Raw genomic sequence first — 56565 nt, forward strand, 5'->3', positions numbered from 1 at the left:
CTGGCGGCGCTGGTGGGGGAGACGTCGGACAATCTTCCCGGAGTCCCCGGGGTCGGCCCCAAGACCGCCGCCAAGTGGCTGACGGAGTACGACGGGCTCGAGAATCTGGTGGCTCACGCCGACGCGGTGCGCGGCAAGGCAGGGGAGTCGTTCCGAGCCCACCTCGACGATGTCACGCGCAATCGTGAGTTGAACGCGCTAGTACGCACGTTGGAGTTGCCGCAGGGGCCGACGGACTTCGCGCGGGTCGCCTGGGATCGTGAGGCCGTTCACACCCTGTTCGACGCCCTGGAGTTCCGCGTCCTGCGGGAGCGGCTCTTGGATCTGCTCCCGCCCGAAGACACGGAACCCGAAGGTGGGTTCGAGGTGACGGGCGTGGTGCTCGGCGTGGGCGACCTACCGGCATGGCTGGACGAGCACGCGAACGGCCTCGTGGGCCTCCAACCCGAGGGGCGGTGGGGGCAAGGCACAGGTGATCTCACCGGCGTCGCCCTCGCCTCTCTTGACGGGGCGGCCGCTTGGCTTGACGTCACGACGCTGACGCCAGACGACGACGCAGCTTTTGCCTCCTGGCTGGCCTCGGAGTCCTCACCGAAGGCCATGCACGACGCCAAGGGGCCGTTGGAGGCGCTCTGGGCCCGCGGATGGGAACTCAACGGTCTGGTCTGCGACACGCACCTGGCGGCTTACCTGCTGCGCCCCGACCAGCGCACCTATGACCTCGCCGACCTGGCTGCCCGTCACCTGAGGCGGGAACTCACCCTCGACGGTGGTCCTGCCGCCGATGACGGCCAGCTGACCTTGGATTTCGCCGATCCCGAGGCGGGGCGCGATGCCATGCTGCGCGCGCGTGCCGTCGCGGAGTTGGCAGGAGTGCTGGACGCCGAACTCGCCGAGGCGGGTGGGGCGTCCTTGCTGGCCGAGGTCGAACTTCCCCTACAGCGCACCTTGGCGCGGATGGAGCGCGTCGGGATTGCCGTGGATGCCGACGCCCTCGAACGGCTATGGGGCGACTTCGATGCCGAAGTTCGACGGGCCGAGGAAGCCGCCTACGACGCGATCGGCAAGCCGATTAATCTCGGCTCGCCCAAGCAGTTGCAGGCCGTGCTGTTCGACGAACTGGACATGCCCAAGACGCGCCGAACCCGTACCGGCTACACCACCGATGCTGACGCGCTGGAAGGGCTTTACGCCAAGACGGAGCACCCGTTCCTGGCAGCTCTGCTGCGTCACCGGGATCAGATTCGGCTGCGACAAACGGTGGAGGGCCTTCAAAAGTCGATCGCCGACGACGGTCGGGTTCACACCACCTACCTGCAGACGGTGGCCGCCACCGGCCGTCTGAGCTCGACCGACCCGAACTTGCAAAACATTCCGATCCGGACCGAGGCCGGACGCCGGATTCGTGAGGCGTTCGTGGTGGGGGCTGGCTTCGAGACGCTGCTCACGGCCGACTACAGCCAGATCGAGATGCGGATCATGGCCCATGCCTCGGGGGATGCCGGTCTGATCGAGGCCTTCGCGTCCGGTGCGGACTTCCACTCCACGATGGCAGCGCGCGTGTTTGGCGTCGCTCCCGAAGCGGTGACTGGTGCCATGCGCGCCAAGATCAAGGCGATGAACTACGGACTGGCATACGGGTTGTCCGCGTTCGGGTTGTCGGGGCAGCTGAAGATCTCGGTCAATGAGGCGAAAGGCCTGATGGACGAGTACTTCGAGCGGTTCGGCCATGTGCGGGACTACCTCACGGGCATCGTCGCCACGGCCCGGCGGACCGGGTTCACCGAGACACTGCTGGGGCGGCGCAGGTACCTCCCCGATCTGAACTCCTCCAATCGGCAGCGCCGCGACATGGCCGAGCGGATGGCGCTGAACGCCCCCATCCAAGGGTCGGCGGCCGACATCATCAAGTTGGCCATGCTCGACGTGGAGGCGGGCCTTGCTCAGGAGGGCCTGTCCTCGCGCATGCTGCTCCAGGTCCATGACGAACTCGTCTTCGAGGTGGCTCCTGGAGAGACGCAGCCGCTGGAGGCGCTCGTCCGCGAGCGCATGGGGCATGCCTTTGATCTTGCTGTTCCCCTGGACGTCAGCGTCGGATCAGGGCGTAGCTGGCACGACGCGGCCCACTGAGGCGTGGCGTGAGCCGAACGGGGAACGTTGACGCGCCCGGGGTGAGGGTCGGTCCGGGCCAGTGGTCAGGCGACGATGTGGCTGAGCGCATCGCCGCGTTGTGGGGTGACGCGCCTCCGCGGTGCGGCGCCACGCGTGTCGTGGCGATCGACGGGCTGTCGGGGGCAGGGAAGACGACGCTGGCGAGTCTGGTGGCCGCACGGTTGGGGGCACCCGTGGTGCATATGGACGACCTCTACCCGGGCTGGGACGGGCTCGCCGCTGGGGTGGCCTACCTGGTGGACGCGGTGCTGCGTCCGCTCGCTGTGGGGGAGTCGGCGCGCTATCGGGCGTGGGATTGGGCGGACGAACGCCGGGGAGCCGTCCGGTCCTTGGTGCCGCCGCCGACGTTGGTGCTGGAAGGCTGTGGGGCCAGCGTGGGGGAGGCATCGACGTTTGCGTCGGTGCGCGTGTGGGTCGAGGCGCCGATCGAGACCCGGCGTGCGCGCGGGCTCGCGCGTGATGGCGAGGCGTTTCGACCGCACTGGCAGTGCTGGGCGGCCCAAGAGGAGGCGGTGTTCGCCGCCGATGGCACGCGCGCCCGGGCCGACCTGGTGGTGGAGACCTGAGCGCGCGTCCCACGATCAGCGCAGGACGGCCAAGACATCCTCACGCGGGGAGCCTTCGAGATTCCACGTGGCGGTGAGCAGACCCCGCGCAGCGCGCGTGTCCTCGTGCTCGGCGTCGAGGACGCGCGCCAGACGGACCTGGCCCAGCGCGTCCACCGTGGGGGGCAGCCCGGTGCCTGCCACATGCAAAGTCTGAGGGATCGGTTCGCCCGTCTCGGCGGACTCCACGTCGGCGGCCGTGTCGCCCTCGCGGATCACGCGCAGCAACTCGGCGACAAAGACCGGATCGGTCGTGGCGTCGTAGCAATACCGCGTCCCCAGCGCGCTGTGCTCGGCGGTCCCGATGAGGGTGCCCTCGGCGAGAGGTTCGGCGCGCCAGCTCACCGGCACGTGGTACACCGTGGTGCCCGAGGCGACCAGCATGCCGTCCAACCCCACCTCGCCGTCCGGGTCGACCAGGCGGTAGTGGGCCACGCGGGTCAGGTTGGCTGCATCGCCGTCAAACCACGGCTGCTCCGGCAACCAGGTGGCAAGCAGTTCGAGCTTGCTCGGGGACAAAGTGGCGGTCGTGTAGACCTCGGCGGTGCCGCTCATGGCTGGTTCTCCTCAGGTTTGTGATGCAGGGACAACGCTAGCCGTCGTGCCTCCACCTGTCCGGGTGATTCCATGGGGATTGTTGCCGGTTGCGGCACAGTCGAACGTGTGCTGGGGGCACGGTTGGCCCTGGATCACCTTCCGGCGTAAGGTGGATGCGTCAACAAAGCTCTGAGGGGGTGCTGCATGCCGGATCTGTGGCGTCGACTGACCGTCGACCTGTGTCTGCGCAGCACCTGTGGTTGTCGCTCCTGAGCGTTCTCGCCCAGGCCACCCACTGATCCCGTTCGTGCCTGCGCGCTGTGCCGCGCGCGCACGCCCTCATCCTCCTCGAAAGGCATTGCTATGTCCGCCTCCGCCACCGCGAGCACGACCACGAAGGCTCGCCGGCGCGTCCCGTTCTGGGCCCAGGTCCTGATCGGTCTCGTCGTCGGCGTCGTGCTCGGCTTCCTCGCCCGCACGTTCGCCCTCGGCTGGCTCACCGAAACCCTCAACACCGTCGGAACGATCTTCGTGCAACTACTGCGCGTCATCGTCGTCCCGCTGGTCCTCACCGCTTTGATCGTGTCGATCACGCAACTGCGCCACGTCGCCAACGCGGCGCGGCTGGCCGTCCAGACGCTCGTCTGGTTCGCCATCACCGCCTTGATCTCGGTCCTGATCGGCATCGGGATCGGCGTCCTTACCAACCCGGGCTCCTCGGCCACCATCAGCCTGGAGGGCGCACGAGCCTCCGGCACTCAGGGATCGTGGCTGGACTTCTTGAAGTCGCTGGTCCCGGCAAACTTCCTCGGCCTTGAGGTGTCCTCCCGCGTCACCCCGAGCGCCGACACGGTGTCCGTGGCGACCAGCCTGAACTTCAACGTGCTGCAGTTGGTCGTCATCGGGATCGCCCTGGGGGCCGCCGCTCTCGCGGTGGGTGCGAAGGCCGAGCCCTTCGTCAAGCTCGCTCAGTCGACCCTGGAGATCTTCCAGAAGCTGGTGTGGTGGATCATCCTCCTGGCCCCGATCGGTACCGCCGCACTCATCGGGAAGGCCATCGCCACCTACGGCTGGAATCTCCTGGCTCCCCTGGGAGTGTTCGCGCTCGACGTCTACCTGGGCTGCGCCCTCGTGCTCTTCGTGCTCTACCCGGTGCTGCTGAAGCTGCACGGGCTGTCCGTGCGCCGGTTCTTCGCGGGCGCCTGGGAGGCCATCACCTTCGCGTTCGTCTCTCGCGCCTCACTGGGGACGCTGCCCGTGACACAGGCCAACACCATCGACAAGCTCGGCGTCCCCAGCTCGTATGCCAGCTTCGCTGTCCCGCTGGGCGCGACGACGAAGATGGACGGATGCGCCGCGATCTACCCCGCCCTGGCCGCCATCACCGTGGCTCAACTCTTCGGGGTACCGCTGACGCTGCAGCACTACGTCCTCATCGCGTTCGTCGCGGTGGTGGGCTCCGCAGCCACAGCAGGGTTGACGGGCGCCATCGTCATGCTGACGCTGACGCTGTCCACCCTGGGGCTGCCGCTGGAAGGCGTCGGGTTGCTCCTGGCGATCGACCCCATCCTCGACATGGCACGGACGGCGACCAACGTGGCTGGCCAGGCCCTCGTCCCCACGATTGTGGCCAAGCGCAACGGCATCCTCGATGAGGATGTCTACAACGGACGCGTCAGCACCGCACCCCAACCCGAGCCGGCCCTCGCCTAGGGCCAGCAGAACCGTTCCGCCAGCTTTGCGTCCGGAGAGACCGGCGCGTAGGCTGGTGGATCGGCGTGGTCTGTCCATCACCGGACCGAGTGTGGTGGACGCGACGGGCCGCACCGCACCACCATCACAACTTCCAGTTATCGGAGCCCTACTACATGACCTCCACTCCTGAGGCCGCTCAGGTCGCAGTTGACGATTTCGCCACGGACGATGAGTTCGCCAGCGCTGTCGACGCCACAATCAAGTACTTCAACGACGGCGACATCGTCACCGGTACCGTCGTCAAGGTCGACCGGGACGAGGTCCTGCTCGACATCGGTTACAAGACCGAAGGGGTCATCCCCTCCAAGGAACTCTCCATCAAGCACGACGTCGACCCCTTCGAGGTCGTCGCCGTCGGTGATGAGGTCGAGGCCCTCGTTCAGCAGAAAGAGGACAAGGAAGGCCGTCTGATCCTGTCCAAGAAGCGGGCTCAGTACGAGCGCGCCTGGGGCACGATCGAGAAGATCAAGGAAGAAGACGGCGTCGTCACCGGCCGCGTCATCGAGGTGGTCAAGGGTGGCCTCATCGTCGACATCGGTCTGCGTGGCTTCCTGCCCGCCTCCCTGGTCGAGATGCGTCGCGTCCGCGATCTGCAGCCCTACGTGGGCCAGGAGATCGAGGCCAAGATCATCGAACTGGACAAGAACCGCAACAACGTGGTGCTGTCGCGTCGCGCGTGGCTCGAGCAGACCCAGTCCGAGGTGCGTCACAGCTTCCTCAACCAGCTCTCCAAGGGCCAGATCCGCAAGGGTGTCGTGTCCTCGATCGTCAACTTCGGCGCCTTCGTCGATCTGGGCGGCGTGGACGGCCTGGTGCACGTCTCCGAGCTGTCGTGGAAGCACATCGACCACCCGTCCGAGGTCGTCGAGGTTGGCCAGGACGTCACCGTCGAGGTGCTGGACGTCGACATGGACCGCGAGCGTGTCTCGCTGTCGCTGAAGGCGACCCAGGAAGATCCGTGGCAGACCTTCGCCCGGACCCACCAGATCGGTCACATCGTGCCCGGCAAGGTCACCAAGCTGGTTCCGTTCGGTGCGTTCGTCCGCGTGGGCGACGGCATCGAGGGCCTGGTCCACGTGTCCGAACTGGCCGAGCGCCACGTCGAGATCCCCGAGCAGGTCGTGTCGGTGGGCGACGAGGTCATGGTCAAGATCATCGACATCGACTTGGAGCGTCGTCGGATCTCGCTGAGCCTCAAGCAGGCCAACGAGGGCATCGACGTTGCGGCTGATGACTTCGATCCGTCGCTGTACGGCATGACCGCCAGCTACGACGACCAGGGCAACTACATCTACCCCGAAGGCTTCGATCCGGAGACCCAGGAGTGGAAGCCCGGTTACGAGGAGCAGCAGCGCGCATGGGAGCAGCAGTACGCTGAGGCCCAGGCTCGCTGGATCGCTCACAAGAAGCAGGTCGAAGACGCCGAGGCGGCCGAGAGCGCCGCGGCGCTGGACGCCAGCAACTCCGCGTCCTACTCCGCTGGCAGCGCTCCTGTCAGCAACCAGGAGGGTTCGCTTGCCTCGGATGAGGCCCTGCAGGCTCTCCGCGAGAAGCTCACCGGCGGCAACTGAGCCGCACGCTGATCGACGCAGCAGCCCCCGTTCCTTCATGGGAGCGGGGGCTGCTGCGTTCCCTGTCCCGGGTGCCGGGCCGCCGGGACGCGCAGCGCGGGTCCTCCCAGGTCCTCGGCGGCGTCGCGGCAGCCAGGCCACCCACGGCCGTGGGTGGCAACCCCACCGTCGTGGGCGGCGACGGTACTGAGGCGTGGCAGGATGGGCACTTGTGGGTGCGCGCATCGCTGTGACCGGAGGGATCGCCTCGGGAAAGTCCGCTGTGGCGGAGCTCTTGGCTCGTCATGGCGCTGTCATCATCGATTCTGACGCCGTGGCCCGTGAGGTTGTCGAACCTGGAACCCCCGCGCTCGACGCGATCGTGGAGCATTTCGGGCCCGGCATGCTCACCGCGGACGGTGCGCTGGACAGGGCTGCCTTGGCCCGCGTGGTCTTCGCGGATCCGGAGGCTCGTGCCGTCTTGGAGGGCATAACTCACCCCGCGATCCGCGAGCGCGCCGAATGGCTGAGGGCCCACGCCGAGCCTGGCGCGATCGTCATCGACGTGGTTCCCCTCCTGGTGGAGGCAGGCCTGGCCGAGCGCTTCGACCTCGTGATTGTGGTGGACGTCGACGAACAGACCCAACGTCGCCGGCTGATGGCGCGCAACGGCTTGAGCCAAGAGGAAGCAGAGTTGCGCATCGGTGCTCAGGCCTCGCGCCACCGCCGGTTGGCAGCGGCCGATGTGATCATCTCGAACGCGGGCGACCGTCACGCCTTGGAGGCGGCCGTCGACGAGCTGTGGGATCGCCTGCGTGCCCTGCGTGCAGGCACGGCCGTCTAGGCCCCACGCCCTGGGCGAACAGGCACGGTTCTGTCAGACCGCCCACCTAGTCTGGGGGTATGCGTCCCACCACCGACATCCAGCGCCGCGTCGCGCCCTTTGAAGTCCATGCCGACTTCGAGCCCGGGGGTGACCAGCCGGCGGCCATCGCGGAACTCGAGCGCCGCATCAAGGCCGGAGAACAGGACGTCGTCCTCCTCGGCGCTACGGGTACAGGGAAGACGGCGACCGTGGCCTGGTTGGCCGAGCGGCTTCAGCGCCCGATGCTGGTCATGCAGCCGAACAAGACCCTGGCGGCCCAGTTCGCCACCGAGTTGCGCCAGTTCTTCCCCGACAACGCGGTGGAGTACTTCGTCAGCTACTACGACTACTACCAGCCCGAGGCGTACGTCCCGCAGTCGGACACCTACATCGAGAAGGACTCCTCCCTGAACGAGGAGGTCGAACGCCTGCGCCACTCCGCGACCAACTCGCTGCTGACCAGGCGAGACGTCATCGTGGTGGCGACGGTCTCGGCGATCTACGGGCTGGGGACGCCGCAGGAGTACGTGGATCGGATGCTGCGGCTGCGGGTAGGCGAGGAGCACGACATGGAGTCGCTGGCCCGCTCGTTGGTGACCAACCAGTACGTTCGTAACGACCTCGCGGCCACGCGCGGCACCTTCCGGGTGCGTGGCGACACGATGGAGATCTTCCCGATGTATGAGGAGAACGCCGTCCGGGTGGAGTTCTTCGGTGACGAGATCGAAGCGTTGTCGACCCTGCACCCGCTCACGGGCGAGGTGCTGAGCGAAGACAACGAGGTCTACGTCTTCCCGGCCTCGCACTACGTTGCCGGGCCTGAGCGCATGGAGCGTGCGCTGACCGGCATCGAGGCCGAACTGGGGGAGCGCCTGACGACGCTGGAGGGCGAGAGCAAGCTGCTGGAGGCCCAACGGTTGCGGATGCGCACTGGCTACGACATCGAGATGATGCGTCAGATCGGTACCTGCTCGGGTATCGAGAACTATTCGCGTCACATTGATGGCCGTGGTCCGGGGACGCCCCCGAACTGCCTGCTGGACTACTTCCCTGAGGATTTCGTCCTCGTGGTGGATGAGTCGCACGTCACCATCCCGCAGATCGGTGGCATGTACGAGGGCGACATGTCGCGTAAGCGAACGCTGGTCGACTTCGGCTTCCGGCTGCCCAGCGCCATGGACAACCGGCCCTTGCGGTTCGAGGAGTTCACCGAGCGGATTGGGCAAACGGTCTACCTGTCGGCGACGCCGGGGCCCTACGAGATGGCCAAGGGGGACGGCTATGTCGAGCAGGTCATCCGCCCCACCGGCTTGATCGATCCGGAGATCATCGTGAAGCCCACCAAGGGGCAGATCGACGACCTCATGGCAGAAATCCGCCCGCGCGTGGAACGCAACGAGCGGGTGCTCGTCACGACGTTGACGAAGAAGATGGCCGAAGACCTGACCGACTACCTCGTCGAGAACGGCATCCGGACCCGCTACCTGCACTCCGAGGTCGACACCCTCAAGCGCATCGAGCTTCTTCGGGATCTGCGGTTGGGGAGCTACGACGTTTTGGTCGGCATCAACCTGCTGCGCGAGGGGCTCGACCTTCCCGAGGTGTCGCTGGTGGCGATCCTGGACGCCGACAAGGAAGGCTTCCTCCGCTCGGAGCGCTCGCTGATCCAGACGATTGGGCGTGCGGCCCGTAACGTCGGCGGCCAGGTGCACATGTATGCCGACAAGATGACGCCGTCGATGGAGGCGGCCATCGACGAGACCAACCGGCGTCGCGACAAGCAGATCGCCTACAACACCGAGCATGGGATCGACCCGCAGCCGTTGCGCAAGAAGATCGCCGACATCACCGAGATGCTGGCTCGTGAGGACGCGGACACCCGTTCGGTGGTCGGCACTTTCGGGGACAAGCAGACTTCACCGGTGCCCGCGAAGAAGGGGGAGCGCGATCTCTCGGCGCTCCCCACCTCGGAGTTGGCCTCCCTGGTCCACGAACTCACCGATCAGATGCATGCTGCTGCACGCGAGTTGCAGTTCGAAACCGCTGCGCGCTTGCGGGACGAGGTCGCCGATTTGAAGAAGACGATCCGTCAGGTCGTCGAGGCCACGAAGTAGACCCCCGGCACGGGTGTCGACGGCCCCGGGGGCGGCCCCCCGGGTCGTCTCAGCCTGCGTGGGTGCAGGTCAGGAGCGTCCCGCGGAACGAGGTGTCAGTGGAGAAGGTCGCCGTGAACTGGTCCGTGCCGGTGCGTTCGATGCCCACGGCCTCGGTGAACGCCCCATCGGGGTGCTGGTTGGGGGTGACCACGACGACCCCCGCCACAACCTCAACCTGGGGAGGATAGGGCAGGGCCACTCCGTGGTACTGGCAGGTGTAGGGGCCGTCTGGCAGTGGACGTACCGACCACAGGTAGACGCCTGCCACGATCAGCGCCGCCAGCACCACGGCTCCCGCGATGATCCACCCGGTATGGACTCTCATGATGGTGACTCCGTTCTCGGCCTCAGCGGCGTGGCGCGGACGGGGGCATCATCGCATGGCCCCAGGGGGCGTCCGGCCTGGCTTGTCGTGGACTGTAGGACAGCAACATGAACGATGAGTGCGCGGCGGTCTGTCGCCGCGAGGCCGCTGACCAGCCTGAGTGTCGAGGGGTGGACGCCGTGTGCGGAGCCCTTCACCAGCCGCGGGCGCGCCACTCGTCGAGGTGGCCGCGCTCGGCGCCCAGGGTCGTGGGCGCCCCGTGACCGGGCCACACGACCGTGTCGTCGTCGAATCGGGCGAATACCTTGGCCTCAAGGTCGTCCATGAGCGAGGTGAAGTCCGCGGGGCTCGTCGTCTTGCCTGGGCCGCCGGGAAACAGGGAATCGCCGGTGAACAACTGCACCGGGCCGTCATCGTCGGGGATGTAGGCCAGGGCAATGGATCCCGGGGTGTGGCCGACCAGGCCGATCACCTCCATCGATGCCTCCCCCACGCGAAGGGTGTCGCCGTCCCAGACGCGCTCATCTATCGTGACGCCCGTCGCTGCTTCGATGGCGTCCGCATCGGGGGCGCCGGCGACCAGACGCGCGCCGGTGGTGGCCGCCATCGCTGCCAGCGCCTCAATGTGGTCGTGGTGCCGGTGGGTCGTGACGAGGGTGCGCACCGGAGTGCCGTCCACCAGGGCGGTCAGCGTGTCTGGTTCAGCCGCTGCATCGATGAGCAGGCCTTCGCCCGCGTCGGTGAGGAGGTAAGAGTTGTTGGCCATGGGGCCCACGAGGACGCTGACGATATCCATGCCTCCATGGTGCCATCGCCTGCCACCGGGGTTGCAGATGACCCTGCCCGTCCGCGTGGCAGGAGCGCGCGTCAGCCTGCCAGGGGGAAGAGGACCGGAGCTTGCGTGCTGTCGGGCAGGCCGGAGGTCGAGTTCCAGGTGAGGCCGTCGCCTGCCGTGCGGCCGGTGAGCCACGCCCACAAGGCAGGGTCTGGGCCGGAGAACGTGATGCGTTCACCGACGCCCCCCAGCGAGGCGGTCACGCCGCTGTCGGAGGTGAGATCCACTGAGGGAAGGGTCGGATCGTCGCGCATGAGCAGCAGCGTCCATTGCAACAGCCAGCCACCCGGGATCGGATCAACGTCCTGCCACCCGAAACCCGAATCCAGATCGAGGTGATGCAGCGTGATCTCCTGGAGCCGAATCAGCGTGATCACCGACAGGGGAAACTCCCCGGCGGGGAGGCGGACGGGCACCATCCAGTCCTCGACACGATCCATCAGGCGGGCCAACTCGCCTGCTGCCGTGTCCAGATCGACATGCAGTTCCAACCCGCTGCGCTCGGCTCCGCGCTCGATGTCGTTGAACTTCAAAATCTCGGACGGATACAGGGGAGCGGGGTCACCCATCAGCGTCGCGGAGAGGACACGACGTAACGCGTCGGCGTTGCGTGCGATGTGCGTCGCCACATGGGCGCGGCTCCACCCGGGCAGGAGGGACGGCGCGTGCCACTGTTCCTCGTCGAGGGCGATGGTGTCGCGCAACAGCGATTGGGTGGCCAATGAGATCCGCTTGAGGGCTGGATCCACCTGGCCCTGGTTGAGGATCGCGAGCATGGTGTCACCCTAGCGGGGAGGGACGTCTGCCCGGGGGAGCCCGTCCCAAGAATTGTCTGAGGGAACACCTACGATGAGCAGGTGACTGAACGACTGATCGTGGCCGGCGCGCGTGAGCACAACCTTCGCAACGTCAGCCTGGAACTCCCTCGAGACGCCCTGATCGTGTTCACGGGCCTCTCGGGATCCGGGAAGTCCTCCCTGGCCTTCGACACGATCTTCGCCGAAGGCCAGCGCCGCTACGTGGAATCGTTGTCCGCGTACGCGCGCCAGTTCCTGGGGCAGATGGACAAGCCGGACGTGGATTTCATTGAGGGCCTGTCCCCGGCGGTGGCGATCGATCAGAAGTCCACCAGCAAGAATCCCCGTTCGACGGTCGGGACGATCACGGAGATCTACGACTACTTGCGCCTGCTGTATGCGCGCATCGGGCATCCGCACTGTCCGATCTGTGGCGCGACGATCTCCCGTCAGTCGCCTCAGCAGATCGTGGACCGTCTTCTGGAACTACCCGAGGGCACCCGCTTCATGGTCCTGGCTCCCGTGGTCCGGGGGCGCAAAGGCGAGCACACCGAACTGCTGCGCTCGTATGTGACCCAGGGCTTCACGCGCGTCCAGATCGATGGCGAGATCCACCCCTTGTCAGCGCTTCCCGAACTTGACAAGCAGAAGCGGCACAACATTGAGGTCGTCGTCGACCGATTGGCGGTCAAGCCGACGATCAAGCAACGGCTCACGGATTCGGTGGAGACGGCCCTCGGGCTGGCCGACGGGGTCATCGAGGTGGAGTTCGTCGACCTGCCCGCTGAGGATCCCCAGCGGGTGCGGCGCTACTCCGAGAAGCTGGCGTGCCCCAACGGTCACGACATCTCCTTGGAGGAATTGGAGCCCCGGCAGTTCTCGTTCAATGCGCCGTGGGGTGCGTGCCCGGTGTGCTCAGGGCTGGGCACCAAGATGGAGGTGGACGCCGACCTGATCGTCCCCGATACCTCGCGGAGCCTGGCCGAGAATGCGATCGCGCCCTGGAGCACCGTCTACGTGTCGGGCTACTTCCAGACCATTTTCGCCACGCTGGCGGCCGAGCGAGGCTTTAGCGTCAACACCCCTTGGGAGGAACTCACCCCCGCGGTGAAGAACCTGATCCTCAACGGCATCAAGGGCAAGATCAAGGTCACCCACGTCAATCGTCACGGGCGCTCCACGACGTACAACGCCTCGTTCGAAGGGGCGATCCCCTACGTGCGGCGACGTTTCGCGGAGGCCGAATCCGACAACAGCCGCGAACGGTTTGCCGGGTACATGCGCGAGATTCCTTGTGAAGCCTGCGGTGGCGCCCGTCTCAAACCGACCTCCTTGGCCGTGACCATCGGCGATCTCAACATCGCCGAGGTTGCCGGTTTGTCGATCGACAAGGCCCAGGAGTTCATGCGCGGGCTGCACCTGACCGAGCGGGAGGCGTCCATCGCCCACCGTGTCGTCAAGGAGATCAATGAGCGCCTGCGGTTCTTACTGGATGTCGGCCTGGATTACCTCACCCTCGCGCGTCCGGCGGCCACGCTGTCGGGCGGGGAGGCGCAGCGCATTCGCTTGGCGACCCAGATCGGATCTGGTTTGGTCGGGGTGCTGTATGTGCTGGATGAGCCGTCCATCGGGCTCCACCAGCGCGACAACCGACGACTCATCGAGACGCTGGTGCGGCTGCGGAATCTGGGTAACACGCTGATCGTCGTCGAGCACGACGAGGATACCATTCGCACCGCCGACTACGTCGTCGACATTGGTCCTGGCGCGGGTGAGCATGGCGGCAAGGTAGTCGTGGCCGGATCGGTGGAGGATCTGCTGGCCAACCCGGAGTCGCTGACGGGCGCCTATCTGTCGGGGCGGCGCGTCATTCCGGTGCCCGCGGTGCGGCGTCCGGGCAACGGCAAGAAGATCACGATCGTGGGCGCGACCGAGAACAATCTGCGCGATGTCACCGTCGACATTCCCTTGCAGCAGTTCGTTGCCGTAACGGGAGTGTCGGGCTCGGGCAAGTCGTCGCTGATCAACCAGATCCTCTCGAAGGCGCTGGCCCGGCACTTGTACAACGCCAAGGATGTCCCGGGCCATCACAAGCGGATCCTCGGTCTCGACGAGATCGACAAGGCCATCCATGTCGATCAGTCACCCATCGGTCGTACCCCTCGCTCCAACCCCGCCACCTACACCGGGGTGTTCGACCGCATCCGCAAGTTGTTCGCCGAGACCCCAGAGGCGAAGGCCCGCGGTTATCAGCCAGGTAGGTTCAGCTTCAACGTCAAGGGCGGACGGTGCGAGAACTGTTCGGGCGACGGCACGATCAAGATCGAGATGAACTTCCTCCCCGACGTGTATGTGCCCTGCGAGGTGTGCCACGGCGCCCGTTACAACCGCGAGACCCTCGAGATTCGCTACAAGGCCAAGACGATCGCCGAAGTCCTCGACATGCCGATCGAGGAGGCGGTGGAGTTCTTCGCACCCATCAACGCGATCAAGCGCTATCTCGCCACGCTGGTGGATGTCGGCTTGGGGTACGTCCGGCTGGGGCAGCCCGCGACCACGCTGTCGGGTGGCGAGGCTCAGCGGGTGAAGCTCGCCACCGAATTGCAGCGTCGGTCCACAGGGCGAACGATCTACATCCTCGACGAGCCCACCACCGGCCTGCACTTCGAAGACATCAACAAGCTGTTGGGTGTCTTGAATCGCCTGGCCGACCAGGGCAACACGGTGCTGGTCATCGAGCACAACCTGGACGTGATCAAGTCGGCTGACTGGGTCATCGACATGGGGCCGGAAGGCGGCTCGCGGGGCGGTGAGGTCGTCGCCGTCGGTACGCCCGAACAGGTCGCTGCAAACCCGGCGAGCCACACCGGCGCATACTTGGCGCCACTGCTCACCCCCTCCGCTGCGTGAGGGGGACCAGGCGACAGGCGTGCCGCCAGCAGGCCGCCTGCCTCAGCGTCGGGCAAGCGGCCTCAGACAGGGGTCTAGCTAGCGGAGATCTTTACTTCGGCGCCCTCGAGTACCGCAGTGGCAGGACGCAGCGGCTTGGTGGCGGGGCCCTTCGTAACCGAACCGTCCACGATGGAGAAGTTAGCCCCATGGCAGCGGCACACGATGTTGGGGCCCTCGATCGACGAGACGGGGCAACCCTGGTGGGTGCAGGTCTTGTTGAAGGCCTTGAACTCGCCGGCTGTGGGTTGGGTCACCACGAACGCCGCGTTGTCCAGGATTTTCCCGCCCCCGACAGGGATCGAATCGACCGGGACCGACAGCGTCGCGGAGGTGCCCGGTGCAGGCGCACCGCCACCCGAAGCGCCCCCGGAGGGGGTGCAGCCCGACGTCACGGCGCTGGTGCCGACGGCCAGGGCCGCCAGGCCCGCGGAGGTGAGGAAGGTGCGACGATCCGGAGTCATGCGCCCACCCTAGCCCGCCTAGACTTGCCCTATGGCTGACCCGGCGAGCTACCGTCCCGCACCCGGGACGATTCCCACTCAGCCTGGCGTCTACCGGTTCAGCGATCCGTCCGGGACCGTCATCTATGTCGGCAAGGCCAAGAACCTGCGCCAACGCCTCAACTCATATTTCGCCGATCCCGCCAACCTGCACTTTCGCACGCAGACGATGGTCCGCACGGCGGCCAAGGTGGAGTGGACAGTCGTCCAAAACGAGTTGGAATCGCTCCAACTCGAATACACCTGGATCAAGCAGTACGACCCGCGGTTCAACATCAAGTACCGCGATGACAAGACCTACCCGTGGGTGTGCATCACAGCCTCCGACGAGTTCCCGCGCGTCTTCGTGGGCCGGGGTGCCCACAAGAAGGGCTACCGCTACTTCGGCCCCTACGCGCAGGCGTGGGCGATCCGCGACACCGTCGACTCCCTGCTGCGGATCTTCCCGATGCGCTCATGTACCAACGGCGTCTTCCGCAGTGCGAAGTCAAGCGGGCGCCCCTGCCTCCTTGGCTATATCGGCAAGTGTTCCGCCCCCTGCGTGGGCCGGATCGACGCGGACGCCCACCGGGCCATCGTCGAGGAGATGAGCGACTTTCTCGCGGGGAACACCAACCGCATCGTGCGACGCATGCGGCGCGCGATGCAGATGGCGTCCGACAACCTGGAGTTTGAGAAGGCGGCGATGTTGCGCGATCAACTCGCCGCTTTGGAGTCCGCGACGGAGAAGAACGCGATCGTCTTGCCCGACGGCACTGACGCCGATGTGATCGCGCTCGCGGCCGACGACCTCGAGGTGGCCATCCAGGTTTTCCATGTGCGTGGCGGTCGGGTGCGCGGGGAGCGCGGCTGGGTTGCCGACCGTGCCGACGACTCCACCTTGGAGGAACTGGTTGAGACGTTCTGCCTTCAGCTCTACGCCGGACCGGACGGCTCCGTCACCTCCGGGGCGGTTCCGCGCGAGGTGTTGCTCCCGGTCCCGCCCGCTTCGGGTGAGGCGCTCGAAGATCTCCTCGCTGAGGCGCGGGGCTCCCGGGTTCATGTCCACGTTCCTCAGCGGGGCGACAAGCGGGTGCTGCTCGACACGGTGGCGCGTAACGCAGCCGAGGCGCTGATGCTGCACAAGACCAAGCGGGCGTCCGACCTGTCGACTCGCAATCGTGCCCTGGAGGAGATCGGCGAAGCGCTCGGGTTGGAGTCCCCGCCGCTGCGCATCGAGTGCTACGACATCTCTCACCTCCAAGGCACGGAGGTCGTCGGGTCGATGGTCGTGTTCGAGGACGGGCTGCCGCGCAAGTCGGAGTACCGGCGCTTCATCATCAAGACCGTTGAGGGCAGCAACGACGTCGGCGCCATGCATGAGGTCATCACGCGTCGGTTCCGTCGCTACCTGGAGGACCAGGCGTCGCTGACCGGGGAGGACGCCGTCTTGAAGGACGCCACGACCGGAGCCGCACGCAAGTTCGCTTACAAGCCGTCCCTGCTGGTCGTCGATGGTGGCGCCCCGCAGGTCGCCGCAGCCCAGGCGGCCATGGAGGAACTCGGCATCGTGGATGTCCCCGTGGTCGGGCTCGCCAAGCGCCTGGAAGAGGTCTGGATCCCTCAGGAGGAGTTTCCGCTCATCTTGCCGCGCACCTCGGAGGGGCTCTACCTGCTGCAGCGTGCCCGCGATGAGGCGCACCGCTTCGCGATCACCCACCATCGGGGACGCCGGAGCAAGTCGATGGTTGACTCGCTGCTCGACGAGGTTCCGGGCCTGGGAGAGTTGCGCCGCAAGGCGGTCGTGCAGCACTTCGGTTCGCTGCGTAAGCTGCGCGCCGCGCATCTGGACGACATTGCGGCGGTTCCGGGTATCGGGCCCAAGACGGCGTTGGCCATCAAACTCGCCCTCGATGCCGAACCGGCCGGCGAGGCGATCAACACGGCCACGGGGGAGATCCTTCCTACCTAAGCCGGCGGGGGAGCGACGAGAGGGCACGCCTGCCCCCCACGCGGGAGGGAAGGGCGGCGGACGCGCCATAATGGCGCCATGATCGAGCCACCCATCAGGTTCCTCGCCATCACGGGCATGTCGGGCGCAGGCCGACGCAGCGTCGCCCACACCCTGGAGGATCTGGGGTGGTACGTGGCCGACAACCTTCCCCCCACGATGCTGCCGACCTTCGTGGACGTGGCCACCGCGGCGGGTTATGACCGGGTGGCCGTGGTGCTGGACGTGCGCACCCGTGTGGAGTTCGACAGCATCCCCGCAGCCTTCGAGGCGTTGCAGTTCAAAGGGATCTTGCCCCAAATCATCTTCGTCGAGGCGTCCGACGCTGTGATCGTGCGTCGGCAGGAGTCCGTCCGCCGGCCCCATCCTCTGCAAGGCGACGGCGCGCTGCTGGACGGCATCCGGCGCGAGCGAGAGATGCTCGCTGTGCTGCGCGCGGCGGCCGACATCGTGATCGACACCTCCGCCATCAACGTGCACCAGTTGTCTGATCGCGTCGCGTACGCCTTCAGCAGTTCCGATGATCGAGCGTTCAAGCTCACCCTCATGTCGTTCGGCTTCAAGAACGGCATCCCGATCGATGCGGACATGGTGCTGGATGTTCGCTTCCTGCCCAACCCGCATTGGGTACCGGAACTGCGCCCCCAGACGGGTCTATCCCTGGCGGTCTCCTCCTACGTGCTGGGCCAAGAGGGTGCCCAGGCGTGGCAGGAGGAAATCGCGGCCCTGCTGGGGACGGTGATCCCGGGCTATCAGCGTGAGGGAAAGCGGGTGGCCACCGTGGCCATCGGCTGCACCGGCGGCAAGCATCGCTCCACCGCGATGACGGAAGAACTCGCACGGCGCCTGCGCGCGGAGGGCCTTTCCGTCCACGTCGATCACCGCGACCTGGGGCTCGAATGAGCGGGCCATTGGCGGAGCGAGTCCCTGCCGTCGTCGCTTTGGGGGGCGGGCACGGCTTGGCCGCGTCGCTGCGGGCTCTGCGGCGCGTCACCAGTGACCTCACCGCGATCGTGACGGTCGCCGATGACGGCGGTTCCTCGGGCCGGTTGCGCGAGCAGTTCGACATCCTTCCCCCGGGCGACCTGCGGATGGCGTTGGCCGCCTTGTGCGGTGATGACCGGGACGGACGCCTGTGGGCTGACGTGCTGCAGTCCCGGTTCGGCGGGGAGGGCCCCTTGGCCGGTCATGCCATCGGCAACCTCCTCATCGCCGGGATTTGGCAGCGACTCGGCGACGCGGTGAGCGGCTTGGACATGGTGGCGCGCCTACTCGACGTCCAAGGCCGCGTCTTGCCGATGGCCTCGGTGCCGCTGCTCATCGAAGCGGACGTGGTAGGTCGGGATGCGGCGCACCCGGACGCCGTCAGCGTGGTACGCGGCCAGGCGCACGTTGCGAAGACTCCGGGCGTGCAGGAGGTGCGGCTCGTGCCAGCGTCGCCGCCCGCCTGTCCCGAGTCGGTGGAGGCGGTGCGGCATGCCGACTACATCGTGCTGGGGCCCGGATCGTGGTTCACGTCTGTCTTGGTTCACCTGCTGGTCCCCGAGATGGCGGAGGCCGTCGTGACGACGTCGGCACGGCGCATCCTCACGATGAACCTCGCCCCGGCCGATGAGACGCAAGGGTTTTCCCCGTCGCACCACCTGGAGGTGCTCGCCGAGCATGCCCCCGGCCTGCGCCTGGACACCATCGTGTGTGATGCGGCCTATGTGGACCAGGATCCTCAGTTTCGTCGGCAGGCGGCCGCGCTGGGCGCCGAGGTGGTCTCGGCGCCGCTGCGCGTGCTGGACGGCAGCCCTAGTCATGACGTGAACCGACTCGCATCGGTCTACTCGGACGTCATCGGCCACTAAGCTCCCGGCCATGGCGTTGACACCTGAGGTGAAGGCGGAGCTCGCGGCCGTCCCCGTGACGAAACCTGCGTGCCGCAAAGCTGAGGTGGCTGCCCTGCTGCGGTTCGCCGGGAGCCTCCACATTGCTGGCGGCAAGATCATGGTCGAGGTCGATCTGGACACTGGCGCGGCGGCGCGCCGACTGCGCACGGCGATCGCCGATCTGTTCGGGCTCACCTGTGAGTTCGTCGTGGTGACTCCCACGGGGCTGCGTCGCACGACGCGCTACGTGGTCCGACTCATCCGCGATGGCGATTCCCTGGCCCGTCAGACGGGCCTGATCGATTCCCACGGCCGTCCGGTGCGCGGGATGCCCGCTGCCGTGGTCGGTGGCGGCTTGGATGTCGCCACGGCGGTGTGGCGAGGCGCGTTCTTAGCGCATGGATCCTTGACTGAGCCGGGACGCTCCATGTCTATGGAGGTCACGTGCCCCGGCTCGGAGGCCGCGCTCGCCCTCGTGGGCGCTGCGCGCCGCCTCGATGTCAGCGCCAAGGCCCGCGAGGTACGGGGGGTGGACCGCGTCGTCATCCGCGACGGTGACGCCATCGCCACGATGCTGACCAGGCTGGGTGCCCACGAGACGCTGCTGAAGTGGGAAGAACGCCGGATGCGGCGAGAGATCAAGGCCTCGGCGAACAGGCTGGCTAACTTCGACGACGCGAACTTGCGTCGCTCGGCTCGCGCCGCGGTCGCGGCGGGGGCTCGTGTGGAACGCGCGCTGGAGATTCTGGGCGAGGACGTGCCCGACCATCTGCGCACGGCTGGTCTGCTGCGCTTGGAGCACAAGCAGGCCAGCCTCGAAGAGTTGGGCCAGCTTCATGAGCCGCCGTTGACGAAGGACGCCGTCGCTGGCCGCATCCGTCGTTTGCTGGCGACCGCAGACAAGCGGGCCCTGGATGAGGGGATCCCCGGGACCGAAGCGAGCCTCACCCCGGACATGCTCGAAGACGACTAACAGTGCGCAGTTGGGACGCCGGTGATCGAGGGGTGGACAACTGACGTTCACCCGATGAGTCCGGCCGATGTTGGGTAACATGGAGGCCGTCCAGTTCTCGTCTCCTCAGTGACGAGATTCCTTATCGAAGGAGACCCATTACATGACTGTGAAGGTTGGCATCAACGGCTTCGGCCGCATTGGCCGCAACTTCCTCCGCGCCCTGCTGGCTTCCGGCGCGGACGCCGAAGTGGTCGCCGTGAACGACCTGACCGACAACAAGACGCTGGCTCACCTGTTGAAGTACGACTCGATCCTGGGTCGCTTCCCCGGCGAGGTCACCTTCGACGAGGAGTCCATCACCGTCGACGGCAAGACGATCCGCGTCTTCGAAGAGCGCGACCCCGGCAAGCTGGATTGGGCTTCGGTCGGCGCTGACGTCGTCGTCGAGTCCACCGGTCGCTTCACCAAGGCTGAGGACGCCAAGGCGCACCTCAACGGTGGGGCCAAGAAGGTCGTCATCTCCGCGCCTGCCAAGGGCGAGGACATCACGATCGTGATGGGCGTCAACGAAGGCGATTACAACGCCGCGACCGACACCATCATCTCGAACGCGTCCTGCACCACGAACTGCCTGGCCCCGATGGCCAAGGTTCTCGACGAGACGGTCGGCATCGAGCGTGGCCTCATGACCACGATCCACGCCTACACCGCGGATCAGAACCTGCAGGATGGCCCGCACAGCGACCTGCGTCGCGCCCGCGCCGCCGCCCTGAACATCGTTCCCACCAAGACCGGTGCCGCTGCTGCGGTTGCGCTGGTCCTGCCGGAGCTCAAGGGCAAGTTCGACGGCTACGCGCTGCGTGTCCCGGTCCCGACCGGTTCGGCCACCGACCTCACCTTCGTCGCGAAGAAGGAGACCTCCGTCGAGGAGATCAACGCCGCGCTGAAGGCTGCTGCCGAGGGCCCGCTGAAGGGCATCCTGTCCTACACCGAGGATCCGATCGTCTCCAAGGACATCGAGACCGATCCCCACTCCTGCATCTTCGATGCCGGCCTGACCAAGGTCATCGGCAACCTGGTGAAGGTCGTGGGCTGGTACGACAACGAGTGGGGCTACTCCAACCGCCTCGTCGACCTGGTTGTCCTGGTCGGCAAGAGCCTCTGATAACCCAACCCCCATCCTGACCCTGAAAGGCGTATCCAGGTGAGAACCATCAACGATCTGGGCGATCTTCACGGCAAGCGCGTGCTGATCCGCTGCGATTTCAACGTCCCGCTGGACGGTCAAACGATCACCGACGACGGGCGGATCAAGGCGGCACTGCCGACCTTGACGCAGCTCACCCAGGCGGGTGCCAAGGTCGTCGTGATGGCTCACCTGGGTCGCCCCAAGGGGCAGGTGAACGAGAAGTACTCCCTGGCGCCGGTCGCCGCGCGCCTGGGAGAGCTCATCGACGCTGACGTGACGTTGGCGGGCGACGTCGTCGGCCCCGCCGCGCACGCAGCCGTCGAGGCGCTCACCCCCGGCAACATCGTGTTGCTGGAGAACGTTCGCTTCGAGCCCGCCGAGGAGTCCAAGGTGGACGCCGAGCGCGAGGCGCTGGCCGCACAGTACGCGCAGTTCGGCGACGTGTTCGTGTCCGACGGCTTCGGCGTCGTGCACCGCAAGCAGGCCTCGGTCTACGACATCGCCAAGCTGCTCCCCAGCGGCGCAGGTCACCTGGTGGCCAAGGAGGTCGAGGTTCTGAAGAAGCTCACCGAGGCCCCGGAGCGCCCCTATGTGGTCGTGCTCGGCGGCGCCAAGGTGGCCGACAAGCTCTCGGTGATCGACAACCTGCTGAAGGTCGCCGACACCCTGATCATCGGCGGCGGCATGGGATACACCTTCCTCAAGGCAAAGGGCTACGAGGTGGGTTCCTCGATCCTGGACGCCGAGAAGGTCGATGTCGTCAAGGGCTACATGGAGCAGGCGCAGGCCCAGGGCAAGCAGATCCTCATCCCGGTCGACACCGTTGTGTCGCCCGAGTTTGGTGAGGGCGCTGGCATCGAGGTCGTCGACTCCGACAAGATCCCTGCCGACAAGATGGGGCTCGATATCGGCCCCAAGACCGCCGCGCTCTACGCCGAGGCGATCAAGGGCGCCAAGACGGTCTTCTGGAACGGCCCGATGGGCGTGTTCGAGATGCCGTCCTTCGCCGCAGGCACCAAGGCCGTCGCGCAAGCGCTGGCCGATTCCGATGCGTTCTCCGTGGTCGGCGGCGGGGACTCCGCCGCGGCCGTTCGTCAGCTCGGCTTCGCCGATGACGAGTTCGGCCACATCTCCACCGGTGGCGGCGCGTCGCTGGAGTACCTCGAGGGCAAGTCGCTCCCGGGCCTGGACGTTTTGGAAGGTAACTGACACCGTGTCGAACCGCACCCCGCTGATCGCGGGCAACTGGAAGATGAACCTCAACCACGTTGAGGCTGCCGGACTGGTGCAGAAGCTCGCGTGGACGCTGGCCGATGCGAAGTACGACCCGAGCAAGTCCGAGGCGGCGCTGCTGGTGCCGTTCACCGACCTGCGCACGGTGCAGACCCTCATCGAGGGCGACAAGCTGCCGCTGCAGTTCGGTGCCCAGGACATCTCGGTGCACGACAAGGGCGCTTACACCGGTGAGGTGTCGGCGGACATGTTGGCCAAGCTCAACTGCAGCTACGTCGTCGTCGGGCACTCGGAGCGTCGTGAGTACCACGGCGAGACCGACGCCCTGATCAACGAAAAGGCGAAGGTTGCTCTGGCCGCGGGCATCACGCCCATCATCTGCGTCGGTGAGAAGCTGGACGTCCGCAAGGCAGGCGAGCAGGTTCCCTTCGTCTTGGCGCAGATCGATGCGGTGTTGGCCGGGCTGACGGCCGAGCAGGTCGCCTCCCTGGTGATCGCCTACGAGCCCGTGTGGGCGATCGGCACCGGCGAGGTGGCGACCCCCGAGGATGCCCAGGAGGTCTGCGGCGCGATCCGCGTCCGTGTCGGTGAACTGCTCGGTGCGGAAGCGGCCGAGAAGGTCCGCATCCAGTACGGCGGCTCGGTGAAGGCCGGAAACGTCGTCGCGATCATGGCCCAGCCCGATGTGGATGGCGCTTTGGTGGGTGGCGCATGCCTGGTGGCAGAGGAGTTCGCGCAGATCGTGCTCTTCTACGCCGCAGCCTGACGCTCGCGTCGAAACGTCACGAGGCCCCGACCGACTGGTCGGGGCCTCGTCGCATCTAGGTTAGAATGGCTGGGTGATGGTGTTGCCCCTGCTCACGTGGCCGATTATGACGGTGTCGATCCTGCTGATCCTCACCTCGTTGGCCCTGGCGCTTTTCGTCCTGCTGCACAAGAACCGGGGCGGCGGTATGTCCGACCTGTTTGGCGGCGGCATGTCGACGACGATGGGCGGCACCTCCGTGGCAGAGCGTAACCTCGACCGGCTGACCATCATCATCGGTGTCTTGTGGCTCGCTTGCGTGCTCGGCCTGCTGACGCTGTACCGCTGGTTCCCCGACGTCGGCGTCTTGGGCTAACTCCGCACCCCTGTTTTCTGCTTGTTTCGTCTCAACACGTCGTTTGGAGAGGTTCATTCGTGGCTGGTGGTAGTGCGATCCGTGGGAGCCGAGTGGGGGCTGGCCCGATGGGTGAGGCCGAGCGTGGCGATGCCGCGCCGCGTCTGTACATTTCGTTCTTTTGCAGCAACGGGCACGAGACGCGCCCTGCTTTCGCGGCTGAAGCGCAGATTCCCGAAGAGTGGGATTGCCCCCGCTGCGGGCTGCCCGCGAACCGGGACGCCGAGAACCCGCCGCCGCCCCCGAAGATCACCCCGTACAAGACGCACCTGGCTTATGTGAAGGAGCGTCGCTCCGACGACGAAGCGAAGGCGATTCTCGCAGAGGCGTTGGATTCGCTGCGGAGCCGTCGCGCCGCAGGCGAAGTCATCTACTGAGCGCAACGGCGGCGGGCGTGAGCGGGCTGCGGATGTGGCGTCTGGATCCCGGATCGCCGCATCCGCCCTTTGAGCAGATCAAAGCTCAGATCAGCGAAGGTCGCGCCACCGGTGCGCTTGCGGCCGGTTTCCGGCTGCCCCCGGTTCGACGGCTGGCCGAGGAACTTGGGCTTGCCGCTAACACGGTGGCCCGCGCCTACCGCGAACTCGAATCAGAGGGCGTGATCGAAACGCGAGGCCGGGCGGGCTCCTTCGTCACGGGTGAGTCCGTGGCCCTGAGCACTCTCGACACGGCGGCGGCCCTGTTTTGGGCCCAGGCTCAAGAGTTGGGGTTCGACCTGTCCGTAGCGGGCGAAGCGTTGAGGCGCGCAGCGAAGGCCTAGAAACTGCAGGAATGGTAGGGCAGCAGCCCGGCCGCAGCCCTGTCCACCAGCCACAGCGTCGCGTCGCGCCCGCGGACGACCCCCGCAGGAATGGCAGGATCGCCAGCCACGGAGGCCTCGACCGCCACAGCCTTCTCCTCCCCAGCCACCAGGTACCACACCTCGCGGCTGCGATTGAGCGTCTCTACCGTCAAGGAGATGCGTGAGGGCGGCCCCAGGGGAGCGTCGTTCACGCCGATCACCGAATGCCCTTGCAGGGCGAAAGACGGGTGGTCGGGGAAGATGGAGGCGACGTGGCCGTCCACCCCCATACCCAGCAGGGTGACGTCGAAGACGGTGTCGCCGAGTTCCTTGGCGTAGGCGGCGGCGGAGGCGTCACTGTCAGCGATGCCATCGGCTGCCGGCATGGGGTGCGTCATGGACGCGATCATGGGCAGCTTGCGCGCCAGGATCGCCAGCGTGTGGCCCGCGTGCCGGGTCGGATCCTCGGTCGGCACGAAACGCTCATCGCCCCACCAGATCTCGACGCGTGCCTGATCTAACCCAAAGTCGTCGGCCAGATCGGCGAACACCTCGTAGATGCGGTTCGCGATCCTGCCCCCCGTCAGACAAAGCCGGACGGGCTCGTCTTGGGTGGCCTGCAACCCGACGAGGTGACGCATGAGCCGTTCCGCCGTCGCGTCCGTGAGGTCCGCGCTGGTGGCGTATCGCCACACCTGCTCCATGTCAGCTCCCGGAAGTGAACTGGGTCAACGAATCATCCGAGGCCAACTCTGCCATGGTCGCGGTGAAGACGTGGTCAGACTCGAGGACACGCAACTCTTCGGTGATCAGGGCCGGAACTTCCCTCCGACGCAACGCCACGGCCAACGTGGGGGAGTCTGGGGCGCTGAAGGTAGCCATCTTCCCGTCGGTGCGGGTCACGCGGACCTCGCCCTCATCCGTGGTCAGCGTGACTTGGCTGATGCCCGGGCCGGCGTTCGCGTCGAACGTCACATCCACTCCGAGCCTGGAACGCAGCCAGGCCGCCAGGAGCAGGCCGGGGGCGTTGTGAGCGTCGGCGTGAACTGAACCCGACAGCACTGTTCCGCGGGGCCTGTCCAAGGCGGAGGCCAGCAATGCGCGCCACGGCGTGAGACGCGTCCACGTCAGGTCGGTGTCCCCGGGAGCCAGACAGCAGGCGCGCTCGACGAGAGCCGCAACCGGATCTTCGGATCCCATGGCGTCGGTGATGCGACGCGACGCCAAGACCCCGATGTCATCGGTGGAGGGATGCGCGGGCCCAGCACCTGGCCACCACGCGATGACAGGGCTGTCCGGTAGCAGCAGGGGCAGCAGCGCGGAAGCCTTGTGCTGGGCGACCTCGCCGTGGAACTTCAGCGTGATCACTTCGCCGGGAACGTCTTGTCCGATCTGGATCTCGGCGTCCATACGGTCGCTGCGCGAGGAACCGTCCGTGGCGATGATGATGCGCGAGGGGTGCTCTCGCCCCGCCTCCAAACATGCATCCCTCACTTCGTCGACGTCGGCGGCGTCAGCGACCACCAGCAGGGTGAACACCATGCCGGAGCCTGCGCCCAGGTTGTGACGGATCTCGCTGATCGCGGTCTGGACTCCCGCCGAAGTGGTGCCCTTGATAGTGGTGATCATCGTCGCCCCTCCTACGGCCGTCGCCAGACGAAGCCGTCGCGTTCCAGCATGGTCTTCCCGCTCGGCGGCCCCCAGGTGCCCGCCGCGTACCCTTCGGGCTGTGTGTTCTTGTCCGCCCAGTAGTCGAGGATCGGATCCAGAATCTTCCAACTCAACTCGACCTCGGTGTGCTGGGGGAACAGCGGCGGGTCGCCCAGCATCACGTCCAGGATGAGGCGTTCGTACGCCTCCGGGCTGGATTCGGCAAAGCTCGTGCCGTAGTTGAAGTCCATCGTGACGTCCCGAATCTCCATAGGGGTGGCCGGAACCTTCGCGCCGAACCGCAAGGCGACGCCCTCATCAGGCTGGATGCGCAGCACCAGCGCGTTCGCGCCGAGTTGCTCGGTGTCATTGAGATGGAACGGCAGGTGCGGAGCAGGCTGCATCATGAGGGCCACCTCCGTGACGCGGCGGGGCATCCGCTTGGCGGCACGCAGGTAGAACGGGACGCCCGCCCACCGCCGGTTATCGATGTCGACGCGGAACGCCGCATAGGTCTCGGTCTGTGAGTCATGCGGGATCCCGTCTTCTTGCAGGTAGCCCTTGACGCGTTCGCCACCGGCCCAACCGGCCGTGTACTGGCCTCGGGCTGTATGAGACTTCAGGCTCCGGGGAGCCCGCGCGGCAGCCAGCAGCTTCTCCTTCTCGGCGCGTAGGTTCCCCGCCTCGAAAGAGGTGGGTTCCTCCATGGCTACGAGCGCCAACAACTGCAGCAGGTGATTCTGGATGACGTCGCGGGCCGCGCCGATGCCGTCGTAGTAGCCCGCCCGGCCCCCGATGCCGATGTCCTCGGCCATGGTGATCTGGACGTGGCTCACGTAGTTGCGATTCCAGATCGACTCGAACAACTGGTTAGCAAAGCGCAGAGCCAGCAGGTTCTGCACGGTTTCCTTGCCCAGGTAGTGGTCGATCCGGAACACGTCATTGGAGTTGAAGACGCTGGAGACGCGTTGCTCCAACTCCCTGGCGCTGGCCAGATCGTGCCCGAAAGGTTTTTCGATGACGACCCGGCTCCACGGTCGCGTCGAGGTCTTGTCGACCAACGAATGTCGGCGCAGTTGCTCGATGACCTGATCGAAACCTGCCGGGGGAATCGAAAGGTAGAAAACGTGGTTGCCTTCAGTTCCCTGAGCGGCATCGACCTCGGTGAGGGTGCTGCGCAGCGCCTCGAAGCCCTCCGCAGAGTCAAAAGCCCCGGAGACGAACCGCAACCCCTCGGCGAGTTGCCGGAAGACCTCAGCCCGGAAAGGGGTGCGCGCGTGGGCCTTGACCGATTCGCTGACGTAGTCGGTGAATTGCTCGGTGTCCCAGTCGCGGCGTCCGTACCCCACGAGAGCGAAGCCGGGAGGCAACAGGCCTCGATTGGCCAAGTCGTAGATGGCTGGCAGGAGCTTTTTCTGCGCAAGATCGCCGGTCACCCCGAACATCACCAGGGCGCAAGGCCCGGGCACTCGGGGCAACCGGCGATCGGTTGCGTCACGCAGGGGATTCGTCACGGAATCGGTCACTTGCCGATCCTAGCCATCCCCCAGATGGTCACGCGTCAGGCGTTCGCGGCCTCCAAGGCGGCCTTGACGGAGTCCTGCAGTTCGTGCCAAGACACGATGAACTTCTCCACACCCTCGGTTTCGAGGAGGTCGAAGACCTCAGGAAGGTTGACCCCCGCGGCCGAAACCTCGTCCAGGACGGCCTGCGCGGCCACCATCTTGCCCTCGATGGGGGCGCCGAGTTCGCCATGGTCGGCGTAGGCGAGCAGCGTCTTCTCCGGCATCGTGTTCACCACGCCCTGTGCGACCAGGTCGGAGACGTACAAGGTGTCGGAGTAGTCGGGGTTCTTCGTCCCGGTGGACGCCCACAACGGACGCTGCGGGTTGGCGCCATTGGCGGCCAGCGCCTTGAACCGGTCGGAGGAGAAGACCTGATTGAACGCACCCAGCGCCACCTCGGCGTTGGCGATGGCGGCCTTCCCCTTCAATGCGGCGTCGGCGCCCAGCGCGTCCAGCCGCTTGTCGATCTCGGAGTCGACCCGGCTGATGAAGAAGGAGGCCACCGAGTGGATGCCCCGCAGGTCGATGCCGGCTGCGGCGGCCTGCTCCAGGCCGGTGAGGTAGGCGTCCATGACCTCGCGGTACCGCTCCTCGGAGAAGATCAGCGTCACGTTGACCGAGATACCGGCGGCGATCGTGGCGGTGATGGCGGGAAGGCCAGCCTTCGTCGCGGGGATCTTGATCAGCACGTTCGGGCGGCCGACCGTGGAGTACAACTCGGCTGCCTGCACGATCGTGGCTTCAGTGTCGTTGGCCAGCGTCGGTGCGACCTCGATCGACACGCGTCCATCGAAACCGGCAGTGGCCTCATAGGTGTCGGCGAACAGATCGCACGCGTCACGCACGTCGGTCGTGGTGCAGGCGGTGATGGCTTCGTCGACATCGCTCAGCCCCGCGAGCTGCGCAGCGTAATCAGCGCCGTTGGTGAGTGCGGCGGCGAAGATGGTCGGGTTCGTCGTCACCCCGCTCACGTAGTAGTTGGCGATCATTTCGCCCAGGTTGCCGCTGGTCAGTCGGCCGCGGGACAGATCGTCGAGCCAGATCGACACGCCAGCGTCGGCGAGGCCCTTCAGGCGGTCATTCATGCATGTCTCCTGTTGTCTGGTTGGCGTCAAGGACGCCTTTGGACTGACTCTACTCAACCGTCGTGTCGCGACGGCAGGTCGTTGCCAATCCGGGACCCCATGCGTGGCTGCATCACACGGCGTCCGAGGTAAACTGCCCCGGACGCCGGGGGTCTCCGGGCGTTCGGCGTTCCACCTGGAGGTTGATGTATGCACCCGTCACGCACCGAGACGTCACCCGTGACGGCGCCGGGGCTGAAGGGCACGCTGCTGGCCTACGTCGGGCTCACCAAGCCTCGCATCATCGAGTTGCTGCTCGTGACGACCTTTCCGGCGATGTTCCTGGCCGCCCACGGTTTTCCCCCGTTGGGGCTAGCTGCGGTGACCTTTGTAGGGGGGACCCTCTCGGCGGCGTCGGCGAACGTGTTCAACTCCGTTCTCGACGCCGACATCGATGAGCAGATGCGCCGGACGCGTCGCCGACCGATGGTTCGCGAACAGGTGTCCGCGCGGGCCGCCTACATCTTCGCCGTTGTCCTGGGCATCGGGTCGGTGCTCATGCTGGGGTTCGGTGCGAACTGGTTGTCAGCCGCCCTCTCGGTCACGGCGATCCTCTACTACGTCATCATCTACACGGTGTGGCTCAAGCGCCGCACCCCACTCAACATCGTGTGGGGCGGGGTCGCAGGCTGCTTCCCCCCGCTGATCGGCTGGACGGCCGTGACGGGCTCGGTCGCGTGGCCTCCGCTCATCCTGTTCCTGATCGTGTTCTTCTGGACGCCGCCGCACACCTGGGCCCTGGGGCTGCGCTACCGCGAGGATTACGCGGGGGCTGATGTTCCCATGCTGCCCGTGGTACGTGAAGCCACCTACGTGACCCGTCAGATGCTCGCCTACTCGGTGCTCACGGTCCTCACCAGCATGGCGTTGTGGCCGGTGGCCTCGACGGGCTGGCTCTACCCCGTCGTCGCGGGCGTGAGCGGCATCGTGCTCATCATGGAGGCCATTGCCTTGATGCGACGCGCCGACGCGGGCCTCAGCGAAGCCAAGCTGGCACCCATGCGCCTGTTCCATTGGTCCAACAGCTACCTGGCGATCGTCTTCATCGCCGCAGCCGTGGACGCCTTGATCTTTTGATCACACCGACGCGTCGCGGCCTTTCGTCAGGAAGAAGAGGTGGCCCAAGGCGGCAGCGAAGAGCGTCGTCCCGACCATGTGGGCCAAGACCATGCCGGTGGGCAGGTGCGTGAAGTACTGCACGTAACCAATCAGGCCCTGCAGCAGGATGATGGCGAGTAGGCCCAGCCAGAGGCGACGCACCCGGGGCAGGGCCCACGCCCAGATCAATCCGAGCACAGTCGCGGCGACGATGGCCCAGACCGCCCAGGCGTGGAGCTTGGCCGTCAGATCCGGGGCGAGCCCATTGCGCTGCGCTGCACCGTCACCCGCGTGCGGACCCGCTCCCGTGACGACGACACCCAAGGCGATGATGGCCACGCCCAGCCAGAAGACGACGATGGTGAGAAGGTGCAGGCGTCGTGGAACAGCCATACGGCTCAGGCCGAAGGTCAGGTGCACCATCTCCACGCAGATCCAGATCAACCCGACGGAAGCTGCCATGTGGAGCCCCACGACCCACGGGTTGAGTTGGACCAGAACAGAGACGCCGCCGATCACCGCCTGGGCGATGATGCCCAAGCCCACGCAGAAGGCGAGGGTGAGAAGGCGTCGGGGCATGGCGCCTGCGCGGTAGGCGCGCCGGGCGGCGACGTACGTGCCGATCGCGATCGCGGCCAGCGCGAAGGTCAGGAGCCTGTTGCCGAACTCGATCAGGCCATGCATGCCGTTCTCAGGCAGGGGGACGTAGGAGCCCGGCTGGCATTGCGGCCAACTCGCACAGCCCAGCCCGGACTTAGTGAGGCGCACCAAGGCGCCGGTCCACACGATCACCATGTTGGCCACCAGAGACACCACGGCCCAGCGCCGCAGGGAAACGATCTGAGGGCTGGTCCTGGACATCGGTGTCGTCGTCAGCTGGTCCATCGAAATGCCTTTCGGGCCACGAACAAGGCGACGGCCGACCAGGCCGCCAGGATCATCACAAGGAAGGGAGTGAAGCGTCCCTCGGCGGCCGCACGCAGGGTCTCACCCAGGGCGCCAGCCGGAAGAAGGAGGAGGGGGAGGCGGAGCACATCGGGGTAGCGATCCAAGGGGATCACCAGCGCACCCCCGGCGGCGACCAGGATGTAGATGAGGTTCGCGACCGCCAAGGTGGCCTCGGCGCGCAAGCGTCCCGCCAACGCCAAAGCGAACCCCGCAAAGCAGATGAGAGCGAAAGCGGCAGCCAAGACCGCCAAGGCACTTTGGCCCGCATCGAGGACCGGTCGCCAGCCGAGGGCGACAGCGACCGCAGCGATGATCGCCACTTGACCCAACGCAATCGCAGCCGTCGCTAGCGCCTTGCCAGCGACCAGGTCGGCGCGTGTGAGCGGGGTGGCGGCGAGCCGCTCCAAGACGCCGTTGCGCCGCTCGAATCCGGTGTTGATCGCCAAGGAGGTGAACGAGGTGGACCAAAGGGCCAAGGCGATCACGGACGCGGGGAACACCTGGCGCCCCATGCCGAACCCGTCACCGGCGAGCATGCCCGCCACCAAGAGGCCGATGGGAATCACCAAGGCCAGCAAGAGTTGCTCGCCATTGCGCAGCAGCAACGACGCCTCCAGGCGAGCGTGCTGAAGGATGCGGTCGCCCCGCGGCGCGACACCGGGGCGGGGGGACAAGTCGAGACTCACGGCGCCTCCGTGGTGTGAGCAAGGAAGACATCTTCCAGGGATGACTCTGCTGTGAGATCGGCCACCGTGCCATCGATGGCGATGCGTCCGGCGTCCATGATCCATACGTGGTCGGCCAGGTCGGCGGCCTCGTCCATGGCATGAGTGGTGAGGACGACGGCCACCCCCGCGTCCGCGAGGTCGCGGATCAGGGCCCACGTGCGCCGCCGGGCGTGCGGATCCATGCCAGCGGTGGGCTCGTCCAGCAAAACCAGGTCGGGACGCCCCACGAGTGCACCAGCAAGGTTGACGGCTTGCTGCTGGCCCCCGGAGAGGCGTCGATAGGGCGTCGAGGAGGCGAGATCGATGCCGATGCGCTCCGCAAGCGCCTCGACAGACTGCGGGTGCGCATACAAGGAGGCGAGATACCGCAGGAGTTCACGGGCGCGCACGCCCGACCAGGCGCCGGTGGCTTGAGGCATGAGCCCGATCCGGGCGAGGGCGTCGGGGTGACCGGCAGACATCCCCAGCGTGGTGACGGTGCCCGACGTTGCGGGGATCAGTCCCGTGAGGACCCGCATCGCGGTGGTCTTGCCGGCCCCGTTCGGCCCAAGGAGCGCGGTCACCTCGCCTGCGGGAGCCTCGAACGTCAGGCCACGTAGGACCGGGGTGTCGCCAAAAGTCACCTTGAGATCGGAACAGATCAACGCGGGCGTGGACGGCACCTGGTCAGCGTACCGCCGTCGCGCCCGGCGGGCAGACGCATCGGGAGTGTGCGTTACGCCCGGGCAACACGGTGCAGATGGGGGAGTAAGTTTGCGTCTCGCGCGCATTTTGCAAGAATGGTGTTGTCAAAACTTGAGGGGAGGCATGAGCATGTCCAGCAATGAGACCCTGCCACCGCACGACACGGATGCAGACGAGGCGACGACGCGTGATCGGGTCGCTCGCTCCATCCTCGAACAGGGCCCCTCGACGGCTGCCGAGTTGGCCGAACGGCTCGATCTGACCCCAGCCGCCGTCCGCCGTCACTTGGCTGCGTTGATCGAATCCGGGCATCTGGAGGCACGCGATCAGCGTGTCTATGGTCAACGCGGACGCGGGCGTCCAGCCAAGGTGTTCTGCCTGACCGATGCAGGCAGAAGCGAGTTTTATCAGGCCTATGATCAACTGGCCATCGCGGCGTTGGAGTTCCTCCGAGCCGAGGGCGGACAGCAGGCCATCACGGCCTTCGCCGATCAGGTCATGGAGGAGGTCCGTCGCCGATTCACGGCCGAGGGTGCCGAATACGGTAGCCCCGCCGACGTTTTGGCCGAGGTACTCAACGAGCAGGGATACGTCGCGACGCTCAAGCCCGTCGCGTCGGGGACCCAGCTGTGCCAGTACCACTGTCCTGTGGCTCACGTCGCTCGGGCGTTCCCCGAGCTGTGTGCCGCAGAGACCCGCGTTTTTTCCGAACTGTTGGGGAGTCACGTGCAGCGACTCGCCACGATCGCCCACGGTGATGGGGTGTGCACCACGCACATCCCGCACCCTGTTGAGAGGACCAGTTGATGACCCAAACCCAGGCGCCCGGCCTCGGCGCGACGCAGGACGAGCACCTCGAGGCGCTCGGCAACTATCGCTTCGGGTGGCACGACAAGGATGGCGCCGGCGAGGCGGCCCGTCGTGGCCTCAACGATGATGTCGTCAAGGACATCTCCGCGCGCAAGGATGAGCCTGAGTGGATGCTGCAGCGCCGCCTGCGTGCGTTGAAGCTCTTCGATCGCAAGCCCATGCCCACCTGGGGTGCTGATCTGTCGGACATCGATTTCGACAACATCAAGTACTTCGTGCGCTCCACCGAGAAGCAAGCCACCTCGTGGGAAGAGTTGCCCGAAGACATCAAGAACACGTACGACCGTCTGGGCATCCCCGAGGCCGAGAAGGCGCGTCTGGTGGCCGGGGTGGCCGCGCAGTACGAGTCTGAGGTCGTCTACCACAAGATCAACGAGGAACTCGAGCGTCAGGGAGTCATCTTCCTCGACACCGACACCGCGTTGAAGGAGTACCCCGAGATCTTCGAGGAGTACTTCGGCAGCGTCATTCCGGCCGGGGACAACAAGTTCGCCGCCCTGAACACGGCCGTGTGGTCGGGTGGGTCCTTCATCTACGTCCCCAAGGGCGTGCACGTGTCGATCCCGTTGCAGGCCTACTTCCGGATCAACACCGAGAACATGGGCCAGTTCGAGCGGACGCTGATCATCGCCGACGAGGACTCCTACGTTCACTACGTCGAGGGCTGCACCGCACCGATCTACAAGTCCGACTCCCTGCACTCCGCCGTGGTCGAGATCATCGTGAAGAAGGGCGCACGCGTCCGCTACACCACGATCCAGAACTGGTCGAACAACGTGTTCAACCTCGTCACCAAGCGCGCGACCTGCGAGGCGGGGGCGACCATGGAGTGGATCGACGGCAACATCGGTTCCAAGGTGACGATGAAGTACCCGGCGGTGTGGCTGCTGGGCGAGCACGCCAAGGGCGAGACACTCTCTATCGCGTTCGCCGGCGAGGGCCAGCACCAGGACACGGGATCCAAGATGGTTCACGCGGCTCCGCACACGTCCAGCTCGATCATCTCCAAGTCGGTCGCACGCGCGGGTGGGCGAGCCGCCTACCGTGGCCTGGTCGAGGTGCAGCCGCAGGCGCATCACAGCGCGTCCAGCGTGAAGTGCGACGCGCTCTTGGTCGACACCGTGAGCCGCTCCGACACCTACCCGTACGTGGACGTCCAGGTGGACGACGTGTCCATGGCCCACGAGGCGACCGTGTCCAAGGTCTCGGAGGATCAGCTGTTTTACCTGATGCAGCGCGGTATGGGCGAAGACGAGGCGATGGCCATGATCGTGCGTGGCTTCGTGGAGCCCATCGCCCGAGAGCTGCCGATGGAGTACGCCTTGGAGCTGAACCGCCTGATCGAACTGCAGATGGAAGGAGCCGTGGGCTGACGCCCCCGGAGAGGATACGAATACCGTGACCGTGACTGAAGTTCCCAACGTCGCTCAGGCGATCGAAACTGTCGAATCGCACCTGCACCCCAAGCCCAGCTTTGCCCTGGCCGATCATCCGGTTCCGACGGGCCGCGAAGAGGTGTGGCGGTTCACGCCGCTGCGTCGGATCGCTTCCCTGCTGGAGGAGACGCCCGATGCAGGCGCGCTCAGCGTCACCATCGACGCCCCCGAGGGTGTCGAGGTGGGTGAGCTGAACGCCGGGCAGGCCCCGCGGGGAACCGTGCTGGTTCCCGGGGACCGGCTCGCCGCGCTGGCCGACTCCGGCGCCCCCAACGCCCGCTACGTGCGCGTCCCCGCGAACGCCGAACTCGCCCAGCCGATCTTCGTGGACCTCCATGGGGACGACGCGGCGGCTCGCGCCAACGTCGTGACCGTTCTCGTGGCCGAGCCGCACTCCAAGGCGACCGTGGTGCTGCGGCACACCGGATCGGCCCAGGTCCTGGAGAACGTCGAGATCGACGTGCAACCCGGCGCCTCCCTGACCGTCGTCTCCCTGCAGGACTGGGCCGACGACACGCTGCACGGCGGTGAGCAGACCGCCCGCGTGGCTCGCGATGCCACCTACCGCCACGTCAACGTCAGCTTCGGCGGCAACGTGACCCGGTTGCACACCAACGTGTACTACGAGGGCCCCGGCGGCCGCGCCGAGTTGTACGGGCTCTACTTCGCCGACGCCGGTCAGCACATCGAGCACCGCATGTTCGTCGACCACAATGCGCCCGACACCTTCAGCCACGTCGACTACCGCGGCGCCCTGCAGGGCACCGACGCGCACACGGTGTGGGTCGGCGACGTCCTGATCCGCAAGATCGCGGAGAACATCGAGACCTACGAGACGAACAAGAACCTCGTTCTCACCGAGGGTGCGCGCGCCGATTCGGTCCCGAACCTGGAGATTGAGACCGGCGAGATCATCGGTGCCGGTCACTCCTCGACCACGGGGCGCTTCGATGACGAGCAGTTGTTCTACCTGACCAGCCGGGGCATCGACCCCGACGAAGCCAAGCGCCTCGTGGTCATGGGCTTCTTCGTCGAGATCATCCACCGCATCGGCATCGCGGATCTGGAAGAGCGACTCATCGCCGAGGTCGAGCGCGAACTCGCCGAGACGGTGGGCGTCGCCAAGCACGTCCGGGAGGGCGAGTGAGCTGGACTCTCGCGTGCTCCGCCGCTGACCTGGAGGAGGACCAGCCGTACTCGGCTGACGTGGACGGCGAACTGGTCGCCCTCGTGTCGACCGAAGGAGAACTGTTCGCCATCCGCGACCGGTGCAGCCACCGCGACGTGATGCTGAGCCTCGGCGACGTGGAGGACTGCACCTTGGAGTGCGTCGCCCACGGCAGCCGCTTCGACCTGCGCACCGGAGAGGCCCTCGACCTTCCCGCCACGCAGCCCGTACCCGTTTACCCCGTCAAGCGCGAGGGCGACGACGTCTACGTCGACCTCGACAACCCGATTACACAGGAGTCCTGAACCACCATGTCGCTCGTTATTTCCGGCCTGCACGTCGACGTCGAGACCGAGGACGGCCCCAAGGAGATCCTCAAGGGCGTAGACCTCACCATCAACCCCGGAGAGGTCCATGCGATCATGGGCCCCAACGGGTCCGGCAAGTCGACGCTGGCCTACAGCCTCGCTGGCCACCCGAAGTACCACATCACCTCCGGTGAGGTCACCCTGGACGGGACGGCGATCAACGACCTGACGGTGGACGAGCGCGCCCGCGCCGGGCTGTTCCTCGCGATGCAGTACCCCGTCGAGGTTCCCGGTGTTTCCACCGCGAACTTCCTGCGCACCGCCAAGACCGCCATCGACGGTGAGGCCCCCAAGGTCCGCACCTGGGTGAAGGAGGTCAACGCCGCGATGCAGGAACTCGGCCTGGACGAGAGCTTCACCTCGCGCTCCCTCAATGAAGGCTTCTCCGGTGGTGAGAAGAAGCGCGCGGAGATCGTGCAGCTTCAACTCCTCAACCCGAAGTACGCCATCCTCGACGAGACGGATTCCGGCCTGGACATCGACGCTCTGCGTGTCGTGGCCGACGGCGTCAACCGCTACACCGCCCCCGGCGACCGCGGCGTCTTGCTGATCACGCACTACACGCGGATCCTCAACTACATCAAGCCCGATTTCGTCCACGTTTACGTGGACGGGCGTGTGGTGGCCGCGGGTGGCCCCGAACTGGCCGACAAGCTGGAGGAGACCGGCTACGACTCCTACGTCGCAGCGGCCCGGGCGAATGCCTGATCGAGGCGACGCGACGCTCCTGCCCGCGCGGGTCAGGGCGGACTTTCCGATCCTGTCCCGGCGGGTAGGGGACTACCCGCTGGCCTACCTCGACTCGGCGAACACCTCGCACAAGCCGCAGGCGGTCATCGATGCAATCGCGACCCACTACGCGGAGCACAACGCGAACGTGGCCCGCGCCATGCACATGCTGGGCGCCGAGGCGACCGCCGGATTCGAGGGCGGACGCGCCAAGGTGGCTACCTTCGTGGGAGCTACTCGCCCTGAGGAGGTCGTGTTCACCAAGAATGCGTCCGAGGCGCTCAACCTGGCCGCCCACACCCTGGGGCAGCATCTCGGGATCGGTCCCGGCGACGAGATTGTCATCTCCGTGCTGGAGCACCACTCCAACATCGTGCCGTGGCAGTTGCTGTGTCAGCGCACCGGGGCGACGCTGCGGTGGTTCGACGTCACCGAGGAGGGGCGCCTCGACCTGGCCGAAGCGGACGCCGAGGGTCTCATCAACGAGGCAACCAAGATCGTGTCGCTCGCGTGGGTTTCGAACGTGTTGGGCACCGTGAACCCGGTGGCCGACCTGGTCGCGCGCGCCCACGCCGTGGGGGCGATCGCCGTGCTGGACGCCTCCCAGGCCGTTCCGCAGTTTGGCGTCGATCTGCCCGCCACCGGCGCCGACCTGGTCGTGTTCACCGGGCACAAGATGCTCGGCCCGACCGGCATCGGGGTGTTGTGGGGGCGCTACGACCTGCTGGCCGAGTTGCCGCCCTTCCTGGGGGGAGGGGAGATGATCGAGGTGGTCACCATGGAGCGTTCCACCTATGCGCCTCCGCCCGCCCGGTTTGAGGCCGGGACGCCCCCGATCGCCCAGGCGGTCGGGTTGGGTGCAGCGGTGGATTACCTCACCGCGCTCGGAATGGACGCGGTCGCTGCCCACGAGCAAGCCATCACCGGCTACGCGCTGGATCGCTTGAACGAGGCGTCAGGGGTCCATATTCTCGGGCCGACCGACACGAAGGATCGGGGCGGTGCGATCTCGTTCACCCTGACGACGGGGGATGGCTTCGCCATCCACCCCCACGACATCATGCAGATGCTGGACAGCCGTGGGGTTGCTGTGCGAGGCGGGCATCACTGCGCTCGTCCCCTGCACAAGAGGCTCGGGATCCAGGCGTCCACGCGGGCGTCGTTCTCGGTGTACACCACGCCGCAGGAGATCGATCAACTCGTGGACGCGCTGGCGTACACGCGCGACTTCTTCGGGAGGCACTGATGAGTGTGGAGCAGATGTACCAGGAGATCATCCTGGACCACTACAAGCAAAAGCATCATGCCGGGCTCCGTGAGCCCTACGAGGCTGAGGTGAGCCACGTCAACCCCAGTTGTGGCGACGAGATCACGTTGCGCGTCCACCTCGACGGGGACACGATCAGCGACGTCAGCTACGACGCCGAAGGGTGCTCCATCTCGCAGGCTGCTGCGTCCGTGATGACGGATCTCGTCATCGGGCGCACCGTCGACGAAGCACTCGCCATTGAGCACGAGTTCCACGACATGATGCACAGCCAGGGCAAGGCCACCCCCGACGAGGACGTCCTCGAGGATGGCATCGCGTTCCTGGGGGTCGCCCAGTTCCCGGCTCGCGTGAAGTGCGCGATGCTCGGCTGGTCAGCCTGGAAGGATGCCGCAGCACAGGCCCTGGCCGCATCGACGCAACAGCAGGAGGAAGCATGACCGACACCCCTCGCCCCTCTGACCTGGTGAAGGACACCTTCCCCGACGCCGCGGCGCCGGGCTCGGCTGGCGTGGCCGCCATCGAGGATGTGGAGGAGGCCATGCGCGACGTGGTCGATCCCGAGCTGATGGTCAACGTCGTGGATCTGGGCCTCGTGTACGGCATTGCCGTTGACGAGGAGAACAATGCGACGATCGACATGACGCTCACCTCCCCGACGTGCCCGCTCACCGACCGACTCGAGTACGACACTCAAGTGGCGCTGAGCCCCCTGGTGAACTCGGTGACGATCAACTGGGTGTGGCTGCCGCCGTGGACGCTGGACAACATCACCGATGACGGGCGTGAACAACTGCGGGCCATCGGCTACAACTTGTGAGTCAGGCCTTCGCCGCCTCGCGGCGGACGTAGTTTCCCTGGGCGATGCGCCGCAATCCTTGGAGTGCGCGGTCGCCCAGGGCTGTCCCGACGACGACCATGTTGGCCGTCCCGGCCCGGTCCTTCACCGGGGCGATCGCGCCGACGTCCGCGCGGGCGACCGCGTCTGCGGCATCCGCAGACGCGGGCAAGAGGGAGAGCAGATCCAGGCGTCCCAGATCATGGAGGACGTCGAGCACCTGCGCCACCATCATGATGCCCGCGTTGCCCTCTTCGACGATCCAATCGCGCTGAGAGCACGCCTCCTTCACCAAGGCCACCGCCCAAGGCGAGGCGGGTTGACGAGACATGGGTAGGGCGCGCTGGGCTACCTCCATGATCTCTACCAGGCTCGCGTCAGGGGCATCGACCGCGGCCAAGACGGTTTGCGCCTTCGCAATGGTCAAGCCCCTTCGTCCAGCAGGACGCGGATCAGCCGCAGGCGCTCCTGGTGCGAGGTGTCGTACTCGGTGTGGTTGTAGCCCTGGCGTGCGCCTTCAGGGAGCAGGCCTGCCCGCACGTAGTACTTGATGGAGGCGGTGCTCACGCCGCTCAACTGTGAGAGTTCGGAGATCCGCATCGCGGGAGACTAACCTCCGATAGTTGCCCCTTCAATGGGTGCGGGGGCCCAGCGTTGCCCGCGTCTTTGGGCCTCGCGCCGCGACGATGAGTCAGGGCGCATCGGGCATGGGGGGCGGAGAAGAAGCCCCCTGCGGGCCCGAGGGGGGAGCGTCGCTCTCGGCCACGGAGGGGGTTGCGGGGCGAGGGGACGCCGGTGCGGGGACCCCCGCCTCGACCTGCGGCACACGTGGATCCGCCATCGCGGGATCGTTGGAGATGAAGGCGTTCAGCCACCTCATCTGAGGATCGTGATCGACCAGCAGTGCCTTGGCCAGCAGTGTCATCGGCAACGCGAGGAGCGCACCGAGGGCACCTATGACGGAACTCCACAGCAGGAGCGAGAGAAACGAGACCAGGGCCGTTACGCCGACCGCGTCGCCGTTGAACTTGGGCTGGATGATCGACTGGATCACGAAGTTCACCACCGAATAGATGATGACGACCAGCAAGGCTGTCAGGGGATCGTTGGCCAGCAAGGCCATGACGGTCGGCGGAACCAAGCCGATGACGAACCCGACGTTGGGGATGTAGTTGGTCAAGAAGGCCAAAATGCCCCACACGAGCGCCAGGGGAACGTTGAGGAGTTCCAGTGCTACCACGTCGATGACCGCGACGATCAGGCCGAACACTGAACTGACAACCCAATAGCGGCGCACCCCGACGATGAAGTCGGCGATGGAGTGCCAGATGCGTGGCTGATAGCGCTTGAGGGCGTCGTTGCGTTCGCCAAACGTGTCGGTGTCGAAGGCTATCATGAAGATCATCACGATGATCACCGTCAAGAGCGTGACGACGTTGGTGACGCTCCCGAGTGCGCTAGTCGCCACCCCAGCCAGGTTCGCCGGGGTGATCGCCTTGAGCTGGTCGAGGACCTGCTGCTCTGAGACGCCTACCTGACCCAGGAGCGCCACGCTTTGGTGATAGAGGTTCCACAACTGGCTTTGATAGCGGGGCAATTCCTGCACCAGGGAGGTCAACGACCACGCCAGTGAGTAGAAGAACGCCCCCAAGATGGCAAAGACGACGACGGCCAAGATGACCTGAGCGAGGATGCGGGGAACGCCCTTGCGTACCAGGAACGTCTGGATCGGATAGGCCGCGATGAAGAGGTTCAGCGTCAGCATCAGGGGGCCGATGATGTCGGAGTACTGATGCATCCCGTACAAGATGATGAGGCCGCCGGTCAGCGTCACCACGATGGTGGTGACCGCGGGGATGAGGACGCGCTGGGGGCGTGGCGCGGCGGTCGACTCACGGAGCTGTGCCATGGCGACCAGCGTAGGGCTCACGGGAAAGCCCCCTACGGCGAACCCGGTAGAGTGGACCATCGTGATTGTTGCGCGCGATGTGTCCGTGGCCGTCGGCGCCCGCACCCTGCTGGAGCCGACCAGTTTCCAGATTGCCACCGGTGACCGCATCGGTCTGGTGGGGCGCAACGGCGCTGGCAAGACCACCTTGACGAAGATCCTCGCGGGGGAAGGGGCGCCTGCCTCAGGCCAGGTGACCAATTCGGGCCTGCTCGGGTACCTGCCCCAAGACCCACGCACCGGCGATCCGGAACAGACCGCCCGAGACCGGATCCTCTCCGCCCGCGGGCTGGACGGCATCTTGAAGCGGCTGGCGAGCACGTCCCAGGCCATCGCGGATGCGGACTCCGATGAGGAACGTGACGACGCGATGCGTCGCTACAGCCGGGCCGAAGCCGAGTTGGCGGCCGCCGGTGGATATGCGGCCGAATCCGAGGCGTCCCGCATCTCCGCCAACCTGGGCCTGCCCGACCGGGTGCTCGCCCAAGCGGTGCGGACGCTGTCGGGTGGTCAGCGCCGGCGCGTCGAACTGGCACGGATCTTGTTCTCCGGCGCCGACACGCTGCTGCTGGATGAGCCGACCAACCACCTCGACGCCGACTCGATCACCTGGCTGCGCGGATTCCTGGCGTCCTACCCTGGCGGCATCCTCGTGATCAGCCACGACACCGGCCTGCTCGACGCGGTGGTCACGAAGGTGTACCACCTCGACGCGAACCGCGGTGAGATGGATCAGTACAACCTGGACTGGAAGAAGTACCTCGTCCAGCGCGAGACCGATGAGAAGCGACGCCGCCGTGAACGCGCCAACGCGGAAAAGAAGGCTTCGCGGTTGCTGGAGCAGGCCGAAAAGCTGGGCGCCAAGGCGACCAAGGCTGTGGCCGCACAGAACATGGCGCGACGAGCCGAACGGCTACTCGCGGGGACGGAAGGCCAACGGGCCGCCGACCGCGTCGCCAAGATTCGCTTCCCCGACCCCGCGCCGAGCGGACGCGTTCCCCTCACGGCGGAAGGGCTCTCCAAGAGCTACGGCAGCCTGGAGGTGTTCACCGGCGTCGACCTGGCGATCGATCGTGGTGCCAACGTCGTCGTCCTCGGGCTGAACGGCGCGGGCAAGACCACGCTGCTGAGGATCTTGGCCGGTCTGGAGCAGCCCGATACCGGGCGCGTGGTTCCGGGGCATGGGCTCAAGCTGGGCTACTACGCCCAGGAGCACGAGACGATCGACGTGCAGCGGTCAGTGCTGGAGAACATGGTTTCGGCCTCGCCCAACGTGGACGACACCCAGGTGCGTAAGATCCTCGGCTCGTTCTTGTTCACCGGAGACGACGTGGACAAGCCAGCAAAGGTGCTCTCCGGCGGGGAGAAGACCAGGCTGGCCCTCGCGATGCTCGTGGTGAGCGCGGCCAACGTGTTGCTGCTGGACGAACCCACCAACAACCTGGATCCGGCGTCCCGGGCCGAAGTGCTCGACGCGATTCGCACCTATGCGGGGGCGGTCGTCCTCGTCACCCACGATGAGGGTGCCGTGGAGGCGCTGCAGCCCGACCGGGTACTCCTGCTGCCCGACGGGGATGAGGATCTGTGGAGCCCCGAGTACGCGGATCTGATCTCGCTGGCCTGACGCCTCTGCCCCGTGCCGGGTGCGGCGATTACGCCAACCCGCCACGGCGAGGGACGCCCGGTGCTTGGATGGGGGAGACACCGACACCGGCAGAGAGGTTCCCGTGCCGTCCATCCGCCATCGGCGCGTCACGCGCTGGGCCACCCTCTTCATTGTCGTGACTGTTGCCCTCGGGGGCATGGTCTGCGCGACCGACTCCAGTTCAGCCTGCCCGGCCTGGCCCGTGTGCTACGCCGATCAGGTGGGCCCGGTGATGCAGGCCGGATGGCTGAAGAACCCGGTGATCGAGTTCGTCCACCGCGCCATCAGTTTCGCGGCACTCGTGCTGCTGGGCGTCTCGGGGTGGATGGGCCGACGGTACGCGGATCCTCGCGCCCGCGTGTTCCCTTGGGTCGCGCTGGCCTGTGCGATCGGCTCCGCGGTCTTCGGCATGATGATCATCTTGTTCACGCTCCCGCTGGGATTGAGCCTGCTCGACCTTGCCTTTGCGCTGATTGCCATGGTGCTGATCACGATCACCGACGCTGCGCTGCGGCCTCGTGCCGCAGCCCTTCCGGCGCGCCGAGGGCTGGCGCGCCTCACCACTGCCGCGCTCAGCGTGCTGATCGTGATGCACCTGCTGGGGAGCGTGGTCGCCGGGACCACGCCTGACGGTGTCGCCTCCTTCACTCGGTGCCTGAGTTGGCCCTTGTGGGAGGTCCACGACCTCGACCGTTTCCCCGCCTTGCAGATCACCCGGATCGTGTTGGCCGCCGTCGCGATCGTGGTGATCGTCGCGGTGGCGGCGCTGGCTCAGCGGCAACGACGTGGCCGCGTCCCGGCGTGGATCGCCGTCGCGCTGGTGGCGATCGAGCAGATCCTGGCCGCCGTCATCACCACCGCAGGCTTGGCCCCCACCCAGACCAACGGCATCGACGCGACCATTGCGGTCACCTACTCCGCCGTTGCGGTCGCGATCATGTGGGCGCTGTGCTGGGTCCTGGGGGAGAGCCTGGGCGGGATCCGGACTCAGTCGAGGTAGTCCTCCACGACAGCGGCCGGACGCATCTGCTCGCGTGCGGGATCGGCATGGAACTCACGATCAGCCTGACGTCGCCGCAAAAGATCCCACAGCCGATCGAGCCGGATCTCGAGTTCCGCGATCCGCTCATGCTCGGATTGGGTGGTGATCTGGCCTGACGCGAGTTGACCGCGCAGGCGCCGCTCCTCATCAATAGCAGCGGTGATGGAGTCGTGAATCTGATCGTCGGTCGTCATGGGGCACCCTTTCGGAAGGTTGTCACGGCGTCGAAGGAGCGCCCGAGTGCGGGCCACGCCGCCCCGGTGCCGGATCCGAATCGGCCAGCACTGAGGTATCCGACGCTACCGCGGGCACGCGCCGTTCCCTAGGGGCAGGCGCGCCACGGCGCCCCATCAGCCCGCGCAACGTCAGGAAACGCACCAGCGTCGCGACCGCGTTCGCCACGACGAGCACGACGATCTCCACCTGAGGACTCGCCTCGGGGGCGCTCGCGTGCAGGATCCCGAGGGCGCCGCTGGTCAGCGCCAAGGCCACACCGAATGCGGCAAGACCTCCGAGGTGGTCGCGCCACAGGCGGGCCCGGCCGACGACGCGGAACGTGAACAGCCGGTTGGCGGCCGTGTTGGCGATCGCCGTAGCCACCAGGGTTATCGCGTTGGCCACCTGCGCCCCTAACGGCTCCCTGAGCAGCAGGTAGAGCGCGAAATAGGCCAGGGTGCTGGCCACCCCGACGACGCCGAAACGCAACCCTTGCCCCAGCAAACCGGCCGGGACGCCCGGGGCCTGGTGCGTATCGCGGCCCAGATCGGCTCGCAGCGTCCGCACGGGGATTCGCCCCGAGGCGAACCCGGTGAGAAGCCGCCAGACGCCGCGCAGGTCTTCGCGGGCGGTCGCGACGATGTCGACGCTCGAGCGGGGATCGTCCACCCAGTCGACGGGGACCTCGGCGATCCGCAACCCGGAGCGCTGCGCCAGCATCAACAATTCGGTATCGAAGAACCAGTTGGTGTCTTCGATCACCGGCAGGAGCGCCTGGGCCACGGACGCGCGGACGGCCTTGAAGCCGCATTGGGCGTCGCTGAACCTGGCTCCCAGCGTGCCGTGCAGGATCAGGTTGTAGCAACGTGACGTGAACTCGCGCAGCGCCCCCCGTGTGACGCGCGACGCAGGGGTGAGGCGGGTGCCGATGGCAAGATCGCTGTGCCCGCTGATGAGGGGGGCGACCAGCGGGGCCAGCGCAGCCAGGTCGGTGGAGAGATCCACGTCCATATAGGCGACCACGTCGGCGTCGGAGGCCAACCAGACCTGCTTCAGGGCCCGCCCCCGACCCTTCTGATCCATGTGGACGGCGTGCACCTGGGGGAGTTCTGCGGCGAGGCGTTCGGCCACAGCCCACGTCTGGTCGGTGCTCGCGTTGTCGGCGATGGTGATGCGGGAGGCCCACGGGAACGTGTCCGACAAAGCTGCATGGAGCCGGTGGACCGACTCCGACAAATCCTCCTCCTCGTTGTACACCGGAATGACGATCTCGACCACGGCCGTTGTGGGGAGCCCGGGACGGGCGTGCGCGGCGAACGTTGAGGCGGTGGTCATGGTGGTCACCGCCCGCTCAGGTCGTAGACGGTGGTGCCCCCAACCGTCGTGGCCGGGTAGGTGGCCGCAACCCAGGCGGCGATCTCGGAGGCTGCCTCACTCCCGCCGCGGCGTCGCCCGTTCATCTCGCCACCGATGAAGTAGTGGATTCTCCCCTCGGCGACGTAAGCCTGGAACTGCTCCAACGTCGGGGAGGGATCCGATCCGTTGAAGCCGCCGACGGCCATGACCGGCAGGTTCGTGGCCAGTTGATAGCTGGCCGCGTTCTGTGCGCCGATGGTGGCCGCGACCCACCTGTAGTCCGAGGCATCGGACGTCAGCGCGACGGCCAGGTCGTGGCTGACCTCGGCTCCGTTGAGGAGACCTCCCCCACCCGCGGCGCCCGACCGAGGCGTGCTGGGAGCCGACTCGGCGCTGCGGCCGGACGTCCCACCGGGAGCACCACCTCGGCTCCCGTCGCGACTCCCAGGCATGGTCTGGGGTGTTCTGCTCGAGGGGGTCCCCCCTGACAGGCCGGAGCCGTCGGGTGCGCCCTCATTCCGGCGTCCCCCCACGCCTCCACCGCCAGGACCGCCACGGCCACCCATCCCTGCTTTGATGGGTCCCGCGGTGACGATGGACCCCGAGTGGGGCGTCGCGGCGGTCTGCAGCGCGAACGAGGCAGGCGACAGCAGCGCTCCCACCATGCCCAAGGTGAGGGTCGCGCGGGTGAGCGCCAAGGCCGTCGCCGGGGCGAAAGCGAGCCCACCTGCAGCGAGGATTAACGCTGCAAGCGCCACCCAGCCAACGACGGCGTAGATGCCGCCCGCCTCGGACGTGTAGAACACGGCGAGTGCACCCGTGGCCACCGCGGACGCGGCCAGCGAGCCGCGGACCCAGGCTCGCTCCCGGTAGGCCCACGCCACCCCCAACCCGAGCGCCAGCGTGATGCCCAAGAACGGCGTCAGGGCGACGGTGTAGTAATCGTGGTAGATCCCGGCCATCGCGCTGAAGACCGCCCCGGTGAGCAGCAGCGAGCCGCCCGAGGCGACGATCGCCGCCCGCACCACGGACGCGCCCTCGCCGCGTCGGCGTCCGAGCAGGACCAGGCCCACCACCGCGAGCAGCACCGTCGCCGGGATGAGCCAGGCGACCATTCCGCCGGAAACCCCCGTGAACAGCCGCAACACTCCATGCGACCCCCACATGCCCCCCGGCGCGCCGCCGCCTACCGACCCGACCTCCTCGCCGGTGAGTCGACCTAGGCCGTTGTAGCCGAAGGCCAACTCCAGGAACGAGTTGGTCTGCGAGCCGCCCATGTACGGACGCAAAGAGGCCGGTGTCAGCGTGAACACGGCGACATACCAGCCCGCTGACACCACCAGGGCGACGGCGGCCGTCACCAGATCGATGATGCGCTGACGCCACGAGGCGGGCGCCAGCAGGAGATAGGCGATTCCCAGCGGCGGAAGCACGAGGAATGCCTGGAGGGTTTTGGTGAGGAAGGCGAACCCGACGGCGACACCCGCCAACGCCAACCAGCGCCGCGAGGCACTCTCGCACGCCCGCACCACGCAGTAAGTTGCCGCCGTCAACAACAACATCAAGAGCGCGTCGGGGTTGTTGAAGCGGAACATCAGCACCGAGACGGGCGTCAGCGCGAAGGCGGCAGCACCGAACAGGGCGAGACCGTGCACCGTCCCGCTACTCAGCGCGCGTCCATCGTGGGGTGACCAGCCTCGCAGAGCCCGCCGCGCGGTGGCGAACACGAGCCAGGCAGTCAGAACACCCATGAGCGCCTGCGGGACGAGGATCGACCACGAACTCAGCCCGAAGATCCGCACCGACAACCCCGTCACCCACAGCGCGGCGGGAGGCTTGTCGACGGTGATGGCATTCCCGGCGTCCAGGCTTCCGAAGAACCACGCAGTCCAGTTCTGGCCCCCAGCCTGAGCTGCAGCCGAATAGAAGGAGTTGGCCCAGCCGGAGGCACCCAGACCCCACACATACAGCACGGCCGTCGCGGCCAAGAGCGCTGCCAGGCTGACGCGCTGCGCCACAAGGACGCGCCGGGCCGGACGCTGTGAGGCCTGAGCGTCGGGTGGGGGAACGAGTGCGTCGAGATCGGTCATGGTCGTAGTCCACGCTCACCCGCTGATGGGGCCGTGTGGGGCGGCTGTGAGGGGCCTATGAGCGGTCGGTAGTCTGGGCCAATGCCCGAGCCGCTCCTCGCACTGCTGTGCATCGTTTTGGCCGTTGTCGGTTGCTGCGGTGTGGTGGTGCCGGTGCTGCCGGGGTCCGTCACGGTGATGGCGGCGCTCCTGGTGTGGGCATGGTGGGGGCCATCGACGTGGGGATGGGTCGCCTTCGGTGTCGGTGCGGTGCTGCTGATCGTCGGTTTCGCGTCGCAATACGTCGTGACCGGCGCCCGGCTCAAACAACGACAGATCCCGCAACGATCCGTGGTGATCGGGCTCCTGTGCGGCGTGGTGGGGATGTTCGTGATCCCGTACCTGGGGCTTCCCCTGGGGTTCATCGCCGGTTTGTGGCTGGCCGAGTACGCGCGGGTGAAGGATCCCGGCGAGGCGACGGCGAGCAGTTGGGTCGCGCTGAAGTCCGTCGGCATCGGTATGGCCGTGGAGTTGCTCTGCGCGCTGACGGCGTCTGGGATCCTGCTCGCCAGCATCCTCACGAGCTGGTTCGCCTAAGGGGTGCCGGGGGAGCTTTTGCCCCTGTCATGACAACATTTGCCTCGTTTGTTGCATTAAGTGCCTAGCCCCGGGCGTGGGCGCTACGTTCTGTAGTAGATGCCCGGTACGCCGGGCCCCACCACAGCACACCACGGACGAGGCTGACCGATGAGTGACCATCTGGCAACGCTGCGAGAAAAGAGACGTCAAGCCCTGGAGGGCGGAGGCGCCGCACGGATCGAGGCACAACACGCGAAGGGGAAGCTCACCGCGCGCGAGCGCCTCTCGGTGCTGCTCGACGAGGCGTCCTTCCAGGAACTGGGAGCCCTGGCTACCCACCACAACACCGACTTCGGCATGGACCAGCACCGTTTCCCCGGCGACGGCATCATCACCGGCTTCGGGAAGATCCAGGGACGCCGCGTCGCGGTCTTCGCTCAGGACTTCACCGTGCTGGGCGGTTCCTTCTCCGAGGTGCAATCGAAGAAGATCTCGCGCATCCAAGACTTGGCCATCCAGGCGGGCATCCCCCTGATCGGCCTCAACGACTCCGGTGGCGCGCGCGTCCAGGAGGGCGTGCGCTCCCTGGCAGCGTACGGCGAGGTTTTCGTGCGCAACGTCAAGGCGTCCGGTGTGATCCCGCAGATCTCGCTGATCCTGGGCCCGTGCGCCGGAGGCGCGGTGTACAGCCCGGCGCTGACCGACGTGACGATCATGGTGGAGGGAACCTCCAACATGTTCCTGACCGGCCCCGACATCATCAAGACCGTCACCGGAGAGGACGTGTCCGCCGAAGAACTGGGCGGAGCGCTGGTCCACAACGGGACCTCCGGTGTCGCGCAGGTGATGGCACGCTCCGAACAAGAGGCGCTCTCCCTCGCGAAGGCCCTCCTGAGCTACCTGCCGCAGAACAACACCGAAGACCCGCCGCAGTTGGAGCCTTACGATCCGGCCGACCGGATGGACGACGCACTCAACAGCATCGTCCCCGACGACGACCGGCTGGCCTATGACATGCGTGACGTCTTGAACCTGGTGTTCGACCACGACTCCGTCTTCGAACTGCACAAGGAGTGGGCGGCGAACGCGCTGGTGGGATTCGCCCGGCTCGACGGCAACAGCGTCGGGTTCATCGCGAACCAGCCCTTGGTGATGTCGGGCTGCCTCGACATCAACGCCAGCGACAAGATCGCCCGCCACATCACGTTGTGTGACCAGTTCAACATCCCGCTGATCACGTTCGTGGACTGCCCCGGCTACCTTCCCGGCGTGGAGCAGGAGTACAACGGGGTCATTCGGCACGGGGCCAAGATCATCTACGCCTACTGCCAGGCCACCGTCCCGCAAATCTCCTTGGTCACGCGCAAGGCGATGGGCGGCTCCTACGTCGCCTTGAGTTCCAAGCAGATGAACAACGATGTCGCCTTCGCCTGGCCCAGCGCCCAGATCGCCGTCATGGGGGCAGAAGGAGCAGCCCGGCTCCTCAACCGTAAAGCCATCGAGGCTGCCGACGACCCCGCGGCTGAGGAGGCTCGGTTCATCGCCGAGTACAAGGAAATGTTCTTCAACCCGTACCAGGCCGCCGACGTCGGACAGATCGACGAGGTCATCGAACCGCGCGAAACGCGTGCCCGCCTGATCCGCGCCTTGGAGGTGCTGCGCAGCAAGGTGACGCAGTCCATCCCCAAGAAGCACGGCCTCTTCCCGGTGTAGGGGGTAGCCGTGACTGTGGAGGATCTCCAATGGGGACTCATGATGATGCTGGTCGGCATGGGGGCCGTGTTTCTCCTGCTGATCATCTTGATGGCGGTGCTCATGCTGATTGGGCGCCTCGACCGGCAGCCCGGCGGCCCCGCTGAGGAGGCGGAGCCGGACGCCTTCGTGCCAGCGCTGGAGCGTGCCGAAAACCAACCCGCGCTGCCCACCGTGCACCTGGTGACCGATGGTCTCGATGAAGATCAGGTGGCCGCCATCACGGTCGCGGTCATCACTCACGCTGAGACGCGACGCCGCAAGGCGGCCCCCGAGACCCGCGTGCACGCCCCCGGCAGCCAGCTCTTCGCGAGCCGCTGGCTGTCGGTGGGGCGAGCGCTCCAAAACAACCCCTTCACCCGGAGGTAAGGCCATGCGCCGCTACACCATCACCGTCAACGACACCGCCAAGGTGGTCGACGTCGAGGCGCTGGGGGCCGACACCTTCCGCGTCCACATCGACGGACGCCTGGTCGACGTCCGCCTCGAAGACCACCGCGACCTGGCATGGGAGGCGCCGATCACTCCGGCCATCCAGGCGCGCCGCACCGCCAACACGCACGGGGTTGCCGGGATGACGCCAGCCGCACCGTCGGTGGTCGCGGAGCCTGTGGCCGCCGCGCCGACCCCCACCAGCCCGCCGGCCCGCGCCGCAGCGGGAGCCTCCGGGGGACGCGACAAGCTGACCGCCCCGATGCCTGGGGTGATCTTGAGCATCGACACCGTGGTGGGAACCGCCGTCCAGCGCGGCGACACCCTCATGGTTTTGGAAGCCATGAAGATGAAGAACGAACTCAAGGCCGTCAAGGACGGCGTTGTCGCCGAGATCTACGTGGCCGCAGGGCAACAGGTGAAGTTCGGCGAAACCCTGGTGAGGTTCGAGGCCTGACATGAGTCCCGATACCCTGCACTACCTGCTCCAGGGCGTCCAAAACGTCACCTGGCAAAGCCTTGTGATGATCGCGGTCGGGCTTCTGCTCGTCTGGCTGGCCGTGAAGAAGGAGTACGAGCCGCTCCTGCTGCTACCGATCGGCGCCGGAGCGATCCTGGCCAACCTGCCGCTGTCCCCGATGGTGGGGGAGCATGGCGCCCTCACCGTCTTGTACAACATGGGCGTCGGCAACGAGTTGTTCCCGCTGCTGATCTTCGTCGGCATTGGCGCGATGACCGACTTTGGGCCCCTGCTGGAAAACCCCAAGATGGTGCTGCTGGGCGGTGCCGGTCAGTTCGGCATCTTCCTGACGCTGATGCTGGCGCTGTTCTTGGGGTTCACCCATAACCAGGCAGCCTCGATCGGCATCATCGGTGCGATCGACGGCCCGACCTCCATCTACGTCTCGAACAAGCTGGCGCCGGAACTGGTGGCGCCCATCACGGTGGCGGCCTACTCCTATATGAGCCTGGTGCCGATCATCATGCCGCCCATCATGCGGGTGCTGACCACGCAGAAGGAACGGGCCATCAAGATGCCCTACACCAGCCGCGAGATCAGCCAGCGCACCCGCATCCTGTTCCCGATCATCGTGACGATCGTGGTCGGGACCCTGGTGCCCTTCGCCACGCCGCTGATCGGCATGCTGATGCTGGGCAACCTGATGCGCGAGAGCAAAGTTGTGGAGCGCCTGACCGGTGCCGCCTCCAACGAGTTGGCCAACGTCGTCACGCTGTTCCTCGGGCTGGCCATCGGCTCCACCATGGTGGGGGCCAGCTTCATCAACGTCGCCACCTTGATGATCTTGGTGTTGGGGCTGGTCGCGTTCTGCCTCGACACCATCATGGGTGTCCTGTTCGGCAAGCTGATGAACGTCTTCTCCGGGGGCAAGTTCAACCCGCTCATCGGCGCGGCGGGGATCTCCGCCTTCCCGATGGCCGCTCGCGTCGTCCAAAAGGAAGCGCAGCGCGAGAACTTCGACAACTTCATTCTCATGCACGCCATGGGTGCCAACGCGGCGGGGCAGGTCGCCTCGGTGGTCGCCGGTGGCGTGCTGCTCGCCCTCATGGGGGCGTCCTAGCGCCGCGGCCCTCGGCAACGGCCGGTGCGTCGTTCCTTCGCGGAACGTGCATCGGCCGTCGCCACGTTCGGGGGCGTTAGCCGGTGGCGGAGGGGGCCGCAGACAACGTCAATGCGTCCAGGGCTGCGCGAAGGCGCGTGCTGGACGTCTGCACCGTGTATGGGAAATAGACCACCTCGACGCCGACGGTGGCGAAGCGGCGCTCCAACCGGTCGCCCCGCTCGGTGCCACGCCAATCGTCGCCCTTGAAAAAGTGGGTGAACCCGACCTCTTTCCACACGTCCAACTTGTCGGGAACGCGCTCCACATGGACGGCGTCTACATAACGGATCGCTGCCACGATGTCGGTGCGCTCCTGCGTCGGCACCATGGGCTCGATGCCCTTGACCTCGCGCAACATCTCATCGCTGACGACCCCGGCGATGAGCACGTCGCACTGCTCCTTGGCCCGACGCAGGATGTTCAGGTGTCCAATGTGGAACAGATCAAATGCCCCGGCGGCATAACCGATACGCATGGTCACGAAAGTGTGGCTCCCAACCAGTGGCCGAACTGACGAGGGTGACGGCCAGGCACGCGCTCGACACGTGCATCCCGGCACTCTAGTGGGTGAGGAGAACCCGGCCCGTTCCCCGGCCTAGCCGTGATCGCGCAACGCGTACTCGCGGTAGGTGAGGCCCAGCGCGCCCGCCATCATCCCGGCGCCGCGGGCGACAGCCCTCGCCCCGCGGGCGGCATGGCGCGGTGCGCGCGTCACCCAGCCCAGCAGCCACCGCGCGCCGCCCACCACGACGCGGGCCGCGCCCCCGGCCAAGCCGCGCAGGCGCACCGCCAGGCCACCGTGAACGACGGTTCTCGTCACCACTGTGCTGATACCCACCCGGTAGGCGCGCCGCAGCACCCACGGATGCGTCAACCGCTCCGGTGTGACATCGTCGAACACCACGGCGTCCGGCGCGGAGATGATCCGTCCACCGGCTTTGACCAGCAGGCTGGTGAACAAGATGTCTTCCCCACCGGAGAGGCCCATCCGCTCATCGAACTGCAACCCGAATCGACGGACGGCGTGCAGATCCAGCAAGAGATTGTTGGTCGCCGCGACGGGCTGGTGGGCACCCGCGGGGAACTGGACCCGGACGAAGAAGCCGCCCTGCTCGATCCACGGATCGTCGAAACCATCCGGGAACCGGGACAGGACGCGACCCGAAACGGCCTCCGCGCCATGGCTGCGCCACGCGGCGACCAGGGCGTCGAGCCAACCCGGCGCGGGCGTCTCGTCGTCGTCGATGAAAACCACCGCATCGGCCCCAGCCGCTTCGGTGAGGGCCCGGTTACGGACGGCGGCCAAGCCACGCGCGGGCTCAACCACGTAGCGGGCCCGCCCCACCACCACCTCGCGCGCCGACCCGGCAGGGTCGTTGTCCACCACGAGGATCTCAGCCCCGACGGGATCGGCCTGTGCGCGCAGCGCGTCCAACAGTGCGTCGAGCAGCGCGAGTCGGTGGAACGTGGGAACGGCGATGACGAGTGTGGGCCCTGCTGCCGCCATCACCGCACCCCGGCGACGGCAGCACGGTAGGCGCCGGCGTGCTGTGCGCCCACGGTGGACCAGTCGCGTCCGCCCAGGCGCGGAGGCTCGGCAGGTTCGTGTGCCACAGCGTCGTCGAAGGCCCGGAGGTCATCCGCATCGACGAGGTCGTCGTACTGGTGCACCCACCCTTCACCCACCTCGGCGGACAGCGCCGTATTGACCTCGTTGCGAGGCACGAGGACCGGCCGACTCAACGAGAGGGCTGCCAGCGCAGCTCCCGAGTTGTGCATGTGGCGATAGGGCAGAACGATGCCACGGGCCGACATGATGGCCGTGGCGAAGGCGTCCTCATCGAGGAATCGCAGATCCAACGTGACCCGCGCGTCGGTAGCGGCGAGCGACTCCAACTCGGACCGCAACGCTGCGCTGGTGGGGCGTCCTGAGATCCGCAGGCGCAACTGGGGGCGATCCGCAGCGGTCTGCGCGAAGGCCTCAATCAAGGACTCCACTCCCTTGTAGGCGCGGACGAGGCCCGCGAAGCCCAGCGTGTGCGGTGCGGCGAGCACCCGAGGCGTCGCAGCGAACCAATCGACATAGTGGCCGTGGGGGATCACGACGGTCGCCGATTCCCAGGCGGGCTTGGTCACGTCGTTGAGCAGGATCCGCAGCCGGGTCCGTCGCTCCAGCGCCACCAGCAGCCGTCGCGTCGCCGGACCCAAACCGCTGGGCAGTTCCAGGTTGTGCACGGTCCTCACCACAGCCGTGCGTGTGAGGGCAGTCCGCAACAGCATCAGACGGAACAACTGACGCTTGCCCCACCGCTTCCAGGGGCGGTCGCCCTCCAGCAGCACCTCGGGCCAATGGAAGTGAATGACGTCCAGCCGACCCAGCAGTGCCTCACGCCAGGAGAACCGAACGTGGTCGATCGTCGGCTCGGCGGCGAGCGCCTGATCGAGCATCACGATGTACGGGTTGGTGGTCGGACGCGGCGTCCGAAACGACTGCATGACGCGCAAAGGGCGGGGGGCCATCGACTGCTTTCCTTGGGAGTGGTGTCCCCCGAGGGTAGCGGGTTCTGCGGCCGGTGGCGGGGCCAGTGGGGCGGTCAAGGGGGCCGCCCAGGTGGGGCATACTCGGCACAGATCAACGAACGAGGGAGACCCATGGCGACGATGAGAGAGACGTACAACGTCCTACTCTCGGCACAGAAGAAGCGAGCTCGGGGGGCGCCTGCGTACTCGATCTTCGTGAACCGCCCTGTGGGGCGGCTGCTGGCCACCCTCGCCTTTCACCTCGGTCTCACCCCGAACCAGGTCACCCTGGTCAGCGCGGTGTTCACCTTCGCGGGTATCGGGTTGATCGCCTTCGCTCCCGTGACCGTTCCGATCGGCATCGCCGTGTGGCTCCTGCTCGCGCTCGGCTACGCCTGGGATTCGGCCGACGGCCAGGTGGCGCGGCTGCGTGGTGGGGGATCGCTCGCGGGGGAGTGGCTCGACCACGTCGTCGACGCCGTCAAAATCTCGTCCTTGCACGTGGCTGTGCTGCTGGGTGCCTACCGCTGGTTCGGTGAGGTCCGGCCCTGGTTGCTGGTGCCGCTGGTGTTCCTCATCGCGGCGAACTCGACGTTTTTCGCGATGCTGCTCAACGACCTGCTCAAGCAGAAGCGAGGCGTCCCCACCGCGGTGGAGCGAGGGGGTTCCAGCCCCGTGCGATCCTTGCTGATGTTGCCGACCGACTACGGATTCTTGTGCTTGGCCTTCGTGACGTGGGGCTGGTTCGACGTCTTCGCGGTCCTGTACGCATTGTTTGCCCTGGCAGCAGTCGTGTTCTGGGCGGCCGCCTTGACGAAGTGGTTCCGCGACATGGCGGCGGTCGACGCCGCCCAGTCCGCCGCGTGAACACCGGCCAGGAGCGAGCCCTACCGCCATCGTCTGCTCCGGGCGTGACGCTGCTCGTCGTGGTCAGCTACGGCTCGGCCGCCTTGCTCGAGCAGAACCTTGGCGCCATGACGCTTCCGCCCGGCGTCGAAGTGGTGGTCGTGGACTGCTTCACCAGCGTCCCGGAGCGCGAACGGCTCGCCCGCGCAGCCTCCCGGCACGGCTGGCAGGCCGTCCTGCTGGACGACAATCGCGGGTTTGGCGGTGGCGTGAACGCGGGGGCCGCACTGGCCAGTGACCTGGGGGCGGACGTGATCGCCACGCTCAACCCGGACGCCACGATCGACGCAGCCTCGCTGGAACGGCTGATCGATCACGCCCGCGCCCACCCCGATGCCCTCGTGTCGCCGAGGATTGTCGGATCGCTCGGAACCACCTGGTTCGAGGGGGCCGACCTCTACCTTGATGACGGAAGCACCGCTGGCGCACGTCACCGGGCGGATCGGGCCTCTCGACCCCGGCGTCCGTGGGCCACCGGAGCGTGCTTTGCCCTGTCGAGTGAGCTGTGGCGACGGCTCGGCGGCTTTGATGAGCGTTACTTCCTGTACTGGGAAGATATCGATCTCAGCCACCGAGTCCTCGACCTCGGAGGACGTTTGGAGCTTCTCCCGGAAGCGACGGTGATCCATGAGGAGGGCCAAACTCACGGTCGACAGGCCGGTGACCGGGCCAAGACACCCCTGTACTACCGCTACAACATCCGCAATCGGCTGTTGTATGCGGCGCTGCACCTCGACAAGGTGGGACAACGCCGCTGGGCGATGTCCGCCCCGCGCGTCGCCTACGGGGTGCTCCTGCAAGGGGGACGCCGACAACTCCTGCACGCGGGACCATGGCAGGCCTACGTTGCCGGGCTCTGGCAGGGCTGGGGGCTGCTGAGGCGCCACCGCGTCCACTAAACCCGCCCCCCTCCGCGCGTGCGGGGGTGAGGGCGGGGCCTCGAGCGTCCTGCGTCCGGGGCGCCGACGGCCGTGAGATCGACGTGGCTACGGAGGATGTTCTCGGTCCCCCGCGCGGGGGACCGCAGGCTTGGTTCGGGCTGGGGGGCCAGGCTACGATCCCCTAGACCAAGGGGAAATGGTGAACGGCACTTCAAACGGGAAAACCGCGTGATGGCGCATGCCGACGTCCGAGTGACGGCGTCGCGCATCCTCGCCACAGGGCTCGTCTTTGCTGCACTCGTCACGGGTTGCACGACGACGCCTCCTGCCGACATGCCCTCACGGGGGCCGGATGCGTCGGCGCCAGCAGGTCCGCTGCCCTCGGCTACCGGTACCTGGAGCCCACCGCCCTCCCACGCCCCGCAAGGCCCCCGGGCGCCCGCGCCGGTCGTGACGCGCAGCGCGTCCGCTGGGCAACCGGTCACGTTCGACTCCGCAGCGACCGTGTCGCTCGATGCGCTGTCGGCGATCTCGGTCAGCGCCACCACCCCCGGGGAGATCACCGGCCCGGCCGTCAAGGTCACGGTCAAGGTCTCCAACGGATCGCAGCAGGCTCTGGACGTCTCCTCAGCGGTCGTCTCGGTGACCGCCGAAGATGGCACCTTGGGCATCCCCACCACAGCAGGTGACCCCGCCCCCCTCGAGGGCGTCATCGCTCCCGGGCAGTCGGTCACCGGCTCCTATGTCTTCATGCTTGACCCAGCAGCGGGCCGAGGTGTCTTGGTGACGGTGAACTATGCCGCCGCCGAGCCCGTCGCCGTCTTTACCGGAAAGGTCACCTGACCCGATGAGTGACACCACGCGTGTGCGCGGCCTCGGCCGCCGTTTCCTGG

The 56565-nt window shown here is 66.7% G+C and carries 56 protein-coding genes and 2 pseudogenes (2 of these 58 cut by a window edge); 37 read left to right on the plus strand and 21 right to left on the minus strand.

Translation table 11 applies throughout. The features are described from left to right. Window positions 1-2130: the 3' portion of a DNA polymerase I gene (gene polA / locus C1706_RS07540; protein ID WP_129458612.1), read on the plus strand. Its footprint begins 558 nt before the window's first position; only the last 2130 of its 2688 coding nucleotides appear in the window; its start codon lies beyond the left edge, outside the window; its stop codon occupies window positions 2128-2130. An 8-nt stretch (window positions 2131-2138) separates the two neighbouring features. Continuing rightward, a complete protein-coding gene (locus tag C1706_RS07545; RefSeq protein ID WP_241653483.1) occupies window positions 2139-2738 on the plus strand; it encodes a nucleoside/nucleotide kinase family protein in 600 nt (199 codons plus the stop codon). Window positions 2739-2753: 15 nt separating this feature from the next. Here the strand turns inward: C1706_RS07545 and C1706_RS07550 are convergent, their stop codons facing one another. Beyond that, a complete protein-coding gene (locus C1706_RS07550; protein ID WP_129458613.1) occupies window positions 2754-3332 on the minus strand; it encodes a maltokinase N-terminal cap-like domain-containing protein in 579 nt (192 codons plus the stop codon). Between the two features lie 345 nt (window positions 3333-3677). Here C1706_RS07550 and C1706_RS07555 point away from each other — a divergent pair, with 345 nt between their 5' ends. From C1706_RS07555 to uvrB, 4 genes are all read left to right on the plus strand, one after another. Beyond that, window positions 3678-5027 (plus strand): dicarboxylate/amino acid:cation symporter, encoded by a 1350-nt coding sequence (locus C1706_RS07555; protein WP_129458614.1) that lies wholly within the window; start codon window positions 3678-3680, stop codon window positions 5025-5027. Between the two features lie 155 nt (window positions 5028-5182). Then, a complete protein-coding gene (gene rpsA / locus C1706_RS07560; protein WP_129458615.1) occupies window positions 5183-6640 on the plus strand; it encodes a 30S ribosomal protein S1 in 1458 nt (485 codons plus the stop codon). Between the two features lie 211 nt (window positions 6641-6851). After that, window positions 6852-7463, plus strand: coding sequence for a dephospho-CoA kinase (gene coaE / locus C1706_RS07565; protein ID WP_129458616.1), 612 nt, complete (start codon window positions 6852-6854; stop codon window positions 7461-7463). 59 nt (window positions 7464-7522) lie between these two features. After that, window positions 7523-9598, plus strand: a complete 2076-nt coding sequence (gene uvrB / locus C1706_RS07570; protein ID WP_129458617.1) for an excinuclease ABC subunit UvrB — start codon at window positions 7523-7525, stop codon at window positions 9596-9598. Window positions 9599-9647: 49 nt separating this feature from the next. On the opposite strand, the gene C1706_RS07575 is transcribed toward uvrB, so the two are convergent. The 3 genes from C1706_RS07575 to C1706_RS07585 form a co-directional block, all read right to left on the minus strand. After that, window positions 9648-9965 carry a hypothetical protein gene (locus tag C1706_RS07575; protein ID WP_129458618.1) on the minus strand — a complete coding sequence of 106 codons (318 nt, stop codon included), beginning with the start codon at window positions 9963-9965 and terminating at the stop codon, window positions 9648-9650. A gap of 193 nt (window positions 9966-10158) precedes the next feature. Then, the gene (locus C1706_RS07580) at window positions 10159-10761 is read right to left on the minus strand and encodes an MBL fold metallo-hydrolase (protein ID WP_129458619.1); all 603 of its coding nucleotides are present in this window, start codon (window positions 10759-10761) and stop codon (window positions 10159-10161) included. Between the two features lie 71 nt (window positions 10762-10832). Next, window positions 10833-11576, minus strand: coding sequence for a maleylpyruvate isomerase family mycothiol-dependent enzyme (locus C1706_RS07585; protein ID WP_129458620.1), 744 nt, complete (start codon window positions 11574-11576; stop codon window positions 10833-10835). Window positions 11577-11657: 81 nt separating this feature from the next. Here C1706_RS07585 and uvrA point away from each other — a divergent pair. Continuing rightward, window positions 11658-14489 (plus strand): annotated as a pseudogene (uvrA, locus tag C1706_RS07590) (excinuclease ABC subunit UvrA); the annotation flags it as partial. A 92-nt stretch (window positions 14490-14581) separates the two neighbouring features. Here uvrA and C1706_RS07595 read toward each other — a convergent pair. Beyond that, on the minus strand, window positions 14582-15010 hold the full coding sequence (locus C1706_RS07595) for a Rieske (2Fe-2S) protein (protein WP_129458622.1): 429 nt from the start codon (window positions 15008-15010) through the stop codon (window positions 14582-14584). A 31-nt stretch (window positions 15011-15041) separates the two neighbouring features. Here C1706_RS07595 and uvrC point away from each other — a divergent pair, with 31 nt between their 5' ends. The 10 genes from uvrC to C1706_RS07645 all read left to right on the plus strand — a co-directional run bounded on the left by uvrC (window position 15042) and on the right by C1706_RS07645 (window position 24210). Beyond that, complete coding sequence (uvrC, locus tag C1706_RS07600; RefSeq protein WP_129458623.1) at window positions 15042-17000, plus strand: excinuclease ABC subunit UvrC; 1959 nt, start codon at window positions 15042-15044, stop codon at window positions 16998-17000. A 78-nt stretch (window positions 17001-17078) separates the two neighbouring features. Continuing rightward, window positions 17079-17942 carry an RNase adapter RapZ gene (rapZ, locus tag C1706_RS07605; protein ID WP_129458624.1) on the plus strand — a complete coding sequence of 288 codons (864 nt, stop codon included), beginning with the start codon at window positions 17079-17081 and terminating at the stop codon, window positions 17940-17942. Then, complete coding sequence (locus C1706_RS07610) at window positions 17939-18892, plus strand: gluconeogenesis factor YvcK family protein (protein WP_129458625.1); 954 nt, start codon at window positions 17939-17941, stop codon at window positions 18890-18892. Before rapZ ends, C1706_RS07610 begins: the two co-directional genes overlap by 4 nt. 10 nt (window positions 18893-18902) lie before the next feature. After that, complete coding sequence (gene whiA, locus C1706_RS07615; protein ID WP_129458626.1) at window positions 18903-19886, plus strand: DNA-binding protein WhiA; 984 nt, start codon at window positions 18903-18905, stop codon at window positions 19884-19886. Between the two features lie 142 nt (window positions 19887-20028). Beyond that, window positions 20029-21033: a type I glyceraldehyde-3-phosphate dehydrogenase gene (gene gap / locus C1706_RS07620; RefSeq protein WP_129458627.1), complete on the plus strand. Its 1005-nt coding sequence runs from the start codon at window positions 20029-20031 to the stop codon at window positions 21031-21033. 39 nt (window positions 21034-21072) lie between these two features. Continuing rightward, window positions 21073-22266: a phosphoglycerate kinase gene (locus tag C1706_RS07625; RefSeq protein ID WP_129458628.1), complete on the plus strand. Its 1194-nt coding sequence runs from the start codon at window positions 21073-21075 to the stop codon at window positions 22264-22266. Between the two features lie 4 nt (window positions 22267-22270). Then, on the plus strand, window positions 22271-23056 hold the full coding sequence (tpiA, locus tag C1706_RS07630; RefSeq protein ID WP_284690558.1) for a triose-phosphate isomerase: 786 nt from the start codon (window positions 22271-22273) through the stop codon (window positions 23054-23056). 76 nt (window positions 23057-23132) lie between these two features. Continuing rightward, window positions 23133-23411 carry a preprotein translocase subunit SecG gene (gene secG / locus C1706_RS07635; RefSeq protein WP_129458703.1) on the plus strand — a complete coding sequence of 93 codons (279 nt, stop codon included), beginning with the start codon at window positions 23133-23135 and terminating at the stop codon, window positions 23409-23411. A 59-nt stretch (window positions 23412-23470) separates the two neighbouring features. Further along, entirely contained in the window at window positions 23471-23827 is a 357-nt protein-coding gene (locus tag C1706_RS07640; protein ID WP_129458630.1) for an RNA polymerase-binding protein RbpA, read from the plus strand. A gap of 17 nt (window positions 23828-23844) precedes the next feature. Next, entirely contained in the window at window positions 23845-24210 is a 366-nt protein-coding gene (locus tag C1706_RS07645) for a GntR family transcriptional regulator (RefSeq protein WP_241653484.1), read from the plus strand. On the opposite strand, the gene pgl is transcribed toward C1706_RS07645, so the two are convergent. From pgl to tal, 4 genes are read right to left on the minus strand one after another with little or no spacing between them, the layout of a single operon-like run. Further along, a complete protein-coding gene (gene pgl / locus C1706_RS07650) occupies window positions 24207-24935 on the minus strand; it encodes a 6-phosphogluconolactonase (protein WP_129458631.1) in 729 nt (242 codons plus the stop codon). The two genes, C1706_RS07645 and pgl, sit on opposite strands and share 4 nt — an antisense overlap. A gap of 1 nt (window position 24936) precedes the next feature. After that, entirely contained in the window at window positions 24937-25860 is a 924-nt protein-coding gene (locus C1706_RS07655; RefSeq protein WP_129458632.1) for a glucose-6-phosphate dehydrogenase assembly protein OpcA, read from the minus strand. Between the two features lie 11 nt (window positions 25861-25871). Next, complete coding sequence (gene zwf / locus C1706_RS07660) at window positions 25872-27407, minus strand: glucose-6-phosphate dehydrogenase (protein ID WP_129458633.1); 1536 nt, start codon at window positions 27405-27407, stop codon at window positions 25872-25874. A gap of 35 nt (window positions 27408-27442) precedes the next feature. Then, window positions 27443-28531 carry a transaldolase gene (tal, locus tag C1706_RS07665; protein ID WP_129458634.1) on the minus strand — a complete coding sequence of 363 codons (1089 nt, stop codon included), beginning with the start codon at window positions 28529-28531 and terminating at the stop codon, window positions 27443-27445. 189 nt (window positions 28532-28720) lie between these two features. Here tal and C1706_RS07670 point away from each other — a divergent pair, with 189 nt between their 5' ends. Then, on the plus strand, window positions 28721-29647 hold the full coding sequence (locus C1706_RS07670) for a heme o synthase (RefSeq protein WP_129458635.1): 927 nt from the start codon (window positions 28721-28723) through the stop codon (window positions 29645-29647). Here the strand turns inward: C1706_RS07670 and C1706_RS07675 are convergent, their stop codons facing one another. Genes C1706_RS07675 through C1706_RS07685 form a run of 3 tightly spaced genes read right to left on the minus strand, consistent with a single transcriptional unit; the run spans window position 29648 to window position 32006 of the window. After that, window positions 29648-30529 carry a COX15/CtaA family protein gene (locus C1706_RS07675; protein ID WP_164987477.1) on the minus strand — a complete coding sequence of 294 codons (882 nt, stop codon included), beginning with the start codon at window positions 30527-30529 and terminating at the stop codon, window positions 29648-29650. It abuts the gene before it with no gap. A gap of 11 nt (window positions 30530-30540) precedes the next feature. Next, window positions 30541-31302 (minus strand): ABC transporter permease, encoded by a 762-nt coding sequence (locus C1706_RS07680; RefSeq protein WP_241653485.1) that lies wholly within the window; start codon window positions 31300-31302, stop codon window positions 30541-30543. Further along, window positions 31299-32006: an ABC transporter ATP-binding protein gene (locus C1706_RS07685; RefSeq protein WP_241653486.1), complete on the minus strand. Its 708-nt coding sequence runs from the start codon at window positions 32004-32006 to the stop codon at window positions 31299-31301. The genes C1706_RS07680 and C1706_RS07685 overlap by 4 nt, the downstream gene beginning before the upstream one ends. A 145-nt stretch (window positions 32007-32151) precedes the next feature. On the opposite strand from C1706_RS07685, the gene C1706_RS07690 reads away from it, so the two are divergent. From C1706_RS07690 to C1706_RS07725, 8 genes are read left to right on the plus strand one after another with little or no spacing between them, the layout of a single operon-like run. Next, window positions 32152-32835 (plus strand): helix-turn-helix transcriptional regulator, encoded by a 684-nt coding sequence (locus C1706_RS07690; protein WP_180316845.1) that lies wholly within the window; start codon window positions 32152-32154, stop codon window positions 32833-32835. Beyond that, window positions 32835-34271: a Fe-S cluster assembly protein SufB gene (sufB, locus tag C1706_RS07695; protein WP_129458639.1), complete on the plus strand. Its 1437-nt coding sequence runs from the start codon at window positions 32835-32837 to the stop codon at window positions 34269-34271. Before C1706_RS07690 ends, sufB begins: the two co-directional genes overlap by 1 nt. Window positions 34272-34296: 25 nt before the next feature. Beyond that, the gene (gene sufD, locus C1706_RS07700) at window positions 34297-35481 is read left to right on the plus strand and encodes a Fe-S cluster assembly protein SufD (RefSeq protein WP_206661030.1); all 1185 of its coding nucleotides are present in this window, start codon (window positions 34297-34299) and stop codon (window positions 35479-35481) included. Further along, a complete protein-coding gene (locus tag C1706_RS07705; protein ID WP_129458640.1) occupies window positions 35478-35807 on the plus strand; it encodes a non-heme iron oxygenase ferredoxin subunit in 330 nt (109 codons plus the stop codon). The genes sufD and C1706_RS07705 overlap by 4 nt, the downstream gene beginning before the upstream one ends. A 6-nt stretch (window positions 35808-35813) precedes the next feature. Beyond that, window positions 35814-36578 carry a Fe-S cluster assembly ATPase SufC gene (sufC, locus tag C1706_RS07710; protein ID WP_129458641.1) on the plus strand — a complete coding sequence of 255 codons (765 nt, stop codon included), beginning with the start codon at window positions 35814-35816 and terminating at the stop codon, window positions 36576-36578. Beyond that, the gene (locus tag C1706_RS07715; protein ID WP_129458642.1) at window positions 36571-37845 is read left to right on the plus strand and encodes a SufS family cysteine desulfurase; all 1275 of its coding nucleotides are present in this window, start codon (window positions 36571-36573) and stop codon (window positions 37843-37845) included. The genes sufC and C1706_RS07715 overlap by 8 nt, the downstream gene beginning before the upstream one ends. Then, complete coding sequence (sufU, locus tag C1706_RS07720; protein ID WP_129458643.1) at window positions 37845-38306, plus strand: Fe-S cluster assembly sulfur transfer protein SufU; 462 nt, start codon at window positions 37845-37847, stop codon at window positions 38304-38306. The genes C1706_RS07715 and sufU overlap by 1 nt, the downstream gene beginning before the upstream one ends. Continuing rightward, window positions 38303-38686 carry a metal-sulfur cluster assembly factor gene (locus tag C1706_RS07725; RefSeq protein ID WP_129458644.1) on the plus strand — a complete coding sequence of 128 codons (384 nt, stop codon included), beginning with the start codon at window positions 38303-38305 and terminating at the stop codon, window positions 38684-38686. The genes sufU and C1706_RS07725 overlap by 4 nt, the downstream gene beginning before the upstream one ends. Window position 38687: 1 nt before the next feature. Here C1706_RS07725 and C1706_RS14350 read toward each other — a convergent pair whose 3' ends face one another. From C1706_RS14350 to C1706_RS07735, 3 genes and pseudogenes are all read right to left on the minus strand, one after another. Further along, complete coding sequence (locus C1706_RS14350; protein WP_206661031.1) at window positions 38688-39131, minus strand: hypothetical protein; 444 nt, start codon at window positions 39129-39131, stop codon at window positions 38688-38690. Next, entirely contained in the window at window positions 39128-39304 is a 177-nt protein-coding gene (locus C1706_RS07730) for a MerR family transcriptional regulator (RefSeq protein WP_206661032.1), read from the minus strand. The genes C1706_RS14350 and C1706_RS07730 overlap by 4 nt, the downstream gene beginning before the upstream one ends. Before the next feature lie 244 nt (window positions 39305-39548). Next, window positions 39549-40508: pseudogene (locus C1706_RS07735) on the minus strand (AI-2E family transporter); the annotation flags it as partial. A 166-nt stretch (window positions 40509-40674) separates the two neighbouring features. On the opposite strand from C1706_RS07735, the gene C1706_RS07740 reads away from it, so the two are divergent. Together C1706_RS07740 and C1706_RS07745 are read left to right on the plus strand one after the other, a co-directional pair. Continuing rightward, complete coding sequence (locus C1706_RS07740) at window positions 40675-42276, plus strand: ABC-F family ATP-binding cassette domain-containing protein (protein WP_129458646.1); 1602 nt, start codon at window positions 40675-40677, stop codon at window positions 42274-42276. Window positions 42277-42379: 103 nt separating this feature from the next. Continuing rightward, window positions 42380-43297, plus strand: a complete 918-nt coding sequence (locus C1706_RS07745; RefSeq protein WP_164987479.1) for a COX15/CtaA family protein — start codon at window positions 42380-42382, stop codon at window positions 43295-43297. On the opposite strand, the gene C1706_RS07750 is transcribed toward C1706_RS07745, so the two are convergent. The 3 genes from C1706_RS07750 to C1706_RS07760 are packed head-to-tail and all read right to left on the minus strand — an operon-like array spanning window position 43285 to window position 47001. Then, complete coding sequence (locus C1706_RS07750) at window positions 43285-43533, minus strand: DUF2630 family protein (protein ID WP_129458648.1); 249 nt, start codon at window positions 43531-43533, stop codon at window positions 43285-43287. The genes C1706_RS07745 and C1706_RS07750 overlap by 13 nt on opposite strands. A 22-nt stretch (window positions 43534-43555) precedes the next feature. Beyond that, window positions 43556-44890 carry a glycosyltransferase gene (locus C1706_RS07755; RefSeq protein WP_129458649.1) on the minus strand — a complete coding sequence of 445 codons (1335 nt, stop codon included), beginning with the start codon at window positions 44888-44890 and terminating at the stop codon, window positions 43556-43558. A 5-nt stretch (window positions 44891-44895) separates the two neighbouring features. Beyond that, complete coding sequence (locus C1706_RS07760; protein ID WP_129458650.1) at window positions 44896-47001, minus strand: ArnT family glycosyltransferase; 2106 nt, start codon at window positions 46999-47001, stop codon at window positions 44896-44898. 81 nt (window positions 47002-47082) lie between these two features. On the opposite strand from C1706_RS07760, the gene C1706_RS07765 reads away from it, so the two are divergent. The 5 genes from C1706_RS07765 to C1706_RS07785 all read left to right on the plus strand — a co-directional run bounded on the left by C1706_RS07765 (window position 47083) and on the right by C1706_RS07785 (window position 51323). Continuing rightward, entirely contained in the window at window positions 47083-47577 is a 495-nt protein-coding gene (locus C1706_RS07765; RefSeq protein ID WP_129458651.1) for a DUF456 domain-containing protein, read from the plus strand. Between the two features lie 150 nt (window positions 47578-47727). Then, a complete protein-coding gene (locus C1706_RS07770; protein WP_129458652.1) occupies window positions 47728-49272 on the plus strand; it encodes an acyl-CoA carboxylase subunit beta in 1545 nt (514 codons plus the stop codon). 9 nt (window positions 49273-49281) lie between these two features. Next, a complete protein-coding gene (locus tag C1706_RS07775) occupies window positions 49282-49680 on the plus strand; it encodes an OadG family protein (protein WP_241653487.1) in 399 nt (132 codons plus the stop codon). 4 nt (window positions 49681-49684) lie between these two features. Next, a complete protein-coding gene (locus C1706_RS07780) occupies window positions 49685-50200 on the plus strand; it encodes a biotin/lipoyl-containing protein (protein WP_129458653.1) in 516 nt (171 codons plus the stop codon). A gap of 1 nt (window position 50201) precedes the next feature. Then, window positions 50202-51323, plus strand: a complete 1122-nt coding sequence (locus C1706_RS07785) for a sodium ion-translocating decarboxylase subunit beta (RefSeq protein WP_129458654.1) — start codon at window positions 50202-50204, stop codon at window positions 51321-51323. A gap of 76 nt (window positions 51324-51399) precedes the next feature. Here C1706_RS07785 and C1706_RS07790 read toward each other — a convergent pair whose 3' ends face one another. The 3 genes from C1706_RS07790 to C1706_RS07800 all read right to left on the minus strand — a co-directional run bounded on the left by C1706_RS07790 (window position 51400) and on the right by C1706_RS07800 (window position 53885). Then, on the minus strand, window positions 51400-51840 hold the full coding sequence (locus C1706_RS07790) for an FAD synthase family protein (protein WP_180316846.1): 441 nt from the start codon (window positions 51838-51840) through the stop codon (window positions 51400-51402). Window positions 51841-51960: 120 nt separating this feature from the next. Further along, the gene (locus C1706_RS07795) at window positions 51961-52872 is read right to left on the minus strand and encodes a glycosyltransferase family 2 protein (RefSeq protein ID WP_129458656.1); all 912 of its coding nucleotides are present in this window, start codon (window positions 52870-52872) and stop codon (window positions 51961-51963) included. Beyond that, window positions 52872-53885 carry a glycosyltransferase gene (locus C1706_RS07800; RefSeq protein ID WP_129458657.1) on the minus strand — a complete coding sequence of 338 codons (1014 nt, stop codon included), beginning with the start codon at window positions 53883-53885 and terminating at the stop codon, window positions 52872-52874. Before C1706_RS07800 ends, C1706_RS07795 begins: the two co-directional genes overlap by 1 nt. A 132-nt stretch (window positions 53886-54017) precedes the next feature. Between C1706_RS07800 and C1706_RS07805 the strand changes: the two genes are divergently transcribed. The 4 genes from C1706_RS07805 to C1706_RS07820 form a co-directional block, all read left to right on the plus strand. After that, window positions 54018-54752 (plus strand): CDP-alcohol phosphatidyltransferase family protein, encoded by a 735-nt coding sequence (locus tag C1706_RS07805; RefSeq protein WP_129458658.1) that lies wholly within the window; start codon window positions 54018-54020, stop codon window positions 54750-54752. Between the two features lie 44 nt (window positions 54753-54796). After that, window positions 54797-55690, plus strand: coding sequence for a glycosyltransferase (locus tag C1706_RS07810; RefSeq protein ID WP_164987480.1), 894 nt, complete (start codon window positions 54797-54799; stop codon window positions 55688-55690). A gap of 210 nt (window positions 55691-55900) precedes the next feature. Continuing rightward, window positions 55901-56515 (plus strand): RodZ family helix-turn-helix domain-containing protein, encoded by a 615-nt coding sequence (locus tag C1706_RS07815; protein WP_129458660.1) that lies wholly within the window; start codon window positions 55901-55903, stop codon window positions 56513-56515. 4 nt (window positions 56516-56519) lie between these two features. Continuing rightward, window positions 56520-56565: the beginning of a PKD domain-containing protein gene (locus tag C1706_RS07820; RefSeq protein WP_129458661.1), read on the plus strand. It continues 4634 nt past the right edge of the window; the window shows 46 of its 4680 coding nt (coding positions 1-46); the start codon lies at window positions 56520-56522; its stop codon lies beyond the right edge, outside the window.

Origin of the sequence: Propioniciclava flava (assembly GCF_004126535.1) — a bacterium.
Taxonomy (GTDB): domain Bacteria; phylum Actinomycetota; class Actinomycetes; order Propionibacteriales; family Propionibacteriaceae; genus Propioniciclava; species Propioniciclava flava.

Bases quoted from the DNA above. Each gene is read 5' to 3' on its own strand.
- gap (WP_129458627.1), top strand. From the start codon at position 20,029: ATGACTGTGAAGGTTGGCATCAACGGCTTCGGCCGCATTGGCCGCAAC.
- C1706_RS07655 (WP_129458632.1), bottom strand. From the start codon at position 25,860: ATGATCACCACTATCAAGGGCACCACTTCGGCGGGAGTCCAGACCGCG.
- C1706_RS07610 (WP_129458625.1), top strand. From the start codon at position 17,939: ATGAGCGGGCCATTGGCGGAGCGAGTCCCTGCCGTCGTCGCTTTGGGG.
- C1706_RS07595 (WP_129458622.1), bottom strand. From the start codon at position 15,010: ATGACTCCGGATCGTCGCACCTTCCTCACCTCCGCGGGCCTGGCGGCC.
- C1706_RS07690 (WP_180316845.1), top strand. From the start codon at position 32,152: ATGAGCATGTCCAGCAATGAGACCCTGCCACCGCACGACACGGATGCA.
- sufC (WP_129458641.1), top strand. From the start codon at position 35,814: ATGTCGCTCGTTATTTCCGGCCTGCACGTCGACGTCGAGACCGAGGAC.
- C1706_RS07730 (WP_206661032.1), bottom strand. From the start codon at position 39,304: ATGCGGATCTCCGAACTCTCACAGTTGAGCGGCGTGAGCACCGCCTCC.
- C1706_RS07770 (WP_129458652.1), top strand. From the start codon at position 47,728: ATGAGTGACCATCTGGCAACGCTGCGAGAAAAGAGACGTCAAGCCCTG.
- C1706_RS07725 (WP_129458644.1), top strand. From the start codon at position 38,303: ATGACCGACACCCCTCGCCCCTCTGACCTGGTGAAGGACACCTTCCCC.
- C1706_RS07780 (WP_129458653.1), top strand. From the start codon at position 49,685: ATGCGCCGCTACACCATCACCGTCAACGACACCGCCAAGGTGGTCGAC.
- C1706_RS07580 (WP_129458619.1), bottom strand. From the start codon at position 10,761: ATGGATATCGTCAGCGTCCTCGTGGGCCCCATGGCCAACAACTCTTAC.
- uvrC (WP_129458623.1), top strand. From the start codon at position 15,042: ATGGCTGACCCGGCGAGCTACCGTCCCGCACCCGGGACGATTCCCACT.
- pgl (WP_129458631.1), bottom strand. From the start codon at position 24,935: ATGGAGCAGGTGTGGCGATACGCCACCAGCGCGGACCTCACGGACGCG.
- whiA (WP_129458626.1), top strand. From the start codon at position 18,903: ATGGCGTTGACACCTGAGGTGAAGGCGGAGCTCGCGGCCGTCCCCGTG.
- C1706_RS07750 (WP_129458648.1), bottom strand. From the start codon at position 43,533: ATGACGACCGACGATCAGATTCACGACTCCATCACCGCTGCTATTGAT.
- C1706_RS07555 (WP_129458614.1), top strand. From the start codon at position 3,678: ATGTCCGCCTCCGCCACCGCGAGCACGACCACGAAGGCTCGCCGGCGC.
- C1706_RS07795 (WP_129458656.1), bottom strand. From the start codon at position 52,872: ATGGCGGCAGCAGGGCCCACACTCGTCATCGCCGTTCCCACGTTCCAC.
- secG (WP_129458703.1), top strand. From the start codon at position 23,133: ATGGTGTTGCCCCTGCTCACGTGGCCGATTATGACGGTGTCGATCCTG.
- C1706_RS07675 (WP_164987477.1), bottom strand. From the start codon at position 30,529: ATGTCCAGGACCAGCCCTCAGATCGTTTCCCTGCGGCGCTGGGCCGTG.
- sufU (WP_129458643.1), top strand. From the start codon at position 37,845: ATGAGTGTGGAGCAGATGTACCAGGAGATCATCCTGGACCACTACAAG.
- rpsA (WP_129458615.1), top strand. From the start codon at position 5,183: ATGACCTCCACTCCTGAGGCCGCTCAGGTCGCAGTTGACGATTTCGCC.
- C1706_RS07765 (WP_129458651.1), top strand. From the start codon at position 47,083: ATGCCCGAGCCGCTCCTCGCACTGCTGTGCATCGTTTTGGCCGTTGTC.
- sufB (WP_129458639.1), top strand. From the start codon at position 32,835: ATGACCCAAACCCAGGCGCCCGGCCTCGGCGCGACGCAGGACGAGCAC.
- C1706_RS07755 (WP_129458649.1), bottom strand. From the start codon at position 44,890: ATGACCACCGCCTCAACGTTCGCCGCGCACGCCCGTCCCGGGCTCCCC.
- C1706_RS07715 (WP_129458642.1), top strand. From the start codon at position 36,571: ATGCCTGATCGAGGCGACGCGACGCTCCTGCCCGCGCGGGTCAGGGCG.
- C1706_RS07800 (WP_129458657.1), bottom strand. From the start codon at position 53,885: ATGGCCCCCCGCCCTTTGCGCGTCATGCAGTCGTTTCGGACGCCGCGT.
- uvrB (WP_129458617.1), top strand. From the start codon at position 7,523: ATGCGTCCCACCACCGACATCCAGCGCCGCGTCGCGCCCTTTGAAGTC.
- C1706_RS07585 (WP_129458620.1), bottom strand. From the start codon at position 11,576: ATGCTCGCGATCCTCAACCAGGGCCAGGTGGATCCAGCCCTCAAGCGG.
- C1706_RS07550 (WP_129458613.1), bottom strand. From the start codon at position 3,332: ATGAGCGGCACCGCCGAGGTCTACACGACCGCCACTTTGTCCCCGAGC.
- C1706_RS07805 (WP_129458658.1), top strand. From the start codon at position 54,018: ATGGCGACGATGAGAGAGACGTACAACGTCCTACTCTCGGCACAGAAG.
- C1706_RS07790 (WP_180316846.1), bottom strand. From the start codon at position 51,840: ATGCGTATCGGTTATGCCGCCGGGGCATTTGATCTGTTCCACATTGGA.
- C1706_RS07575 (WP_129458618.1), bottom strand. From the start codon at position 9,965: ATGAGAGTCCATACCGGGTGGATCATCGCGGGAGCCGTGGTGCTGGCG.
- C1706_RS07785 (WP_129458654.1), top strand. From the start codon at position 50,202: ATGAGTCCCGATACCCTGCACTACCTGCTCCAGGGCGTCCAAAACGTC.
- rapZ (WP_129458624.1), top strand. From the start codon at position 17,079: ATGATCGAGCCACCCATCAGGTTCCTCGCCATCACGGGCATGTCGGGC.
- C1706_RS07760 (WP_129458650.1), bottom strand. From the start codon at position 47,001: ATGACCGATCTCGACGCACTCGTTCCCCCACCCGACGCTCAGGCCTCA.
- C1706_RS07670 (WP_129458635.1), top strand. From the start codon at position 28,721: ATGCACCCGTCACGCACCGAGACGTCACCCGTGACGGCGCCGGGGCTG.
- tal (WP_129458634.1), bottom strand. From the start codon at position 28,531: ATGAATGACCGCCTGAAGGGCCTCGCCGACGCTGGCGTGTCGATCTGG.